The 41078-nt window shown below is 53.2% G+C and carries 36 protein-coding genes, 1 tRNA gene and 1 pseudogene; 14 read left to right on the plus strand and 24 right to left on the minus strand.

Going from position 1 to position 41078, the window contains the following annotated elements:
• The 6 genes from BMW31_RS11685 to BMW31_RS11710 all read left to right on the plus strand — a co-directional run.
• The coding region (locus BMW31_RS11685; protein ID WP_177166323.1) for an IS30 family transposase at positions 1-309 on the plus strand (309 nt) is incomplete at its 5' end.
• A 129-nt stretch (positions 310-438) separates the two neighbouring features.
• A complete protein-coding gene (locus tag BMW31_RS11690; protein WP_177166324.1) occupies positions 439-1914 on the plus strand; it encodes an amino acid adenylation domain-containing protein in 1476 nt (491 codons plus the stop codon).
• A 1-nt stretch (position 1915) separates the two neighbouring features.
• Positions 1916-2392, plus strand: a complete 477-nt coding sequence (locus BMW31_RS11695) for a GNAT family N-acetyltransferase (RefSeq protein WP_255404956.1) — start codon at positions 1916-1918, stop codon at positions 2390-2392.
• 35 nt (positions 2393-2427) lie between these two features.
• On the plus strand, positions 2428-3102 hold the full coding sequence (locus BMW31_RS11700; protein ID WP_091826138.1) for an alpha/beta hydrolase: 675 nt from the start codon (positions 2428-2430) through the stop codon (positions 3100-3102).
• The gene (locus tag BMW31_RS11705) at positions 3099-3452 is read left to right on the plus strand and encodes an MmcQ/YjbR family DNA-binding protein (RefSeq protein ID WP_091826142.1); all 354 of its coding nucleotides are present in this window, start codon (positions 3099-3101) and stop codon (positions 3450-3452) included. Before BMW31_RS11700 ends, BMW31_RS11705 begins: the two co-directional genes overlap by 4 nt.
• A gap of 21 nt (positions 3453-3473) precedes the next feature.
• Positions 3474-3809, plus strand: a complete 336-nt coding sequence (locus tag BMW31_RS11710) for an MmcQ/YjbR family DNA-binding protein (RefSeq protein WP_091826144.1) — start codon at positions 3474-3476, stop codon at positions 3807-3809.
• 130 nt (positions 3810-3939) lie between these two features.
• Here the strand turns inward: BMW31_RS11710 and BMW31_RS11715 are convergent, their stop codons facing one another.
• From BMW31_RS11715 to BMW31_RS11765, 10 genes are all read right to left on the minus strand, one after another.
• On the minus strand, positions 3940-5850 hold the full coding sequence (locus BMW31_RS11715; RefSeq protein ID WP_255404957.1) for a SusD/RagB family nutrient-binding outer membrane lipoprotein: 1911 nt from the start codon (positions 5848-5850) through the stop codon (positions 3940-3942).
• A gap of 22 nt (positions 5851-5872) precedes the next feature.
• On the minus strand, positions 5873-9115 hold the full coding sequence (locus tag BMW31_RS11720) for a SusC/RagA family TonB-linked outer membrane protein (protein ID WP_091826148.1): 3243 nt from the start codon (positions 9113-9115) through the stop codon (positions 5873-5875).
• Between the two features lie 114 nt (positions 9116-9229).
• Positions 9230-10411 (minus strand): exo-beta-N-acetylmuramidase NamZ family protein, encoded by a 1182-nt coding sequence (locus BMW31_RS11725; protein WP_410524448.1) that lies wholly within the window; start codon positions 10409-10411, stop codon positions 9230-9232.
• A 10-nt stretch (positions 10412-10421) separates the two neighbouring features.
• Complete coding sequence (locus BMW31_RS11730; protein ID WP_091826153.1) at positions 10422-11870, minus strand: sodium:solute symporter; 1449 nt, start codon at positions 11868-11870, stop codon at positions 10422-10424.
• Between the two features lie 34 nt (positions 11871-11904).
• Entirely contained in the window at positions 11905-13200 is a 1296-nt protein-coding gene (locus BMW31_RS11735; protein ID WP_177166326.1) for a transglutaminase-like domain-containing protein, read from the minus strand.
• Between the two features lie 90 nt (positions 13201-13290).
• Positions 13291-14451, minus strand: a complete 1161-nt coding sequence (locus BMW31_RS11740; protein ID WP_091826157.1) for a dipeptide epimerase — start codon at positions 14449-14451, stop codon at positions 13291-13293.
• Positions 14452-14521: 70 nt separating this feature from the next.
• The gene (locus tag BMW31_RS11745) at positions 14522-15541 is read right to left on the minus strand and encodes a C40 family peptidase (RefSeq protein ID WP_091826159.1); all 1020 of its coding nucleotides are present in this window, start codon (positions 15539-15541) and stop codon (positions 14522-14524) included.
• Positions 15542-15787: 246 nt separating this feature from the next.
• The gene (locus tag BMW31_RS11750) at positions 15788-16552 is read right to left on the minus strand and encodes a hypothetical protein (protein ID WP_091826161.1); all 765 of its coding nucleotides are present in this window, start codon (positions 16550-16552) and stop codon (positions 15788-15790) included.
• Between the two features lie 380 nt (positions 16553-16932).
• The gene (locus BMW31_RS11760; protein ID WP_091826166.1) at positions 16933-17556 is read right to left on the minus strand and encodes a flavodoxin family protein; all 624 of its coding nucleotides are present in this window, start codon (positions 17554-17556) and stop codon (positions 16933-16935) included.
• A gap of 173 nt (positions 17557-17729) precedes the next feature.
• Positions 17730-18908, minus strand: a complete 1179-nt coding sequence (locus BMW31_RS11765; RefSeq protein WP_218140609.1) for an iron-containing alcohol dehydrogenase — start codon at positions 18906-18908, stop codon at positions 17730-17732.
• Here BMW31_RS11765 and BMW31_RS11770 point away from each other — a divergent pair.
• Positions 18892-19137, plus strand: a complete 246-nt coding sequence (locus BMW31_RS11770) for a hypothetical protein (protein ID WP_143049203.1) — start codon at positions 18892-18894, stop codon at positions 19135-19137. The two genes, BMW31_RS11765 and BMW31_RS11770, sit on opposite strands and share 17 nt — an antisense overlap.
• Here BMW31_RS11770 and BMW31_RS11775 read toward each other — a convergent pair.
• Genes BMW31_RS11775 through BMW31_RS11785 form a run of 3 tightly spaced genes read right to left on the minus strand, consistent with a single transcriptional unit; the run spans position 19127 to position 22899 of the window.
• The gene (locus BMW31_RS11775; protein WP_091826172.1) at positions 19127-20092 is read right to left on the minus strand and encodes a Gfo/Idh/MocA family protein; all 966 of its coding nucleotides are present in this window, start codon (positions 20090-20092) and stop codon (positions 19127-19129) included. The two genes, BMW31_RS11770 and BMW31_RS11775, sit on opposite strands and share 11 nt — an antisense overlap.
• A gap of 15 nt (positions 20093-20107) precedes the next feature.
• Positions 20108-22351 carry a glycoside hydrolase family 3 C-terminal domain-containing protein gene (locus BMW31_RS11780; protein ID WP_091826174.1) on the minus strand — a complete coding sequence of 748 codons (2244 nt, stop codon included), beginning with the start codon at positions 22349-22351 and terminating at the stop codon, positions 20108-20110.
• Between the two features lie 47 nt (positions 22352-22398).
• Entirely contained in the window at positions 22399-22899 is a 501-nt protein-coding gene (locus tag BMW31_RS11785; RefSeq protein ID WP_091826176.1) for a pyridoxamine 5'-phosphate oxidase family protein, read from the minus strand.
• Between the two features lie 96 nt (positions 22900-22995).
• Here BMW31_RS11785 and tsaA point away from each other — a divergent pair, with 96 nt between their 5' ends.
• Positions 22996-23664: a tRNA (N6-threonylcarbamoyladenosine(37)-N6)-methyltransferase TrmO gene (gene tsaA, locus BMW31_RS11790; RefSeq protein ID WP_091826180.1), complete on the plus strand. Its 669-nt coding sequence runs from the start codon at positions 22996-22998 to the stop codon at positions 23662-23664.
• Between the two features lie 243 nt (positions 23665-23907).
• Here the strand turns inward: tsaA and BMW31_RS11795 are convergent, their stop codons facing one another.
• The 5 genes from BMW31_RS11795 to BMW31_RS11815 are packed head-to-tail and all read right to left on the minus strand — an operon-like array spanning position 23908 to position 28895.
• On the minus strand, positions 23908-25323 hold the full coding sequence (locus tag BMW31_RS11795) for an aldo/keto reductase (protein ID WP_091826182.1): 1416 nt from the start codon (positions 25321-25323) through the stop codon (positions 23908-23910).
• A gap of 12 nt (positions 25324-25335) precedes the next feature.
• Entirely contained in the window at positions 25336-26895 is a 1560-nt protein-coding gene (locus tag BMW31_RS13660) for a 4Fe-4S binding protein (protein WP_091826183.1), read from the minus strand.
• Positions 26896-26899: 4 nt separating this feature from the next.
• Positions 26900-27658 carry a twin-arginine translocase subunit TatC gene (gene tatC / locus BMW31_RS11805; protein ID WP_091826186.1) on the minus strand — a complete coding sequence of 253 codons (759 nt, stop codon included), beginning with the start codon at positions 27656-27658 and terminating at the stop codon, positions 26900-26902.
• Positions 27659-27682: 24 nt separating this feature from the next.
• Complete coding sequence (locus BMW31_RS11810; RefSeq protein ID WP_091826189.1) at positions 27683-27880, minus strand: Sec-independent protein translocase subunit TatA/TatB; 198 nt, start codon at positions 27878-27880, stop codon at positions 27683-27685.
• Between the two features lie 58 nt (positions 27881-27938).
• Complete coding sequence (locus tag BMW31_RS11815) at positions 27939-28895, minus strand: DUF362 domain-containing protein (protein WP_091826191.1); 957 nt, start codon at positions 28893-28895, stop codon at positions 27939-27941.
• Positions 28896-29397: 502 nt separating this feature from the next.
• Between BMW31_RS11815 and BMW31_RS11820 the strand changes: the two genes are divergently transcribed.
• On the plus strand, positions 29398-30504 hold the full coding sequence (locus BMW31_RS11820; protein ID WP_091826194.1) for an acyltransferase: 1107 nt from the start codon (positions 29398-29400) through the stop codon (positions 30502-30504).
• A gap of 51 nt (positions 30505-30555) precedes the next feature.
• On the opposite strand, the gene BMW31_RS11825 is transcribed toward BMW31_RS11820, so the two are convergent.
• From BMW31_RS11825 to sppA, 5 genes are all read right to left on the minus strand, one after another.
• Positions 30556-30628: transfer RNA gene (locus BMW31_RS11825), tRNA-Phe, on the minus strand.
• A 146-nt stretch (positions 30629-30774) separates the two neighbouring features.
• Positions 30775-31884 (minus strand): thiamine-phosphate kinase, encoded by a 1110-nt coding sequence (thiL, locus tag BMW31_RS11830; protein WP_091826197.1) that lies wholly within the window; start codon positions 31882-31884, stop codon positions 30775-30777.
• Positions 31885-31938: 54 nt separating this feature from the next.
• Entirely contained in the window at positions 31939-32703 is a 765-nt protein-coding gene (locus tag BMW31_RS11835; RefSeq protein ID WP_255404958.1) for a purine-nucleoside phosphorylase, read from the minus strand.
• Positions 32633-33814: a tetraacyldisaccharide 4'-kinase gene (gene lpxK, locus BMW31_RS11840; protein ID WP_143049204.1), complete on the minus strand. Its 1182-nt coding sequence runs from the start codon at positions 33812-33814 to the stop codon at positions 32633-32635. The genes BMW31_RS11835 and lpxK overlap by 71 nt, the downstream gene beginning before the upstream one ends.
• Positions 33814-35583, minus strand: a complete 1770-nt coding sequence (gene sppA / locus BMW31_RS11845) for a signal peptide peptidase SppA (protein ID WP_091826203.1) — start codon at positions 35581-35583, stop codon at positions 33814-33816. The genes lpxK and sppA overlap by 1 nt, the downstream gene beginning before the upstream one ends.
• Positions 35584-35695: 112 nt before the next feature.
• On the opposite strand from sppA, the gene BMW31_RS11850 reads away from it, so the two are divergent.
• Positions 35696-36427 (plus strand): SDR family NAD(P)-dependent oxidoreductase, encoded by a 732-nt coding sequence (locus tag BMW31_RS11850; protein WP_091826205.1) that lies wholly within the window; start codon positions 35696-35698, stop codon positions 36425-36427.
• Between the two features lie 292 nt (positions 36428-36719).
• Here BMW31_RS11850 and BMW31_RS13630 read toward each other — a convergent pair whose 3' ends face one another.
• Complete coding sequence (locus BMW31_RS13630; RefSeq protein WP_091826207.1) at positions 36720-36935, minus strand: hypothetical protein; 216 nt, start codon at positions 36933-36935, stop codon at positions 36720-36722.
• A gap of 425 nt (positions 36936-37360) precedes the next feature.
• On the opposite strand from BMW31_RS13630, the gene BMW31_RS11860 reads away from it, so the two are divergent.
• The 4 genes and pseudogenes from BMW31_RS11860 to BMW31_RS11875 form a co-directional block, all read left to right on the plus strand.
• A complete protein-coding gene (locus BMW31_RS11860; RefSeq protein ID WP_091826209.1) occupies positions 37361-37711 on the plus strand; it encodes a C-terminal helicase domain-containing protein in 351 nt (116 codons plus the stop codon).
• On the plus strand, positions 37708-38379 hold the full coding sequence (locus BMW31_RS11865) for a hypothetical protein (protein WP_091826211.1): 672 nt from the start codon (positions 37708-37710) through the stop codon (positions 38377-38379). The genes BMW31_RS11860 and BMW31_RS11865 overlap by 4 nt, the downstream gene beginning before the upstream one ends.
• Entirely contained in the window at positions 38342-40810 is a 2469-nt protein-coding gene (locus tag BMW31_RS11870; protein WP_177166325.1) for a hypothetical protein, read from the plus strand. The genes BMW31_RS11865 and BMW31_RS11870 overlap by 38 nt, the downstream gene beginning before the upstream one ends.
• A gap of 42 nt (positions 40811-40852) precedes the next feature.
• Positions 40853-41078: pseudogene (locus BMW31_RS11875) on the plus strand (IS256 family transposase); the annotation flags it as partial.

The following is a 41078-nucleotide window of genomic DNA, read 5'->3' on the forward strand; positions in this document are numbered from 1 at the left end:
CTGCTCGCAGGATGCGGGGTGCCCGTAAGGACCATAACGACTGACAACGGCACTGAGTTTGCCGCACACCAAATCATCGCAAGGGAACTGGACACGACCGTTTACTTCGCACATCCATACTCGTCATGGGAGAAGGGGGCCATAGAGAACATGAACGGACTCATCAGGCAGTATATACCCAAGAAGACGGATTTCAGGGGAATAACAAAGCAGTATATCAGACACGTGATGGAAAAATTGAACAACAGGCCAAGAAAGAAAAACGGATTTGGGAAGCCTAAAGACCTCATTAAGGAAAGAATTGCCTAACTTTGCACTTGCTTATGGAATCCGCCTTGCTGTTTCATAATGGTAAAAAAAGAAAAATTGCTGCAGGCAGATGTAACCGCCTGTCGATGATTTTTTGTATCTTTGTGGCAGTCAGTAGAGAAACTGAAAATGGAAACGATTTACACCTTATTTAAACAGCAGGTGGCCGAACGGCCCGATGCGCTGGCCGTGGCCGACTGCCGGCGGCAGCTCACCTACAGCCAGCTGGACGCCCTGGCCGATACCATCGCCTCGCGGTTCCTGTGCAACCGGCCCTCGTTCGTGGGCATTGCGATGGATCACGGCGTGGAGATGACGGCCGCCATACTGGCCGTACTCAAGTCGGGAGCCGCCTACGTGCCCGTAGAACCCAATTTTCCCGTAGAGCGCATACGCTTCATGATGAAGGAGTGCGACGTCGACTTCCTGATTACTCACCGCAAGTACGCCGCCCATATAGACAACGGGTTCCGCAAACTGCTCATAGAAGAGGGGCTGGAAGTGCGGAGCGACATCCAGATAGACGACATGTCGCGGCCCGACCGGCTGGCTTACGTGCTCTATACCTCCGGCACCTCGGGCGAACCCAAGGGCGTAAAGGTTACCCATGCCAACGTTTGCCACTACGTGCATGCCTTCAGCAACGAGTTCCACCCCAAGGAGGGCGACCGCATGCTGCAACATTCGGTGTGCTCGTTCGACATCTTCGTCGAGGAGATGTTCACCACGCTGCTCTCCGGCGCAGCCCTCTTCATCCCCCCGGAGGAAACCAAGGCCGACATGGGGTTGCTGATGCAGTACGTTGAAGAGCATGCCGTTACGGAGATGAGCGGTTTCCCCTACCTGCTGCTCGAGATGAACAAGCTGGAACGGATACCCCGTTCGCTGCGGCTGCTCATCAGCGGCGGCGACGTGCTGCGCGAGAAGTACGTGGACCGGTTGCTCCCGCAGGCGATGGTGTACAACACCTACGGCCCGTCGGAAACTACCGTCTGCGCTACCTATTATAAATGTAACGGCGGCCGGCCACTGCCCGACGGCACCTATCCTATAGGCAAGCCGGTGCTGGGAACGGCCATAGACATAGAGGACGAGGACGGCAACGTGCTCCCTCCGGGCCAGACGGGAGAAATCTGCATCTACGGCCGAGGCGTGTCGCAGGGCTATGTGGGCGTTAAACCCGAGCAGGTCAACTTCGCCGAAGACAGCCGTGGGCGCCGCAAGTACCGAAGTGGCGACCTGGGATACGTGCTGCCCGACGGCAACATCGCTTTCCTGCACCGCAAGGACAAGCAGGTAATGATACTGGGCAAACGCGTGGAATGCGACGAGGTAGAGAACCTGATAAACACCTGCAGCGAGGTGGAGCAAGGCGTGGTGGTGCCCTATACGGACAGCAGCAACCTCTCGTATCTGGTTGCCTACATCGTACCGCGCGACGTGCGGAAGTTCAGCTATGCCGAACTGCGGCGCAAGCTCTCCATGTATCTCGCACCGTACATGATGCCGGAGTTCTTCGTTGCCATGCACGAACTGCCCATGACGACCAACGGCAAGACCGACCGGCAGGCACTGCCTGTGGTACTGAAAGAATGGAATCTGTAAGATGATGGATAACGGAAGACTGGAAATAAAGGAAGCCACGGCTGCCGACGTGGAGCTGCTGATGCAGTGGCGCATGGAAGTGCTGCACGAGGTGTTTGCCATTCCGGCCGATGCTGACACGGCGGAGCTGGAGCATGCCAACCGTGCCTATTACCGGCAGCAGTTGCGGGAGGGCGGACATGTGGCCGTGCTGGCGCAGGTTAACGGCGTAACCGTGGGCTGCGGCGGACTGTGCCTGCAGCAGGAGATGCCTTCGCCCGACAATCCCGACGGGCGCTGTGCCTATCTGATGAACGTTTACTGCCGGCAGCCCTATCGCCTGCAGGGCGTAGGCCGCGAGATTGCCGGCTGGCTGGTGGCCCGCGCCAAGGCAATGGGCATAGGCAAAATCTATCTCGAAACCTCCGCTGCCGGGCGCCGGCTGTACCGCTCGCTGGGCTTTGCGGAAATGAAGGACATGATGCGCTTGGAGTTCTGATATGTTTTTGTACCTTTGCAGAAAAGCTGAAACAAATGACGATAAACGGTAAGGAAATTTACGTTTACGGTGCTGCCGACAAGCCGCTGCCCGTAGTTTACCTGCACACCTTCGGCAATGAGGGCGAACGGGTGTGGGAGCAGTGCCGCAAGGTGGGCACGCGCCAGTTCGTGCTCGTGGCCATCAGCGGGCTCGACTGGAACGCCGACATGTCGCCCTGGCCCATAGACAGGTTGTTCGAGGGCGACGAACCCTGCGAAGGCAGGGGCAGGGAGTGGCTCCGCACGCTTGTAGAAGATGTGGTGCCGCAGGCCGAAGCGGGCTTGCAGGTGGCCGGCCGTTACCTGGCAGGCTACTCCTTGGCCGGGCTCTTTGCCTATTGGGCTGCCTGCCAGACCGATTGCTTCGACGGCATCGTGTCCGGTTCGGGCTCTTTCTGGTTCCCCGGCTTCATGGATTTTGCCGCCTCCCACAATTTCGTAAAGCCGCTGCGGGCTGCATACTTTTCGTTGGGCGACCGCGAGCGCATTACTCGCAACGAGGTGCTGGCCACCGTTGAGGACAACACCCGGCAACTGGCCGACCGCGTAAAGGCGCAAGGCATAGCCACGGAGTTCCGCCTCAACAACGGCAACCACTACATGCAGGCGGACTGGCGCATGGCTAAAGGCATACAATGGCTGCTGACTGAAACCAAGAAAAAGATATGAATATAGAAGAAGTAAGGGAGTACGCGCTGACCATGCCAGGCGTTACGGAGGATATGCCCTATGGTCCCGACTGGCTGATATTCCGCATTGGCGGCAAGATATTCCTGCACTTGAGGCTCGAATCGCCCGAACCAACGTGTGCCGTGAAACTGAATCCGGATGAGGGAGCCGACCTGCGCGAACACTACGACGGCATACGGCCGGCTTATCATCTGAACAAGATGCACTGGAACGACCTTTATCTGGACACGCTGGACGATGCGCTGGTGAAGCTGCTCATCGGGAAATCGTACCGCATCGTGCGCGCCCGCCTGCCCAAAAGGCTGCGCTCGCAGTACGGTGAAGGGTAAAACGAAAGGAGATAGAAAGGGATGAATGTAGAGGATTTGCGGGCTTACTGCCTGTCGCTGTCGGCAGATGTGGAGGAGAAGTTTCCCTTTACCAAGTTCAGACAGGCACAGGATGTACTGGTGTTCTACATCGGCGGCCACATGTTTTGCTATTTCGACATCAACGACCTGAGCCACGTAACCGTGAAATGCCGGCCCGAACGCATTCCGGAACTGCAGGAACGGTACGACTGGATAGGCAACCCCTACAACGGCAATGCCCGGTACTGGATAGGCATCAACGCCCTTGAGGCCGACGGCAAGGTGCTGCGGGAGCTGATAACAAACTCGTTCCAACTGGTAAAAGGTGCCCGGTGAGGCCGCAGCTTGGCTGTTTAGCGCTTCGTTACACAGGTTGGTGATAAAGTAAAACCTCAGACTTCGGCTTTCGAAATCTGAGGTTTTATCGTTTCAAATGCTGTTTGCAGCTGTTGCAAACGCACCGTTTTTATTCCTGATTGGAGTCCCACCAGATGGGCAGGGTGCGTATCTGCTCGGAGTTATACCACACTGACTTCACGTTGGCAGTGGTAGGCAACGGCAAATCCAGGGCTCCCGGAACTTGCGCTCCGATGGCTTCCAGATTGGCGGAGTTGTAATCGGTCTCGTACGAAGCCTGCGGCAGGCGGCGCGGAGACTTGCCGTCGGGGCAGTAGGTCTTGGCCGAACCGGTTACGTTATACCAGTGGGGCTTGCCGTAGTTCATGAAGATGGCCGGGTCGTAGTCAAAGCGGCGCATGTCGTTCCATGTCTCTGTGCTCCACAGCATGGACATAATCTTCTGCGTCATGATTTTGCTCATGCTGATGTCGGAGGCCGTTCCGATGGCATTGTCGAGGAAGTTGGCAATGTCGGCAGCCGGAGCCGGGGCAAACGAGGGGCAGCTGGCCAGCGTAGCATCGCCCTTTACCCAGTCCTTGCATTTGTCTTCTACGGCTTGGATGTTGGCCTCAATGGCAGCCTTGTAGGCTGCAAAGGCACCGGCCTTGTCGCCCTTACGCATCAACACCTCGGCCCGGATAAAGCATGCCTCCCAGTAGGAACCGAAGAAGGTGGGCGTGTCGGGGCGTACAGAGAACACGCCGCTCACGGCACTCTCGTCGACTTCGCCCACACGGAAGAGCAGGTCCTTGTTGCTGTTGTAGCCCTTGGAACTTGACTTACCGTGCACGTAGATGGTGTCGCCCTGCCGCTCGCTGTTGCTGGTATTACAGTACCAGGAGTTGGCGGGGTAGGTTATGCCGTTATTGGTGGTTCCGGTTGCCGTGAACGCGATAGGCGTGGGGCCGCCGCCATTGATGAAGATGTCGTTGTGGATGATGTCGATGCCCAACGAACGGCGCCATGTTCCGTTGGCGTTCCACTTGATTTCGGCCGGCGTGCTGGCCGACTTATGGGAGCGAACCCAGGGGATGAACTTGTCGGCACGGGGGTCTTCAATGCCCTTGTTGTCGAAGTTCGTCAGGTTGTCGTAGAAGGTTTTTGTCACGTAGTAGCGGTTGTTGTTCATGCCAATGCAGGAGAAAATCTCGTTGAAGTCTACCGTCTCGTCCCATCCCTCCACGTCGTGCGTGCTGCCGTTGGTGTCGGTATGGTAGATAACAGTATTGTCGGCATTGCTCTGCTGCGCCTTGTCGAGGCAGGCCAAAATCTCGTCGGCGTCGTATTTTCCTTCCTTGTAGCTGCCGGGCTGCTTCTTGGTGAGGTGGTTGAGCCAGCGTGCCTTGAGCAGGTAACAGAATTTAAGCCACTTGCTCACGTCGCCGTTGTTCCAGTTGTCGCCCACAGAGAGGGGACTGGCTCCAGCCTCCTGCGTCCGCGAAAAGAGGTCGATGGCCTCTTCAATCTCGCTCACGCAACCCAGGAAAACGGCTTTTCCGGTATCGTACTTGGGAGCGGTGGCTTCGCCCAACGCCTCGGTGTAAGGGCATTCTCCAAAGTGGTCTATCTCGTTCATGAAGCCGTAAGCGCGCATGAGCTTGGCACAGCCGGCGTAGTGATAGGCTCCGGCAGCCATGGCCTTGTCGTAGAGGTCTTTCAGGTTGGATGCACACGGCACCAGAAACCACTGCTGGAGGTTCGATATTCGCGTGCTGGCATTTAAGTTCCACCTGGCTGCTCCGCCTTCGCGGGCTGCCGGGGTGGTGAGCAATCCGGTAAAGTAGGTGTCTGTGCTGGCGCCAATCTCGTAGCATGCTTGCAGGTAATGGAGGCACCAGGGCAACCGGTACTCGTAGCTGGCCGAGTTGGCAGTGGGGGTGTTCGGGTTTTCGTTAATGTCCAGATAACCATCACAGGCATTGAAAGTCAGCATGCCGGCCAAACCGATTATGATTGATTGATAGAGTTTCATAGTCATGTGTATTTATGGGTTGGGTGATTTAGAAAGTGATGTTGATGCCGAAGGTGAAGCTCTGCGTTGCAGGCACGCAGCAGTAATCCATGCCAACGGAGGACGAACCGATGGAACCGGAACCGGCATAGGACACTTCGGGGTCGCCGTCGTAGTTGGTGAAGAGGAGCAGGTTGTTGGCAGCAAAGTTAACCGATGCAGCCTTGATGAAACCCGTCTTTTGCAGCCAGGCAGCCGGCAGGTTGTAGACTAAGTTGAGAGAGCGCAGGCGGAAGTAGTTCACCTTGGTGATGAAGTTGCGCGATTCGCGTGGGTAGTAGGTCTGATAGTAGCCCTCTATGATGGCATCTCCGGAGGTAGGCTTGCCGTTGTAGTCGTAAGTCTTGCCGCGTTCGAAGGTGTAGCTGGCCGGTACATAGCTGTCGCCCTGCTGCTGGAGGCCGTCAATGGTGATGGATTCTCGGTTCTCGCTCAACTTACTCATGCCCGCAACGGTCATTGCGTATTGAGTTCCGTTGAACACGTCGCCGCCAAAGCTGAAGTCCCAAAGCATGTTCAGAGACAGGTTTTTGTACGTAAACGTGTTGTTCCAGCCGCCACGCACCTTGGCTTCTCGGTTGCCCACCTCGTGCTTGTCGGAACCATCATAGGAGGGCATGCCGTTCTTGTCGAGAATAACCTGCCCGTCTTCGGCTCGCGACCACTGACTGCCGGAGATGGCCATGAAGTGGCCGTCGTTGAACGAAGCTGCCCTCACGTTGCCTATCTGTACATCGGTAACGTAGAGAATGTCTACCCCGTCCATGAGATTTTTAACCGTTCCGCGGTTTCCGCTCAGGTTGATGCCGGTCTCCCATTGGAAATCCTTGGTCATTACAGGCGTACCGCTGATGGAGAGCTCCATACCTTTATTATATACATCGCCGGCATTCACATCGCGCAGAATGTAGCCGATGTAGTTGGAAAGGCGCGGACTCATAATCTGATTGTAGGAGTTGTTGGTGTAGTAAGCATAGTCCAGGCGGAGCCGGTTCTGAAAGAAACGCAGCTCAAGGCCCAGTTCCGTAGACTCTGTTATCTCGGGTTTGAGGAACGCGTTGCCTGCTGTCCAGCTGTTACCCATGCCCGTCTTACCGCCAATGAATGTGCCTATGGGCCACAGGCTGGTGTTGGTGGAATAGGGGGATGCGTCTTTTCCTACGCGTGCCCAGCTGGCACGAACCTTACCAAAGGTGAGAATGTCGTTCTTGGGCATGAGCTCGGTAAATACCAGGGCACCGTTGAAGGACTGGTAAAAATAGGAGCGGTTGGCCTTGGGCAGCGTTGATGACCAGTCGTTGCGGGCAGAATAGGTGAAGAAAGCGATGCTCTTCCAGTCCAGACGGGCTTCTCCGTAAAGACCCAACAGGCGGTGCTGCGACTTTACATTCTTGAAGTTGCGGTCGGTGGAGTTTGAGTTGTCGAAGGAATAGAAGTCGGGTACGATGAGGTTCCACGCCATGCGGTAGTTGGATACGGTCTTGGTATCCTCCGAGGTGAAGCCCAACAAGAGGTTTCCGTTAAAGTCGCCGATGGAATGACTGAGGTTGGTCATGATGTTGTTGGAGAAGTAACGGTACTTGTAATCGTTCTCGCTGTACATGCCTTTCTGCCAGTCAGATTTCACGACTCCGCCCCGTGCAATCCTCTTATAGTTGTTGGTCTCGTGTTCGTCAATGCCCAGGCGGTAGCTGACCCACCACCACGGAGTGATGTCGGCACGTACCTGGATGCCTCCGGTGAGGCGCTGGGTGCTGTCCTTAATCTTGTTTTTGTTCACAATCCAGTAGGGGTTGTCGCGTTCATCCCAATATTCGAGCGCATCGCTCACGCCGGGTAGGCGGTAGCGGGAGCCGTCTTCGTTCATGTAGTGCGTCATGTCGTCGAAGGCCGACCAGCGATACACGCTCGTCATGGTACCCGACCCGGCTGAGCCATAGAGGGCAGCACTGGTCAGGGTCTTGTCGGTATGGGCAACGGAATAGGCTACATTGGCACCGAAGGTAAGCATCTTCCACTTCTGTTCTCCATTGAAGCGGAACGTAGCCTTGTCGTACCCGGTGTGCGGAATGATACCACTCTGGTCGTAGTAGGAGCCGGAGAGAAAGAAGTTTCCCTTGTCATTGCCACCCGAAATGCTGACGTTGTTGTCGGTTGCAAGCCCCGATTTGAAGAAGTTGCCGATGTTGTCGTACGTCGGTTCGCCTGCTTCAGCCTTCTCTCCCCATGAATCGTAGGAACGGTTGTCATAGTCGGTACGCAGATAGTTGCCCGCGGCATCGAATACATCCTGGGAGTATCCGCGCTTGTAAGTTTGCTGGACATCGGGCAGTTGCCATACATGCGAAGTGGTCAGCTTGCTGGAGAAGTTCAGCTCAACACGCCCGGACTGTCCCTTCTTGGTGGTGATGATGACGGCACCGGCTGATGCGCGGGAGCCGTAGAGGGCTGCTGCGGCAGGGCCTTTGAGCACGGAGATGTCGGCAATGTCTTCGGGATTGACGTCCATCACACGGTTAGCATTGGTGGAAGCAGCCGAAACTGTGCCGTCGAAAGCGGAGTTTCCGGGTACGGTTGTGGAGTTATCATAGATGATGCCGTCGATGACAAAGAGCGGCTGATTGTCTCTTTCGAGCGAAGTTCCGCCACGTAGGATAATCTCGGAACCGCCACCCGCAGCGCCTCCTCCTTGGGTAATGGTGACACCGGCAATCTTTCCGGCGAGCGAGTTCAGGATGTTGGTCTGCTTGTTCTTCATCAGCTCGTCGGCTTTCAGGTCGGTGATGGCATAGCCGAGCGCTTTTTTGTCTTTCCTGATACCCATGGCCGTTACAACAACTTCGTTCACGGTACGGGCGTCTTCACGCAAGGTAACATTGTAAGTTCTGCTGTTGCCAATCTTTACTTCTTGTGTTTCAAAGCCGATATAGGATATTTCGATGACTGAACCCACCGGTGCATCAATGGAGAAGTTGCCGTTCATGTCGGTAACAAAGCCTTTGGAAGACCCTTTTATCACCACGCTTGCACCAACAACGGGTTCTCCGTTGGCGTCGCGTACGCTGCCTGTAATGCGGTTCTGCTGCTGTTGCAGAGACTCGGCATGCAAGGTTCTGCCGGCTGAAGCCACATTGGCAGAAGCTGTTCCACTGCCTAAAACCAAGGCACTCAATACCGCTGCTGCCCATAGAGTACGGGGAGCGGTGTTCTTTTTCTTGTGGTTTTCATCCATAATCGTAAAGAATTAAATGAAACTTATAGGTTGATGTTTTGTTTAAAAGCGTAGAGTGAGCGTGTAGTTTCCGTGTACCGGCTGTTGCGAAAGACACGAGCAGGGCAGCGGGAACTATTCTTTGTATAGCAGATATTTGCGGCGTTGGCGCTTGAACTTCTCCACATCGGCCTGCCACATGCGGCTGATTTCGGCTGCACTTTTACCTTGCTCAATCATGGGGCGCACGTAGTCAACGCCAATGAGCTTCTCAAAGAAACCGGTGAAGAACCTGTCTCCCATGTTCAGAGTTCTGTAAGCCTCAATCAGATAGCCGAGGTCTATCTTCCTGTTCCAGATGGCTGTGTCGCTCAGTTGGCTGAGATTTCGCCCCCGACACAGTTTTCCGAGCTGCGGAGGGTTCTTTGCTCCCTCCACACTTTGCGGCGTAAAGGAATGTGAGTAACCTGTCATGTCGGGATGGCCGAACTGCTGGAAGGGCAGACTTGTTCCGCGTCCGAGGCTCACCGGAGTGGCTTCAAAGTAGCAGAGCGACGGATACAGATAGACAGCTTTCATGTTTGGCAGGTTTGGAGAGGGCGCTACAGGCAGCCGGTAGCGTGTTTGGTGCGTGTAGTTCTTGCACTTGATGACCGTGACTTTGCAGCGGATGCCGCCCGGAAGCCACCCTTCGCCGTTAGCCATGAGTGCCAATTCGCCCAAGGTAAGGCCGTGCACAATCGGAATGGGAAGGCTTCCTACTCCCGATTTGTACTTCATGTCCAGGATGGGTCCGTCTACATAGAAGCCGTTCGGGTTGGGGCGGTCGAGTATAACCATCGACTTACTGTAGGCAGCGCATTGCCCCATAAGCTTTACCATGGTAATATAATAGGTGTAGAAACGCAGGCCCACGTCCTGAATGTCGCTAACGAGCACGTCAAACTTCTTCATTGCGGCCTCGTCGGGTATGCCGTCTTTGACGCCGTAAAGTGAGTAGATGGGCACGCCAGTCCTTTCGTCTACACCGCTATTTACCGTTTCACCGGCGTCGGCCTTGCCTCTGAAGCCGTGCTCGGGCGAGAAGATGGTCACAACCTGTATGCCGTTTTCCAGCAGAACATCAAGCGTATGCTTGTTGCCTACGATGCCCGTCTGGTTGGAAAATAGCGCCACGCGCTTGCCTTTCAGCAATCCGATATATTTATCTGTTCGTTCTGCCCCGGTAATGACACGGCCTTGGCTTCTGCATTCGGCGTGAACGGAGAGACAAACCGATATCAGGAGCAGGGCGAGAAGATGGGTGCGGTGTTTCATGAGGTGCTTGTTAAGGTTGTTTCTTGATGAGCAGACAGAGCCCGAGGAAAGTGAACAGGGCATTGAATATCAGCAATTCGTAGCTGAATTTATAGCCCCCGAACCAGCTCTCGGAATTGGATTGGAGGATGTAACAGAGAATAGGAGAGAGCACAGCGACCAGCGGAATGTACTTGTCGCGTACTTTCTGCTTGGTCAGTATGCCGAAGGAGAACAATCCCAGGATAGGTCCGTAGGTATAGCTGGCCAGCACGTAGACGGCATCTATTACGCTCGAATTGTTCAGCAGGCCAAAAACAAAGATGACAATTCCCATCAGCACGGCCATTCCGGCATGTACTTTGCGCCGCGTTCCGGCCAGCACTTCGTCCTTGTCGGCCTTCTTGTCGGCGCCCAGAATGTCGATGGTGAACGATGTGGTGAGTGCAGTCAGGGCAGAACCTGCGGCAGAATAGGCCGACGAGAACAGTCCGATGATGAACAGCACGCCCACTACTACCGGCAGAAAGTTGCTCGTTGCAACGGCCGGGAACAGACTGTCGCCTTTGGCGGCAATGCCTGTCTTGGCTGCAAACTGATACAACAGTACGCCCAACATGAGGAAAAGCAGGTTGATGATGAACTGGCAGAAAATGCTCACCATCATGTTCTTTTGCGAGTCCTTGTAGTTCCGGCAGCTCAAATTACGCTGCATCATGTCTTGGTCAAGTCCCGTTGTGGCTATCATGGTGAATACTCCGGCCAGGAACTGTTTGAAGAAATAGCGCTTGTCATTGATGTCATCGAAGAAGAAAACCTGGCTCATATCACTGTCGGAGATTGACTTCAGCATGCCGGCAAAGTTTAGTTCAAGTCGCCCGGAGATGTAGTAGATACAGAGAACGACCGACAGGACGAGGCAGAGAGTTTTCAGCACATCGGTCCAGATGATGGACTTCACGCCCCCGCGGAAAGTGTAGAGCCACACGAGGAATACCGTGACTACCACATTAAGAATAAAAGGCAGGCGGAGTGGGGCGAAGACCAGCAGCTGCAAGGTTAGGCAGACGAGGAACAGCCTGACCGATGCGCCTAACATCTTGGAGATGAAGAAGAACCACGCTCCTGTCTTGTAAGACTTCGCGCCGAACCTGTCTTCCAGATATTGGTACACCGACACCAAGTTCATCTTGTAGAACAAGGGAATAAGAATGAAGGCTATGACAAACTGACCCACGATGAAACCCATCACCATTTGCAGGTACGAGAAGCTCTTGTCGGCCACCATGCCCGGCACGGAAACAAAGGTAACGCCCGAGATAAACGACCCCATTGTGGCTACTGCCACCACATACCACTTCGATTTGCGGTTACCTACAAAGAAACCTTGGTTGTCTGCCTTTCTTCCACTTAGGTAGGAGACGGTGAAAAGCAGCAAAAAGTAGGCTACAACGGTAATGATGATAGTTACAGGGGTCATTTTTCAGGATGATTGATAGTTATGGATTGATGTTTTAAAGTTCAGTAGAGGTGACGTTGATGTGCCAGTCCCATTGGTCGAAGTAGAGGTTTCCGCCGGCCCATTCCACTTCTCCGCGCTGGAAGTCGACGGTCTCGCTGCGCGGAAACTTCTTCTGTGGAAACAGCGGCATGCCGTAGTCGGAGTTTACAACCATGCGCCAGGAGTCTATGCCCCCCAAGAAGAAGTAGCGCTCCTCCTCGTTGGCAGCGTAGGAGGGGATGCCGAACGACATGTCTGCCGGCACCCAGCCGGCGCCTTCAAAGTACAGTTCGCCCCAGTCGTGCAGGTTCTCTGCGTGCGGATGCAGCATGAAGCCGCTCTCGAACCGGGCCGGAATGCCGCTGATACGGCACAGCGTCAGGAAGAGCAGCGTTACCTGTCCGCAGTCTCCGTGGCGGTTGGCCAGAACGTACTCGGGTATGTTGTCTATCGTAGAATACTCTCTGGCCGAAGCCCAGGGGAAGTTGTCGTCCACCCACTTGAATATTTTCTTGGCTTTCAACAGCGGATTTTTTTCGCCTTCGGTGAGGCTGTCAGCCAGCTGTCTGAGCCGTGGTGTGAACAGGATATGCCGGTCGCGTTCCGATGTGTACTGCCTGTAGAGCGCCGTGGAGGTGTCGTAGGGCTTGATGTCTTCTGCCTTGATTCCGTGCCAGCTGCCGTAAGAGGTGAACTCGAAGGTCTCGGAGAAAACGGTGGGTTGCCCCTTCCTTGCGCGCTGCTCCATGTAGAGCGACGAGTGCGCACAGCTCATGGGGGCACGTGATAGCGGCTTGATGTTGGTCGATATGAGCCTGACATCCTGCTGCCTGTCTATGTCCGTGCGTGGGAAAGGCAGCCAGCATCTCACAGTCTCGCTGTCAGGTACGGCATCGGCCTTTACCGTTATGCTATAGTTTACGCGTATGCGCTTGGGTTCAGCCAGGTGTTTGTGGCTCCGTTTGCAGGCCTCAATGATGCGCGGCACGTTCACCCGGTCCACCTCCTCACTGCCTTCTGGGGTCTTGCCGTCCTTTTGTTCCTTTATCTTTCGGCATGTTGCGTCAATGCGGAAGAGGTTTGGCGCGGCGTTGTGGAAGTACAGTTTCTGCCCGTCTACGGTTCTCGACTCCAGTGCGCCCGTCTTTTCCCAGGCGTTCATCTGCGCTTCCGTCACGTCGGGAATGTACTTTCGGATATAGGCCTTCACCTCTTCATGTGTTCTGTTGAAGTCAACTGACAGCCTGTGATGCAGGTCGGCATCCCACGAATAGCCTTGGGCAGCGGCCGAAAGAACCCCTGCCAGCATGGCTGCCGTTGCCGACAGCTGCTTATGTTTGATAGTTATCTTCATTCGTTGTACCAACTCTCTCATCTTCACAGTTTTGGTTCCGTTGCGTTATCCGTTCTTTTTCTTCACCACGCCTATGCCGGGGCGGTCGGGCAGAGTTATCTTTCCTTTCACCACTTCCATGCCGCTAAAGCGGTCGTTGGATATCAGCAGGTTGCCGTCCAGGTCGGCAAAGTCGACTGCCGGCGACAGTTGCGCGGCTGCACTCACGGCACAGGAGGTTTCCGTCATGCACCCCATCATCACTTTCATGCCACGGGCGCGGGCGTAGTTCAGCATCTTCCAGGCTTCGCGCATGCCGGTACACTTCATCAGCTTGATGTTAATGCCGGAGTAGGCGCCCTCAATGTCCTTGATGTCCTTGAGCCGCTGGATGGCTTCGTCGGCAAAGATGGGCAGCGGACTGTGCTCGGTTATCCAAGCGATGTCGTCCTTCTGCTCTTTGGGCATGGGCTGTTCAACCATTACGATGCCGTGTTCCTTGAGCCAGAAAATCATGTCGAGCGCTTTTTCCCGGTCTTTCCAGCCCTGGTTCACGTCAACGGCAATGGGCAACTGGGTTACGGTTCGGATGGTTTCTATCATTTCCTTGTCGTTGTCGCGGCCCAGTTTCACTTTCAGAATGTTGAACTTGTCGGCACATTCGCGCGTCTTCTGCTTTACCACATCGGCCGTATCAATGCCGATGGTAAAGGTGGTAGAGGGCGCTTTCTCCCTGTTCAGCCCCCATATTTTGTACCACGGAGCGCCCAACAGCTTGCCCACCAGGTCGTGCAGGGCTATGTCTACGGCAGCCTTGGCAGCGGTATCGCCGGGCGAGAGACTGTCGACATAAGTTAGGATATCGTCCATCAGGAACGGATCCTTGAACCTGCTGAGGTCCACTTTCTGCAGAAACGCGCTCACGCTCTGCACCGTCTGCCCCAGATACTGTGGCATGGAGGCCTCGCCGTAGCCCACTATGCCGTCGTATTCCAGTTCAACCTGCACGTCGGGAGTCGTGGTGCGGGAGTAGGAAGCTACGGTAAATACGTGCTGCAGCCGCAGTTCGTAGGGGAAGAAGCGCAGCTTGAGCGTTTTGCCCGTTCCCTTTCGGTTGATGTTGAACAGGGGTGCAGCCACTTTCTCCATGGCCTCCACCTTGCTCAGAGCCAGTGCGGAGCCTGCTGCAGCGAGTGCTGTTTTCTTCAGGAAATCTCTTCTGTCCATGCTGTTATTTGTCTGTTTTCGTTGCTAATCTTTGTCTTCACCATATCCCACTGTGGTCAGCAGCAGCCCGTTAGCGGTAGAAGTTGTTGCGGTCCGTAGTGTTCATGCCCTCCTCGTGGTTGATGTAGGGCAGTATGCGTTGTGCCCACAGCAGCCTGCCCAGGTTGTATTCGTCGTACTCGGCATCAGCAGGATTAAAGCTGCTGATGTGTACCCAGCCCAGTGAGTGAATGAACTTCTTGTTACCTATATATATACCTACGTGCGAGACATGGGCTGGTTTGCCGTCCATAGCCTTGCGGCCGAAGAACACGAGGTCGCCCGGCAGCAGGTTGCCGAAGTCGGGCGCGATGTCGATGTGCTGCCCCTTGAAGGCTTGCTGCGAGGCATCGCGCGGTATGATGATGTCGTGTTGCAGCAGGGTGGTTCGCACAAAGCCGCTGCAGTCAACGCCCTTGGTGCTCGTGCCACCCCACATGTAAGGCACGCCGATGAGCCGCTTGCCTGTCTCTATAATGCTGGCAGCGTCGTGCCTCACGGCTCGGCGCCACTTCTCTACGGGCTGTCCGTCGGCTTTGGGCAGGTAACCTGTGCGGCCGTCGGGGTAGGCCACGTGGTAGAACTTACGCTTGGTGCCGAGCAACTTCAGTCTGTTGCCGGCCACGACGTCGCTTACCGTCTGCGCTCTGGCGGTGGCTTTGCTGTACACAAAGCCGTAGATGGCTGTTACCACCACCTGCTCTGCACGGTTCCACTGCTCCAGTTCGGCACGCGTAACCAGCCGGAGCGAGGCGCCGAGTACCCACGAACGGTAGTTGTCGGGTGTCTCTATCTCGTACCATCCGTCTTTTTGCAGCAACTTTACGGGCATGCCGAGCAGGGCCTGCGAGGCCATGCCGGCGTCGTAGTCGTTGGCTTGGCGCAGGTTGCATACCGACACGTTGACTATGGCCCACTGCTTTTCGCCTAACGTGTCGGCCGGCAGCGTCGTGCTGTCAGGCTCGCTTGCCATCGCGCCCACATGCAAAAAGAAGAGTGAGCCAATGGCAACAAGCACCCATCTGAATATAAAGTATTCTTTTGTTTTCATTTTCTGCAGAATGTATTTATCATGTCAGGCTTCATGGTTGTTACGGTTTTATGATGCCTCAGCTTACAAAATCACGTTCCAATCGCACTTTATGCTGCAAATATATATATTTTTTGCGACTAACAGCATAAAATATCAAAAAAGCTGCTCCTACGGCCTAAAAACAGCGAAAGCCCTGAATAGGTTTTCGAAATCTATTCAGGACTTGTGTGTTTCGGATTGTTTCGGAACTCTTTGTTATATGGATTACGCCCAGCATTTTATTTTGACAGCGTTCAGTTTGCTGTTTAGAAGCTTTTTCTCTGTCTGGTTTTTCATGCGACTAACATCCCGTTTCACTGCAGCTTTAGTAGGATAACCCACGGTTTCTTCCCAACCGCCAAAGACGCCTAACTGTATTTTATTGTCGTTAGCCCCCGTGTAGGCTGCTATCCAATGGAGAAAAAGCCCCGGATTTTTCTTGTACAGGCTTGCCAGAGTATAGTCCACGTTATCTGCAACAGCGCCGTCGACAAACAAGTACAGTTTGTTCCATTCGTTCAGTGCAGCGCTGTCAAGCGGTTGATGGCTCAAGTCGCTGATGACAGACTTCCACTCTTTTTCGCTCTTATCGTTCACCTTGTTAGGCAGCATGACTCTCTTGCCACCAATAGCGATGGTGCCGAACGGCAGGTATTTTATGCTAATAGTAGGGTCGGAAACATCAGTCAGAGCCAGGGTGTCGCCGACGAAAGAGATAATGTTTTGCATCATGTCTCCTAAGTAGGCCATGCAAAGCGTATCTCCCCGCAGTTCGTACCTATCTGTACGTTCGGGTGAAGCATCCACCCAGATAACGGAATCGCCTGTGAAGTATAGTTCACAGTAAGCGTCATCGCCCACACTGTTCCATGAGCCTTGCAGTTTCTCCCTTATGGAACTTGCTGTTACAGGGTGGTTTGGGTTGGTTTTTTCCTTGCAACTCATGAATATCAGCAGTAAGCTGACTATAAAGCATAAGGATTTTTTCATGTCTTAGTTTTCTTGATGATGTGCAAATATAATGTGAAATCTTTATTCTGCAAAGGTTTCTTCGCCTTTTTATTTTGTAGTAGTGGGATATATGCGAGGCATGACCGATGCCGTTGCGGTAATTAGTGTGCCTTTTTCAGGATGCCGAAGCTATGCTTCAGGAACTTTCGACAAGTGTCAAACGATGATGCGACACTTGTCAAATTCATGTGCGACACTTGTCGAAAGTTCCTGATTGTGGTGAATGACGCCTCCGGCAGGCGTTTGCAGAGAACTGAAAACGCGCGTGTGAGCCCGGCGGGGCGGGATAACAAAAAAGCCTGACGAACTATGCGGAGGCTGTCAGGCTTCTTTGCTGCGGGATTGCCGTCGGCAACCGGTCAGCGGATAAAGTGCATGGGCGCCCACGGCTCGCTTTTAGGCAGGTCGCTGGTGCCGTCGTGGTGCAGCTTCTTCAGCATCCAGGACATGTTATAGGCCAGTGTTCGCATGGTCTGCATGCCCTCTATATCCTGCGCTGTCTCGCCCTGTTGGCGGCCGTAGGCTATGTTCCAATACTGCGAGGATACCACGGGCATGTTCATCATCTGGAACATCATGTTCATTGCCTGGAAGGCAGCAGTGGCGCCGCCCCGGCGACATACGGCCACATTGGCTACGGGTTTGTATTGCAGGTTCTGCCCGTTGGAGTAGAGTATGCGCTGCAGCACGGCCATGAGTGCGCCGTTGGGCTGGCCGTAGAACACGGGGCTGCCGAAGACGAAAGCATCGGCCGAGGCGCATTTCGCCGACAAGCTGTTGCATACATCGTCGTCGAAGATGCAGCGGCCGGGGTTCTTCGTCTTGCAGTTTCCGCATGCCGTGCAGCCGCGAACGGGCCGGGTGCCCAGGTTAAAGATTTCGGTCTCAATGCCTTCTTGCTGCAGCGTGCGGGCTATCTCGTTAAGTGCGGTAAAGGTGTTGCCGCTCGGATGCGGGCTTCCGTTCACTAATAAAACTTTCATTTCTGTTCTTCTTGTTTGCTAAGTTTCGGTTTCCATTGTGCGCGGAACGTGTGTTCCGCCTCGTAAAGTCAAAAAAACGCGGCCTGCAGGCACCGGCATCAGTGGCCGTAACTTGCATGCCGCGGGTTGGCGGTTGGCCATAGGGGCAGGCGCAGAGGCCTGCTCCGGCCGGCTTACTTCATGCACATGCGGTAAATGGCAGCCACGTCTTCCTTGGCCAAAGGCTTGAAGGCGTAGGCCGTTCCGCCGTTCTTGACGGCTTTTTCGGCCATTACGTCGAAGTAGGTTTCATCTATTCCCACCTCCGGAAGTGTGCGCTTGAGGCCCAGAGTCTGGAAGAAGAAATGGTCCAAAGCCTCTATTCCTTTGCGTGCAACATCCATCGGGTCGCCTTCGGGGCTTATACCAAACACGTTGGTGGCAAACTGCACGTACTTGCTTACATTGGTTTCGTCGAGGCAGTACTCCATCCAGCGCGGGGTGAGGATAGCCAGGCCCAGTCCGTGGGTGATGTCGTAGATGGCCGAGAGCTCGTGCTCCATGGGGTGACAGCTCCATGCCTGCTGCTTGCCTCCGTTGACAAAGCCGTTGATAGCCCATGAACTTGTCCACATCAAGTTGGCTCTCGCCTCGTAGTTTTCAGGCTCGCGGATGGCTATGGGGGCGTACTTGATGATGGTCTTCATCATGCCCTCCATGAACGTATCGAGCATGTAGAGGTCCTGGTTCATGTTGAAGTAAACCTCGATGATGTGGCTCATGATGTCGGAAGAGCCGCAGGCAGTCTGATAGGCGCTCACAGTGAAAGTGTTGGTAGGGTCGAGGAACGATGCCTTTGGCAGCAAGATGGGTTCCATGCGGCCTATCTTGTCCTGCGTGTCGGGATTGCTGATAACGCCTCCGCTGTCCATTTCGGAGCCTGTGGCCGACAGGGTGAGGATGGTGACAATGGGCAGTGCCTTCTCAATAGGTGCCCACTTCTCGTTGAAGAAGTCCCACGGGTCGTGGTCAACGCAGGCTGCCGCGGCTATGAATTTGGAGCAGTCGATGGTAGAACCGCCGCCTATGGGCAGGATGACGTCGATGTGCTGCTCCTTGCAAAGGCGCTGTCCTTGGCGTACGGACTCCACACTGGGGTTCGGTTTCACGCCCGGCAGCTCGAAGAGTTCAAGCCCCGCGGCCTTTATCTCTTTCACTGCTTTGTCGTAAAGGCCGGTTCTCTTGATGGAACCGCCGCCATATACCATCAGCACTCGTGTGCCGTACTGCTTTAACTCGGGGCCAAGATGCTTCATCTGGTCCTTTCCGAAGTAGACCTTAACAGGCAGGTCGTAAATGAAATCGTTAATCATGTTGGTTTTGTTTTATGTGAAATGTATGTCCAAAGACGGCAAGCCGGACTGCGGCTGCAATCCCCGAACGGTTGAAAGTCATGTTGCAAAAGTACCTAAAAAAGGCGAGAAGGGCATCGTAGCCATTGTGGCAATGCTTACCAATATTACAGATTTTGACCCAGAGAGGCTTCTGCAGAGTGGCAGCCCGGGAGTAAAGCGGTTGCCGGTGACTGCATTCATTTGGTGAGTTCGATTGTTTCCATGACCCGGCAGGCCGTTTCGAGCAGGCTGTAAACCATCGGGTAATCTTGTTCTCTCCACGCTTTGGCGAAGCATTCGAACTCTGCCGTCAGCCTGTTCGCGGTGTCATCGAGGGCGAACTCCTGCCGCTCGCCGTCCGTGCAGAGCGTGAAACTCGGCATCGTATTGACGGGTCCGTTCACCCGCAGCCAGCCCTTTTCGCCTTCGATGAGGGCAAAGTTGTCGCCGTCAGCATCCTTGGCAGCCGTACAGACGGCAACCATGCCGGGATACTCGGCCACGAGCGTGCCCGACGTATCAATGCCGTTGTAGCCCCGCACGGCATGGTAAGCGGCCTTAGTGGGTGTGCCGAAGAGGCCTGCTACAAAGTTCAGGTTGTACACATTGAGGTCGAGCAGGCTGCCGCCGGCACACTGCGGGTCGAAAGCCGGCATCTTTTCGCCGGCCAGATAGCGGTCGTAACGGGACGAAAACTGGCTGTAATTGCAGATAACATGGTGGATGTTGCCCAGCCGGGGCAGCAGTTCGCGGATTTTGAAGAAGTTCTTGAAGTGCAGCGTTGTAACTGCCTCAAAGAGCAGGAGATGCCTCTCCCGGGCCAGCCGGACCAGTTCCTGCGTTTCTGCCAGCGTGGGGCACATCGGCTTCTCTACAATTACGTGCTTGCCGCAGAGCAGTGCCTGCCGTGCCGGTTCGTAGTGGGCGCTGTTCACGAGGGCTATGTACACGATGTCGGTATCGGCCTCCAGAAACTCATTGTAGTTGCCGGTGGCCAGCGGAATGCCGTAACGGGCGGCCAGTTCTTGTGCCTGCGGGAGACTGTGAGGGCGGCAGCAGAGTGCCGAGAGTTCATATCCGGGCATGCCGGCGAGGGCCTTCATGGTCTCTGCAGCCATTCTGCCGGTGCCCACGATGCCCGTTCTCATTTTCTTGCCAGTCATGTTTTCGGATTTTATTTACAGTTCCTGGTCGGGCTGAAGAATGTCGTTTACCTGCTGCGTGTAGGCTTTTTTCAGGGTGAAAGCGGCCTGGCAGCGAATGTCCTCGACATTGGCGCCGAAGAGAACGGCATACTGTCCGGCGTCTGCTATCCACTGGCTGGCAGACTCGTCGAACGAAGCGAGCGCGTAGCGTGACACGGCGAAGCTGAGCGTCTGGCTCTCTCCGGGTGCCAGCTTGCGCGTCTTGGCAAAGGCGCGCAGCTCCTTCGCGGGTTTCTCCAGCTTGCCTTTGGGCGCCGAAACGTACAGCTGCACGCTCTCCTTGCCGGCAACCTTGCCCGTGTTCTTTACCGTGACGGTGGCTGTGAAGCCGTCTTTCGTGGCCTTGACCTGCGGCTTGGAGTAAGCGAAAGTGGTGTAGCTGAGCCCGTAGCCGAATGGATAAGACACCTCCTTACGGGCAGTATCGAAGTATCGGTAGCCCACATTCAGGCCTTCGTGATGGAGTGAGACCTCATCGTTGGTGCCTTTCCGGGTGGGGAAATTCTTGCTCGAAGGATGGTCCATCACGTCAATGGGCCACGTCATGGGTAGCTTTCCCGATGGATTAGCTTTGCCCGTAAGCACGTCGGCGATAGCATTGCCGGCCTCGCCACCGGGCTGCCAGGCCATGAGAATGGCGTCGGGACGGGCTTTCCACGATGCAGTTTCCATCACGCTGCCCGAGTTTATGACCACCACAACTTTCTTTCCGGCAGCGTGGTAGGCCTCGGTAACGTTCTTAATCATGTCGAGTTCGTCGGCGGTGAGGTTGAACCCGCGCCATCCCTCAATCGGGCGGTCCCAGCCTTCGCCTGCTTCGTGGGCAATGGTGATGATGGCCAGGTCTGATTTCTTGGCCTGTTCATCGGCCAGATAGCGGCTGATGGCAAGCTCGGGATACTGCGTGCGGCCGGCAGCTCTGTCCCAATTGCTTTTCTGGAGCATCTTGCTGTGGGCGTCGTCGAAGTCTCTGCCCATCTTGTAGAGGTCGGACAAATCTGCCGTATGGTTGATGCCGGCGTTTGAGAGGCCCTGGGCAAGCGACACGGCAGAGGCTATGTTGACGCAGCCGGAGCCTAATCCACAGGCAAGAGTTGCGTACGACTGGGCACCGAAGAGAGCTACGGTCTTAACACCCTGCATGGGCAGGGCTGCGTTCTCATTCTTCAGCAGCACCATACCCTCGGGAGCACTCTCGCGAACCAGCCGTGCATGAGCCTCGAGGTCGGGCCGGTTGCTGTACTTGTAGCCACGAAACGCGGGCGTCTTGACGATGTATTGCAGGATGCGTTTTACGCAAATGTCCACGTCCTCCATAGCCAACGTGCCGCCCTTCACGGCTTCCACAATCTGTGTTACCTGCTCGTTGTTGCCCGGTTCCATCAGGTCGTTGCCGGCGTGAACCTGCGCCACGGTGTTGCGTGTGCCCGTCCAGTCGGTCATGACGATGCCGTCGAAGCCCCACTCCTCGCGCAGCAGCGTGGTGAGCAGCTGTCTGTTCTCCTGCGTGAAGGGGCCGTTGAGCCTGTTGTAGGAAGACATCACGGTCCAGGGATGCCCCTCTCTGACGGCTATCTCGAAGTTACGAAGGTAGAGTTCGCGCAGCGTTCGCTTCGATACCACTTCGTTTACGCTCGTGCGCTCGGTCTCCTGACTGTTCACGGCAAAGTGCTTCACGCTGGTTCCTACGCCGTTGCTTTGGACGCCGCGCACCGTGCAGGCGGCCATCTTGCCGGCCAGCAGCGGGTCTTCTGAATAGTATTCAAAGTTACGCCCGCACAGAGGAGAGCGGTGGATGTTGAGCCCCGGCGCCAGCAGTACGTCGCATCCGTACTGCAGTACCTCGTCGCCCATGGCCCTGCCAGTCTGCTCGGCCAGCTCCACATTCCACGTGGCAGCCACCAGCGAGCCCACGGGAAAGGCCGTGGTGTAGTAGGTCCGGGCGTCGTCCTTACGCGTTGGGTTGATACGGAGGCCGGCAGGGCCGTCGCTCAGGATGGTCTGCGGAATGCCCAGTCGCGGTATGGCGGCGGTTGCTCCGGCAGCTCCCGGAACTTTGGTCTGCCTCTCTCCGACAAGCAGACGTGCCTTTTCTTCCAAGGTCATGGCCTTGAGCACGGCGTCGATGTTGCCAGCCGTGAGTTTTACTGATTGTGCCGCAGCAGGCAGCAGGCCTGCCAGCAGCAGTGTGCTGATGAAGAGTGAACGTATTTTCATGTTGGTATCAATAAATGGTTGATTATACTAAGGAAAGCTGTTGGGTGTCAGTATTGTACGGGATGGGTAACTCGCTTGCACTTGCCGCTGAACTCCGTGAAGTCTATGCGGATGATATCCACGCGGTGAAAGCTCTTGTGGGCGTACTTGTCGCCCAGCTCCCTGAAGCCGGGAGAGAGCTTGTCGATGAGCAGGTGCAGGGCTTTCATCTTCTCCTCCTCGGTCAGGTTGGCCCTGGCCGTGCCCTTGCAGACCACGCTCTCGTACTCGGTGGTGAAGCTGCCGGGCATCAGGTTCACGCGCCCCACGATGCAGAAAGACACCTCGGGGTGGACAGCAATGGCGCGGAGCTTACGCCCCTGGGGCGCACAATGAATGTAGATGCTGCTCTGCCCGTCCCAAACGTAGTTCACGGGGATGCCGTAGGGCTCTCCGTTCTCGGCGGTCATGGAGAGCACGCCGTACTCTGCCGTCTGCAGAAGTGCCCTTGCCTGGGCTTCGTCCATTAGCCGGTCTTGGCGGCGGATGCCGCTGTTGTCGAATTTCATGCGCTCCTGTTTTTCCCACAAAGTTAGCAAAAGATTTGGAGAAACCGTTATTTTTCACGTCTTTTTTGCGTAATTTTGCGACATAAACCCATAAAGATGGAACTCAAACCGATAGCAACTTTTCGTTCGCCTTTTACTTCCAAGTTCGGCATTCCCAAGCAAAGTAACCTGGTGGAGGAACTGGAAGGCGAAATCATCTTTGAGCGGCAGTACCGCAACCGCGATGCACTGCGCGGCCTGGACGGCTTCGATTACATCTGGCTGATATGGGAGTTCTCGGCCAACAGGCATGCTGGCGTGAGCCCGGTGGTGCGTCCGCCCGTGCTGGGAGGCAACGAGAAGGTGGGCGTTTTCGCATCGCGGTCGCCCTTCAGGCCCAACAACATCGGCCTGTCATGCGTCAGGATAGACCGCATAGAGTGGGAGACAAGCCGCGGACCGGTTATCCACGTGCGCGGCGCCGACCTGATGGACGGCACGCCCATTTATGACATCAAGCCCTATGTAGCCTATGCCGACAGCCATCCTGGTGCTCGCAGCGGGTTTGTGGACGCCCGTCCCATAAGCCGGCTGCACGTGGAGATACCCGATAGGATTGCTTCCGGCTTCTCCCGCCGGCAGCTGGAGGCGTTGCGAAAAACGCTGGAACTGGACCCCCGCCCGCACTATCAGGACGACCCCGGCAAGGTTTACGGTATGCCGTTCATGGGCAGCGACATCCATTTCACTGTCCGTGGCGACCGCCTGCAGGTACAGGATGACTGACTGCTCGTAACAGTCTGTCTTATAGATAGTTTGGAGCAAGATTGCTGAACGTGTCCTTCAAGGGGCTTGAACGTGCCTTTCAAGGGGCTTGACCGTGCCCTTCAAGGGGCTTGAACGGCACCTCCGCCAGGATGCCGGTTCAGCGTCATGGATTTTGAGGGTGTGAAAATGCAGCCCTGGCGGTTTGTTGCAGAGCTGTAAAAAGAAAAAAGGGAGGCTCGCGGTAGAGTCTCCCTTCATGGTTTATAGCAGGTCTTGCTTCAGTTCCTCCACGTAGTCGGCTATGTTGTGGAGCTCGTCCGGTATCTGTATCTTCTGCGGACACATGGGCACGCAGGTACCGCAACCGATGCAGTGGTCGGCCTGCCGGAGCTTTGGAACGCTGCGGTCGTAGCCTACCAGGAATGCACGGCGGGCCTTGGCATACTCCGGGTCCTGTGTTGTCTGCGGGACGTTGCTCTCGTTGAGGCACTTGTTGTAATGCACGAACACGCCCGGAATGTCGACTCCATAGGGGCAGGGCATGCAGTATTTGCAGTCGTTGCAGGGTATGGTCTTGTAACCCACAATCTGTTTAGCTATGTCTTCTTCCAGAAAAGTCATTTCTTTAGCGGTGAGAGGCTTGAGCGGACAGAGCGAAAGGAGATTGTCTTTGAGGTGTTCCATGTATGTCATGCCGCTCAGCAATACCAGCACGTTGGGTCTGGTTGCAGCGTATCTGAAGGCCCAGGAGGCCACGCTGCGTTCGGGTTCGCGCTGCTTGAGCTGGTTAACCAGCTTGATGGGCATGTCGGCCAGACGGCCTCCGAGCAGCGGTTCCATGATGACTGCGGGGATGTTACGCTTGCGCAGCTCCTCGTACAGGTACTCGGCATCGGTGTTGCGGTCGTTTATTTCGTTGGCCCAATGCCAGTCCAGGTAGTTCAGCTCTATCTGTACGAAGTCCCAGTGTACCTTCCCCTGGTCCATCATCTGCAGCGCATGGTCAAACACCTTGACGTCGCCGTGGTAGCTGAAGCCGAGGTTGCGTATCTTTCCTTCTTTCTTCTTCTGGAGTATAAAGTCCAGAATGCCGTTCTTGATGAAGCGTGCATTGAAGAGATCGATGGCATCCGGGTACTCGTCATTGCTGCCGCCGATGGAGTGGAGCAGGTAGTAGTCGATGTAATCGGTCTGCAGTTCCTTAAGCGAATGGTTGAACATGTCGATGGAATCCTGCCTTGTGTAGGAGTGCATGTTGGACATCTTGGTGGCTATGTAGTAGCTCTTGCGCGGATGGCGGTGCAGGGCGATGCCCGTGTGGTGCTCGCTCATGCCCTGCGTATATACGGGTGAGGTGTCAAAGTAGTTCACTCCGTGAGCCAAGGCATAGTCCACCTGCTTGTTTACCATGTCCTGGTCAACCTCTTCGTCGCCTACCTGCCGGCCTCCCAATGTCTGCCCTTTGGTGGGCAGTCGCATCATGCCGTAGCCCAGGATGGAGACTTTGTCGCCCGTGTTGTGGTTCAGGCGGTAGGTCATCTTTCCCACCGGGGGTTCCTGACGGGCCTTGGTCGTGTTGTCATTGTTCTTGCATCCCACCACTGCTGCAGTGCCCGCAGTGAGCGTTCCTGCACCAAAGAGCTTCAGGAACGAGCGTCTGTTTATCTTGTTACTCATCGTTTTTCGCTTTTAAATGGTCTTGTGAACTTCGTGGCCTTCGACATAGATGGCCGAGAATGGACTGGCCGGACACAGATGCTCGCAGGCTCCGCAGCCAATGCAGCGTGCTTCGTCAACGCTTGGTATCTGCACTTCGCCGTCCTTGGTCTGGTAAGGTATCATGCTGATGGCACCGGTTGGGCAGTGTCGGGCACAGTTGCCGCACTCTACTCCGTCGGTTATGGGAACGCAGTTCTTCTTTATCCACACGGCATGGCCTATCTGGATGGAGGATTTCTGTGCCTTGTCAATGAGCCTGATGGCGCCCGTTGGGCACACCTCCGAGCAGCGCGTGCACTCCGGCCGGCAGAAACCGCGCTCGTAGCTCGACTCGGGTTGCATCAGTCTTGTTAGTTCCGTAGACGGGCGCAGCACGCCGTTGGGGCACTCGGATACGCAGAGCTGGCAGCCGGTGCAGTGCTTCGCCATGTTCGCAAGACTGTAGGAACCCGGCGGTGTGATGTGGGTGGTGCGCTTGGGTGCCACCTTGTTCACGATTTCAGCAAGTCCGCCGTCAACCTTCTTGTCCTTTTGAGCCATTGCGGTGGCGGTGGTTGCTAGTGCTGCAGCCATCAGGAAGCTGCGGCGGGAGGTATCTACGCTGTTTTCCGTCGTGGTTTCCTGCTGTGCCGGTTGCTGCTTTTGCTCCTCGCGCTGGCGGGCTTTTTCTGCCTTTTCGGCCATCTTCTGCTTGTTTGTCTGCCTGATGTCAGCCGACGGGTGGCCGTAATGCAGGGCTCCGTATTCGCAATGCTGCAGGCAATCTCCGCAGGTTACGCAGCGGCTGTAGTCAACACTCAGGTTCTTGAAGTCTATGCACGAGGCCTTGCAGTTGCGTGAGCAGAGCGAGCAGCTGCGGCATTTGTTGCCGTCGAAGTAAATCTTGAACCACGAGAAACGTGCCAGGAAACCGAGCACGGTGCCCACAGGACAGATGGTGTTGCAGTACGTTCGGCCGTTTCGCCATGCCAAGACAACGAGCACAACGAATGTTACGGCAGCAATGATGAACGTGGGCAGGCTCCTTATCCATACGTCGGCGCTGTAGAAAGCGTAGCTGTCAACGCTGGCGGCAATGGCTGCCAGCACGTTGTTACCCCACAGGTAGAGCGGCTGGAAGAGGTTTCCGGCCATGCGGCCGTAGGCCGAATAGGGCGCCAATAACGCCACCACGGAGCCTACACCCAGTACAAAGGCAACGACCATGACGGCCAGCATGAGGTAGCGCAGCCAGCTCACGGCCTTGGAGTAGGTATAAGGCAGCTTCTTGCCGCGCTTGCCGAACCAGGCTGCAATGTCCTGGAACACGCCGAGCGGGCAGATAACGGAGCAGTAAATGCGGCCGAAGACGAGCGTGAGCACCACTAAGGCGGCTATCACAAGGGCGTTGAGTGCCAGCAGAGCAGGCAGAAACTGTATCTTGGCCATCCAGCCCAGCCATGTGTGAAGAGCGCCCGTGAAGTCCAAAAACAGCAAGGTGATGCCGACGAAGCATACACTTGCCAGGGTGATTCTGATTTTCCTGAGCATAAAGTTAATGTTTTTGTATGTTTGTAGTCTTAACTATCCAGATGCTGGTCTCGTAGAGCAGCCAGATGGGCAGCGACACGATAGCCAGCGTGAAGGCATCACCGGTAGGCGTGATGGCGGCCGCAATGATGATGACAGCCACGAAGGCATGGCGCCGGTAACGCTGCATCCACTCGGCCTTGAGCAGTCCGAACACGGCCAGCAGCCAGCTGATGACGGGTATCTCGAACACAACGCCGAAGAGAATGCTCATCAGCAACAGCGTGTCCATGTACGACTGCAGCGACAGCATGTTGCCAACGGCCTCACTGACCTGATAGTTTCCGAGGAAACGGACCGTGAGCGGGAAGATGAGAAAGTAGTTGACGAGCACGCCTACCATAAACATGACGTAGGCGCCTCCCACTATCCGGACAGCGTAATGCTTCTCCCGCTGGTACAGAGCCGGCGAGATGAACTTGTAGAGCAGGTATATTATATAAGGTGAAGCAACCAGAATGCCGAAGCTGAAGGCTGTCTTCATGTGAATCATGAACTGCTCCGTGAGCCCGATGTTTACCAGATGGATTTTGAAAGGAGCGGCATGCAGCAGCCTGTAGCTGATGAAGTTGGAACTGGCGGGAGCCAGAACGATGTCGAACAACTGCTCCTTGAAGCAAAAGGCAATGGCTCCGAACAGGGCAACTACCACGATGATGCGTATCAGATAGGCGCGCAATACGTCGAGATGTTCCCAGAATGTGAGTTCTTGTCCTTCGCTCATAGTAGGTTGTGCGGTGCTGCGAGCTTAGTCCTTCTTCTCTTCCGCCTGTTGCAGAGGCTTCTGTTTGTCGTCTTCTTTCATTACGTCTTCAACACCGCTCACGCCGTCCTTGAAGCTCTTTACGCCTTTGCCGAGCCCTTTCATGAGCTCGGGTATCTTTTTGCCGCCGAAGAGTAACAATACAATGAGGGCGATGATGATAATCTCAGTTGAACCAATCATGTTTCTGTTCTTTTATGACAGCAGAAGCGGTACCGTGTACACAGCCGCCTGCAGCTGGTTATTTGTCAATGTTTACGATAGTATATTTCTTGCTGCCCAGGCCTATTTTCTCGGCCCAGTCTATGGTGTGGGTGCCGTGCTGCTTGTCGATGCGCTTGAGCAAGTCGGTCGGGTCGTTCTCTGCCTCTACCTTCTGACTGTTGATGATGTCGACGCAAGCCTGGTCGAGTGCCACGGGGTCGGTGGATGCCAGGATGCCGTAGTCCTTCAGCTTGACCGGAGCGGGATGGGCAACACAGTCGCAATCGATGCTCATGTTGTTCATTACACTGATGTAGATGATGCCTCGCTCGGCCTTGAAGTAGTCTACCACGGCCTGCGCAGCTGCCGCCATGCTCTCCAGGAAGCCGTCTTGGTTGCCGATGTTCTCGGGAGTCCAGAGGTTTTCAGGTGTCTGTATCTTGCCTGCGGAGTGGATGTAAGCCTTGCCGTTGCGACTGGCCACGCCGATGGAGAGGTTCTTCAGCGCACCGCCGTAGCCGCCCATGGGATGGCCCTTGAAGTGGTTGAGCGCCACCATGAAGTCGTAGTTGGCCAGATGGCCGCCTACGATGTCGTACTTGATGTGGGTGCGGTCCTTTACGGGTATGCGTATTTCGTCGTACTCGTCCATCAGGTCAACGGCAAAGAGTGAGTCGAACCCGTGCCGGTGGATGACGTTCCAGTGGTCCTTCGTTTCCATGCGGTCGCCTTGGTAGGCCGTGCGGCACTCAACGATGGTACCGTTCACCTCTTCCACCAGGTTCTTGATGAGTGCCGGTTTCAGGTAGTTGGGGTTGGTGCCTTCGCCCGTACTCACTTTCACAGCTACGCGCCCTTCGGCCTTTACGCCCAGTGCGCGGTAGATTTTGACCAGAGCCTCGGGCGATATTTCGCGCGTAAGGTAGACCTTGGACTGTGCAAAGCCGGCCATGCTCACCATGACGGCCGCAACGATAACAAGTAGTTTCTTCATACCTTGATTTGCTATAAGTTTGTAATTTGCCAAATGTTAGCGAGGCAAAAATACGAAGAAATATCCGAAAAAACAAGATATTGAAGCCCGAATTTGTTACCTTTTTCGCTGAAATCGATGAGCACGGGGTTTTTACCTTGCAACGGCTCCGTTCGCGGGCGATGCGTTCCGGGGTTTTAGAAGTTTTAAACCGGGGTGCCGAAGGTGTGGTTCGGGAACTTTCGACAGGTGTAGCATATATCTGCGACAAGTGTCGAACAATCGTGCGACAGGTGTCGAAAGTTCCTGAGTGATGCTTCCAAGCACGCTGAAACATGCTGCCGTTACCCGTGTTTAGGCGCTGCGGAGGGCAGGATGGCGAACTTTTGACTGAAAAGGAGCCGGAAAATGCCGGCCGAAAGTTAGGCCGTGTGGCCGAAATGTTGTACTTTTGCGCCTGCCTGCAGCCGCCAACGGAGGTGGAGAGACGGGCTTCTTATCAATCTGCAACCAAAAACCAAAGATGGAAAAACGTATTTCTTTTGTCGATTACATCCGCGTGGTGGCCTGTTTCATGGTGATGCTGGTTCACGCAAATGAGAATTTCTACGGTGCCGACACGTCGGGGCTGGCCGGCAACATGTCAATGCTGGCCACGGAGAGCAACCGTTTCTGGGTGGCGTTCTACGACGGCGGCGTAAGCCGTACTGCCGTGCCGCTGTTCATAATCGTGTCGGCATTCCTGCTGGTGCCCATGAAGCCGGGCGTAACTATGGGCCAGTTCTACCGCCGCAGGTTCCTGCGCATCCTGCCGCCGTTCGTCTCGTTCCTGCTGCTTTACACGTTTCTGCCGCTGGCCTGGGGCGGCATGACGTGGCAACAGTCGCTGGCGGACCTGAAGATGCTGCCCTTCAACTTTCCCTCCATGGCCGGCCATCTGTGGTTCATGTATCCGCTCATCAGCCTGTACCTTATCATTCCCGTCATTTCGCCGTGGCTGGAACGGGCTTCGGCCAGGGATGAGCGCATCTTTATCGGCATCTTTGCCTTCTCCACACTTACGCCGTGGCTGCATCGCTACGTGTCGGCCGAGCTGTGGGGCGAGTGTTTCTGGAACGGCTTCTCGGCTCTTTGGTATTGCTCGGGCTACATCGGCTACCTCGTGTTGGCCCATTACATCCGCTTTCATCTTAATTGGGAGCGTCCGCGCAGGCTCCGTGTGGGCGCCCTGTGCTTTGTGGCAGGAGCGGCTTTTACGGCGTGGTCGTTCTGGTGGAAGGGCGTGCCCGGGCAGCTCATAGATACTCCGATGCTGGAATGGGCGTGGGAGTTCTGTACGCCGAACGTGCTCTGTGCCACGTTTGGAGCTTTCCTGCTGTTTACCTGTATAGAGGCTCCGGTGGCTCCCAAGGCCGTTACCGGCATAGCCAAACTCAGCTACGGCATGTACCTGATGCACCTGTTCTTCCTCGCGCCCATAGCCCAGTTGCTCATTGGCGGCGACGTGGCGCATCCGTTGTTGCCCGTTTACGTAACGATACCGGCCATCGCCGTGCTCACGTTTGGCTGTACGGCGGTAACATCCAAGCTGATATCGTACCTGCCGGGGAGCAAATATGTGATAGGATAAACAAACAAAAAACCCGGCCTCTTGCGAGAACCGGGCTCATGAAAGGAGGAGTGGTACCTCTTGGAGTTGAACCAAGGACACATGGATTTTCAGTCCATTGCTCTACCACCTGAGCTAAGGTACCAGCGTGGTTTGTCTTTTTGCGGATGCAAAGGTAAGGCATTTAGTTCATAATCTGCCATGCCTCGCGCGTAAAATCCGCACTGTTAGTGTTTTTTAACAAACTTACCAATACGGCGGAAGGCCAGCGGGGCATGGCATGACGGCCGCTTACAGGAGGGCGTTCCAACCCTGCGCGGTTATCTCGAATTCGTTGCCGTCGCGCGCAATGAGCTGGTATCCCAGCGCTTCTTTGGTGATGTAGCCTATCTGGCGGACGCCTTCCAGACCCTCGATTTTCTCGTGGTCGCCTATTGGAACGGTGAAGAGCAGCTCGTAATCCTCGCCTCCGTTCATGGCGCAGGTGGTTACGTTCATGTTCAACTCTTCGGCCATGACGGCTGTCTGGTAGTCGATGGGAATCTGTTTCTCGTACACCCGGCACCCGCAATGGCTCTGTTTGCAGATGTGGAGCAACTCGGAGCTGAGCCCGTCGGAAATGTCCATCATGGCCGTAGGCCGTATGTTGAGTTCGCGCAGGCGGGCTATGATGTCGCCGCGGGCCTCGGGTTTCAGCTGCCGGTCTATGATGTATTCCTTTCCGGCGAAGTCGGGGCGGAAGTCGTTGAGCGTGTTGAGGTCGGTCTCCAACGCCTTCAGGTTCTGCGCGTTGCCTGTTTTCTTGGCCTCGCTTACCTTTTTTGCCAGCGCGTCATACTGCTCGTAATAAACTGTTTTTTCCCTTTCCAGGAGCTGCAGACCCATGTAGGCGGCGCCGAGGTCGCCCGTTACGCAGATGAGGTCGGTCTCCTTGGCTCCGTTCCGGTACACAATGTCGGCCTTGTCGGCCTCTCCAATGAGCGTGATGCTGATGGCCAGGCCCGTGCGGGTTGAGGTAGTGTCGCCTCCCACGATGTCGATGTTCCACTTGTCGCAGGCTGCCCGCAGTCCTGCATAGAACTCGTCCATGTTCTCAATGCTGAACCTCTTGTCCACGGCGATGCTGACTATCAGCTGCCGGGGCGTGCCGTTCATGGCGAAAATGTCGCTGATGTTCTCCATGGCAGCCTTGTATCCAACCTGTTCCATGGTGGTGTAGGTGAGGTCGAAGTGTATTCCTTCCATGAGCATGTCGCTTGTCACGAGCACTTCTTTATTGGGATAATGAAGTACGGCGCAGTCATCGCCCACGCCGTACACTGTAGATTCGTTTTTGGGTTTGATGTTCTTGGTGAGCCGGTCAATGAGACCAAACTCGCCAAGTGTTGATATTTCTGTCATAAAATGTCGTTGGTTGCTGTGTTGAAAGTTGTTATCGGCCGCTTGCGAGCTACGTTACGAGCGGCTTATCATCTCGCGCATAATCTCTGTCATCTTGGGTTGGGCGGCGTTGGCAGCCTCCTGCACCTCCTCGTGACTTACCTCTACGGGGGCATCAAAACCGCCTAAATCGGTAATGACGCTAAGGCCGAAGACCTTGATGCCGCAGTGGCAGGCCACGATAACCTCCGGTACGGTGCTCATGCCTACGGCATCTCCGCCCAGCAGGTGGTACATGCGGTACTCGTGAGGCGTTTCAAACGTAGGTCCCTGAACGCCAACGTAGGTTCCGTGAACTACGCGGATGCCTTTCTCGCGGGCAATGGTGTCGGCCAGATTGCGCAGCTGCAGGTTGTAGGCTTCGTGCATATCGGGGAAGCGGGGGCCCGTTGGGAAGTTCTTGCCGCGCAGCGGATGCTCGGGAAAGAGGTTGATGTGGTCGTCTATAATCATGAGGTCGCCAATCTTGAACTTCGGGTTCATGCCGCCCGAAGCATTCGACACGAAGAGCGTCTGGATGCCTAATTCGTACATGACGCGTATCGGGAAGGTTACTTCCTTCATGTTGTAGCCCTCGTAGAAGTGGAAACGGCCCTCCATGGCCATGATGTCCTTGCCGCCAAGTTTGCCGAAGATGAGCTTTCCGGCATGCCCTTCGACGGTCGAAACGGGAAAGTTGGGGATGTCCTTATAGGGAAATTCGCAGGTGTCAGTTATCTCGGAAGCTAATTGTCCCAGGCCTGTTCCCAGAATGATGGCGGTCTTTGGACTTGTTGTCATCCTTTTTTTTAACCAGGATGCTGTTTCTTGAATTCTTTCGTACATAGCTTATGATTTTTTGATTGAAGTTTTCTTCTTGGCCGAGCATGAAGCTCACGTGGATGGGGAGCACATAGAGGCTGTCTCTCACCTCGCTGCTCAGCCCCTCAAAGGCCTCCAGCCGCGCCGCGTCTTTCTCCGTCGTGATGAGCAATTTGGGTGCAGGCAGGGCGGCGAACTTCTCGTTGATGGTCTGTGCATCGCGCTCCCGGAACTGGTGATGGTCGCCGAAAGTGAGTGGGGTAATGGTCATTCCCATTGCCGAAAGGTCGAGAAGCATCTGCCGGGGCGATGCAATGCCGGTGAGCAATGCCACGTGCGAGCCTGCTGCTTCGGCTATCTTCATGCGGCGGTCGGGGTCTCCGAAGACGGGACGCAGGTCGTCATAGTCGATAGTAGTGAAGTAGAGCTCCTGATAAGCGTACAGATCCATGGCCTTGGTGAGTACGCGGAATTCCATAGGTTTAAGGTCCTTGGGGCACTTGGTGATGATAACAACGTCGGCCCTTGCCTTGCCTTCCTTCGGTTCCCGCAGCCTTCCGGCCGGCAGGAGCTTGTCATAGATAATCAGCCGGTGGTAGTCAACGAGCAGGATGTTGATGCCCGGCTTTACGTATCGGTGCTGGAAGGCGTCGTCGAGCAGGATAACATCAACGTCCTTGGTATCCTCCAGCGAGGTTAGCATCTCTATTCCGCGAACGCGGTCTTTGTCAACAGCCACGTAGATGTCGCTGAATTTCTTTTTCATCTGGTAGGGCTCGTCGCCTATCTCGGGCATTGTGGTCTGCTCGCCGGCCAGCACAAAGCCTCTTGTTTTGCGCTTGTAGCCGCGCGAAAGCACGGCCACCTTCACCTTGTCATGCAGCAAGTTGACGAGATACTCCACGTGAGGAGTCTTGCCGGTGCCGCCTACCGTGATGTTGCCAACAGAGATGGCAGGGATGCTGAAGGAATGTTCCTTGAGCACGCCGACCTCAAAGAGCTGGTTGCGAAGCCGCACACCGATTCCGTAAAGCCAGCTAAGAGGCTTCAGCCATTCGTTGATATGTATGAGGTCTCCTTCTGTTCGCATTACTTGATGTTGAGGTAGAACGGGATACGTGCCTGTATAACGTCCTGCCGGTTCATTGTTTTAAGGAGCAGGAAGGGTTCATAGTATTCGCCCAGGAAGGCGCGGAGCTGCTCGTCCAGATAGTTTCCGCCGCCGGTTTCGGCCAACAACTGGTCGGTGAAACTTAGCGGAGCAGGATATTCGGAGGTGTAGTATTCGTTGATTTTAGCCAGCTTGGCAGCTTTAGCCACGGCCTTGTCCAGGCCTCCCAGCTCGTCTACGAGCTTTATCTTGAGTGCATCCTGACCGAGGAAAACATGCCCTTGGGCGATGGCTTCCACCTGATCAGTCGTCATCTTGCGGCCTGTTGCCACGCGCTGACGGAAGAGATTGTAGCCGCGGTCGATGTAGGCAGTCATGTAGGATATTTCTTCTGCGTTCATAGGACGGGCGCCCGTGCCGAACAGACTGTTCTTGTTGGTCTTCACTTCGTCGAACTTGATGCCGAGTTTCTGTGTGAGCAGCTGGCTGCGGTCGGGTATCATGCCGAAGATACCGATGCTGCCGGTGAGCGTGGTAGGCTCTGCAACAATCCAGTTGGCACCGCAACTCATGTAGTAACCGCCCGATGCAGCCATGCCGCCCATAGAGACAACAACCGGTTTCTTCTTCTTCAGCAGTTCAATCTGGTGCCACAGCTGTTCCGAAGCGTAAGCACTGCCGCCGCCGGAGTTCACGCGAATGACCACTGCCTTTACGTCGTCGTCCTCCATCAGGCCCTCCAAATCCTTGTTCACATCGGTTGCCACAATCTGGTGAGCACCGCTGAAGAGGCCTCCCGGCAGCTGACTTTGCACGATATCGCCGTAAGCGTAGTAGACTGCAACTTGCTCACCGTCGTGCTTCTCCTTCACGTTCTGCATGTCGGAGATGCTCAGCTGGTTGATTGCAGCATCCTGTTCAACGCCAAGCAGTTTCTTTACTTCGCTTTTTATTTGGTCAGCGTAGAGCAAACCGTCCACAAAACGGTTCCTTACATACTCCTTGGGGTCGCCGAAGATGATAAGATTATCGGCCTGCGCGTTGAGCTGTTCGGTGCTGATATGGCGACTCTCGGAGACTGCCTTCAGCATGTTTTGCCACAGTCCGTCGATGTATGCCTGCGTCTGTTGGCGGCTCGGTTCGCTCATCTTGTCCTCGGTAAACGTCTCGGTGGCACTCTTGTACTTGCCCACCTTGAGCACTTGCATCTTGATACCGAACTTGTCGAGCAGGTCCTTGACGAAGATGGGCTGTGCTCCGATGCCTGCCCAGTCAATCATTCCCTGCGGATTGAGATATATCTTGCTGGCTGCCGAGGCCAGATAGTAGGTGCCTTGGGTGTAGGTGTCGCCGTAGGCAACAATCCATTTGCCGCTCTTCCGGAAGTCGAGCAGTGCGTTGCGGATTTCCTGCAGCTGTGGGTAGTCGGCGCTCAGCATGCCCGCCTCTATGTAGATACCTTTCACGTTGTCGTTCTTCTTGGCCTTGCGGATGGCCGAGAGCGTCTCGTTGAGGCCTATGGTGTTGGCCGAATTACCCGCCAGCATCGCCAGGATGTTTTCGTCGGCCTGTTCTTTCATGACTCCCGAGAGGTTCATGACGAGTACCGAATTCTTACTTACGTTTTTCGTGGCCTGGGCAGATGAAATCATGCCTACAATGCTCATGGCGGCAAAGATGCCCATGACAACCAGGAAGATGATGATTCCCACAACGGTGGCAAAGGCGTACTTGAAAAAATCTTTCATACGTTGATACATTATTATTTAGTGTTGCAAAAATAAGGTAAATAGCTTGAAAAAGCAAATTATTTGGTCTATTTTGTGCTTGCAACAGACTTTTTTCACTAAATTTGTGAGTATGAAAAGAGCCATTATCATAGGAGCATCCTCCGGATTGGGGCGCCGGATAGCCCTCATCCTGCTGCACCAGGGCTGGCAAGTGGGCATAGCGGCCCGCCGGCTGGAGGCGTTGGAAGAAGTGAGAAATACCTGCCCGGAGCGGGTAACGACTGCCCGTATAGACGTAACGGCGGCCGATGCGCCCGAACGGCTGCTCGAGCTGGCAGACCGTATGGGCGGCATGGAGCTGTATTTCCACGTATCGGGCATAGGAAAGCAGAACATCAGGCTCGATGCCGACATAGAAGCCGACACCGTGGAGACCAACGCGCTGGGGTTTACCCGCATGGTCGGCGCGGCCTTCAACTATCTGGCCACGCACGGCGGAGGCCACATTGCCGTCATTTCCTCTATCGCCGGAACCAAGGGACTGGGCCCTGCACCCTCGTACAGCGCCACCAAGGCCTTTCAGAGTACCTATATCCAGGCGCTCGAACAGCTTGCCAACAGCCGCAGGCTGCCCATCTCGTTCACCGATATTCGCCCCGGCTTTGTAGACACGCCGCTGCTTGCAGGCAGCCGTTACCCCATGTTGCTCGACGCCGGAAAGGCCGCCCGCGAGATTGTTAGGGCCCTAAACAGCCACCGCCATGTGTGGATAGTGGACTGGAAGTACCGCATCCTGACCTTCTGCTGGCGGCGGATGCCCAACTGCGTGTGGCGCCGTTTGAGGCTGGTAAAGACCGAGTAAGCTGTAAAGGATTGTGCAAGAAATAAAACTATTCTTGAACTTTTTACACAAAAAGTTTGCATGATTAAAGAATAATTTTTACCTTTGCAGCGGATATTAATCAGTATGTATTCAAAAAAGCATATATTTAACAGCGGGATGCAAGTATGTAACGACTTTCTTGCATTTTTTATAAACAAAAATCACCCCCTTTTTTAACCCTCAAAAACGCAAAAGCGGCTTCCGACTGTTCAAAAGCCAGTCGAAAACCGTTCAACTATCGTTCAATCAGCGTTTTAGCTGTTCAAACTTATCACTTTTTTGTCACTTTCGAGCGGATAAGTTCCCCGGCCATTATGCACGCCTTTTTATTCAATATAACGCCTCCTTTGCTCAGTCCTGCACGCTCCAACGAGCATTGCTTTATACCTATTTCCTCCGCCGTCAGAACACTGTATATCGCAGGTATGGAGCCGAAGTAGTAGTTCTTTCGTCCCTGTATCAAATGCACATGTATAACCTTGGTCATAATCGCTTTATTTTGCTGCAAATATACAAAATAATAACTATATACGATATTTTTATATAATATATAATTTCAATTCTGATAAAAAATAACGGAACTTGACACGATAGCCCCATCATTCTAAACCACTTCAGAAGCCCGTCTAAGCCCCTTCTTTTCGCCTGTGTCACCTTTGCTTGGTTTCCACCGCCACACACCCACTACAGCACAGAAATCGCCCCATTTTGCCTCAATTTGCCCCCGATGTAACATTTATCACTCAAACACCGTTCAAACGAGCCTCGAATGTAACACAAATGTAAAGCCAATGTAACATTTCGTTTTGCAATCGTTCCAACCTCTATTATCTCATAACTCTTTGATATACAAAGCAAATCACCCCTTTATCCTATCTTCAGTTTTTTCACATTTCGTTTTACCCCCTATATATGGCTTTCGGACACAAAGGTATTCCTACACGTGTAAGTACTGTTGACAGATTTCAAGGAAAGGAATGCAACATCGTTATTGTCTCCATGGTGAGGAGTAATATCATTCAAAGTTCCATGAATCGGCAGCCAGACAGGAAAAGATATCCGAAGTATGGCTATCCAGAACAGCATTCTTTAAGTTTCGCTCAATCTCCTAACAGACTTAACGTAGCATTGTCCAGAGCCAAAAGACTGTTAATAATACTCGGGAACAGAGAACATTTTTCCAATTTGGAAATTTATAGAAGACTGTTCTTAACTATAGAGTCGAACAAAAATAATCACGTCGTAAATCAAGAAGAAGTATGAAAATCACAGATAAAATAGCGAATGCAGAATTTATTTATTCAACCCTGACTAAATGGGGGGTGAAGAAATATACTTGTGACATTTTATACTTCACAGAAGAACCTCTTGATGATTTATATGACGTTATATGTTCCATCCTGGCAGCAAGCGATGGTTTCTATGACAAGCGTAGTCTTGGAGTTCTCCTTGGATTCAGCATGGTGAACCAGGAGAACGAAGGTAAGCCTGAAATATATTTTGATATTGCTGAAGTCAGAATGTTTGAGGACATTTTAAAGAAGGTAGAAGATGAACATCTAATCAAGGTGGTGGAGCATGATGTCATCTTAACAAATCTTGGTAAAATATCACTTGAAGAAAAGAAGCACTTTAAGTTCTTCTCTGGAACCAAGTATTTATTTGAGCATCAAAAACTGAAATCCGATACACCGACAGCACTTTCGATGTTCCCATTTTACAAAGATATGGGAATTTATAGTGACATGGTTGAAAAGAAGCAGATATGGCCAGATGATGAAATAATTGATTCTATAATTCATTATGAGATGACACCTCTTTTGAAGAGGTTGGAATATCAATCAAAGGAAAAGGCAAATATTTATCAAGCCGAACAGCAGGAGTATTTTGACCTTGATAACAGAAATCTATTCATATATTCCATCTTATAAGGGAAATCTGGATTGGCCTGTTTTAACTGAACGTGCAGAAGACCAATTTCTCATTGATCATTTTTTTGATTATCCATGGGATTTGGAGGTGTTGTCATCTGATTTAGGCAGGAACATAGAAACTATAGAGCAATTAATATTTCAGCAAAAGGACACACTGGACGAATGGAACTGGGAAGAATTGGAGAAAATTCTGCCGGATGCTTTTGTTTTGTCTAATCTTAGCATCGTTCAGGTAAATCTTGCTCGTTACACTAAAAATACATCGGAGGTTCAGAACGCTGTATTGTCAAATCCTGACAAACGTTGGGATTGGAATGTAATAGTAACAGAGTTTCCTATAGAGTACCTATATGAGAACTTGGAAGTATTGCAGGAAAATATTCTGTGCATCCATTTCTTTGACAGGATATTTGCGGATGCCACATGGGGCATTAAATTTGCTACTAATGATGTCTTTATAAATGCCATTAAAGAAGCCAGCAAAGATGAAGGTACATTATCTTCCTGTATTTTGAATGATAAACACTACATTTGGAGTCCACAAGTTATTGATGCTTTTACGGAATGTGGTCTCATTAGTTGGCCTACCACTCCATATATGATTGGATTCGAATGTATTCAGAGTATTACATGGAACAAACGATTCTTTGACAGATACGCTCAAAATATCACTACTGAGGAGGGACGAACATTTGTTTCCAAATCAATTCGTGATTTAGAGATTTTATCTGCCCATCCTGAGTTTGAGTGGAACTGGCAGGCAATTTCATCTAATGATTTGCAGCTTTCAAACACTTTGCTATATAGCAACTTCGGAAAAAAGCTTGATTGGAAACTCGTCTTCGATAATAATGATAATATAGAACAACTTCAATCTATTGAAAAGATTGATTCTTATATCGGTGACGATGGAGAGGCTTGGACTAAATTCTCGTCCGTAGCTTCGTTAGATTTTGTTATAGCCAAATACAAAGATTCTAAATATCCATGGGATTGGATTATTTTAACTGAAAGGATGTTCTCTAAGTTAAAATTAGAAAACCTCGGAAATCCTCTGTTTGTCGAGAAATGGGATTGGATATGCCTTTCTGAGAATGTTCCAACAGGTTTTCTTTATCCTAATCTTGATAAATTCAAAAATTACTGGAATTGGAATGTCATTTTTGGAAGAATCATAACTACATCGAACAAGTTTGATTATAATTTTCTTGATAAAATTGCACTTGTTATCACAAATATCACTCCTAACTTAAAATGTAAAGAAGCGTGGACATCACTCACTTCACAATATTCATTCAAGGAACTTAAAAAAGTTCTCAAGGAAACATCTACAAAAAAATCTTATTGGTGGGATTTGAAATATTTCTGTTTACACAAAGACTTTAATGTATTCAGTGATATTCTTGAATGCCGGAATTTTGTGGACTGGGACGCTTTATCAAGTTCAGAAGCCGTAGACAACAGTTTGAAGTTCAATCCTAAGCTAGGGATTAAGCCAAAATCATGGACTAATGATGTCATGACGCTGATTGGTGACACAAGAAATAAATGGAACTTTAAATTGCTTTCTTCTTTTGAGAGCTTGAATGATCAGAAATGGTTTCTTTCTCGTTTTAAAGATAAGATTGACTGGGAAGTTATTTCCATGTCAAGTAAGTTATTCTGTCAGCCAGACAAGCAAAAACTGAACGAAATTATTGAGTCATACAAAGATAGACTGGATTTTAAGGTCTTATCAGAACGTGATGACGTAAATATTGAGCAAATCATCAAGATAAATCCTAAGGGCGATTATGATTATAATGCTCTTATGGATCGACATGTCATTAAAGTTACGATGGAGCTTGCTGATTCTATGCCGAACTATGCATGGAATTGGTTTGCTGTTAGTTCATCGAAATCATTTTATCCAACGAAAGAATTTCTGCAGGATAAAATCAATGAAAATTTGAATTGGTCACTTTTGTCTAAACAGGACAATAAGAGAGCATGGGAAAGCGAGGAGGTCATTATCTCTATTGCACAAAGGAAAAATATTTCTGATTTGATTGATTGGAAGTTTTTGTCAGATTTGCAATATTTCCCATTAAGTAAAAGGGTTCTTGAATATGTACCTTTAGATAAAATAGACTTGTCAAGTCTTTCTGGTAGGAAAGTAATTCTATCTTTGATTGATGACTATGAAGAATATATAAATTGGACAATTCTTTCTGATAAGAGCCATTTTATCTTAGACATTAATGCCCTTGAAAAGTATAAAAACAGACTTGATTGGCATGTTGTCTGCAAAAGACATGATTTCATATTTACAAACGAAATATTAGAGCAGTTCTGTGATTATATTGACTGGACAGAGGCTTCAAGTTCCTTAAATATTAATTTTACGCAGAGGCTGTCATCTGAACTGTGTCAAAGACTAAGACAATAAGATTTATCATTGCTCTGTTTATAGAGCATAAAGATTAGTACAATGACACAAGAAGAGTACACAAAGATGCTTGCTGTAGCGAAAGATCAGTTCAAGTCCGGCAAGCCCCTGTTTGGCAAGGATGGTGCATTCCATCAAGTATTAGAGGACTTCCTTAACGCTGCCATGGAGGGTGAGCTGGAGAGTCACCTTGAGGCAACCAATCCGGTAAGCGGTAATCGTCGTAATGGCAAGATGCACAAGCTGCTCCAAACGGAGTATGGTCCCG

The organism is Prevotella sp. kh1p2 (assembly GCF_900111525.1).
Lineage (GTDB): Bacteria > Bacteroidota > Bacteroidia > Bacteroidales > Bacteroidaceae > Prevotella.

Coding starts and splice junctions, on each gene's coding strand:
- BMW31_RS11720 (WP_091826148.1), bottom strand. CDS start 9,115: ATGGATGAAAACCACAAGAAAAAGAACACCGCTCCCCGTACTCTATGG.
- BMW31_RS11740 (WP_091826157.1), bottom strand. CDS start 14,451: ATGGACAGAAGAGATTTCCTGAAGAAAACAGCACTCGCTGCAGCAGGC.
- BMW31_RS11765 (WP_218140609.1), bottom strand. CDS start 18,908: ATGATTAACGATTTCATTTACGACCTGCCTGTTAAGGTCTACTTCGGA.
- BMW31_RS11745 (WP_091826159.1), bottom strand. CDS start 15,541: ATGAAAACAAAAGAATACTTTATATTCAGATGGGTGCTTGTTGCCATT.
- BMW31_RS11700 (WP_091826138.1), top strand. CDS start 2,428: ATGACGATAAACGGTAAGGAAATTTACGTTTACGGTGCTGCCGACAAG.
- BMW31_RS11690 (WP_177166324.1), top strand. CDS start 439: ATGGAAACGATTTACACCTTATTTAAACAGCAGGTGGCCGAACGGCCC.
- BMW31_RS11725 (WP_410524448.1), bottom strand. CDS start 10,411: ATGAAACACCGCACCCATCTTCTCGCCCTGCTCCTGATATCGGTTTGT.
- sppA (WP_091826203.1), bottom strand. CDS start 35,583: ATGAAAGATTTTTTCAAGTACGCCTTTGCCACCGTTGTGGGAATCATC.
- BMW31_RS11715 (WP_255404957.1), bottom strand. CDS start 5,850: ATGACTATGAAACTCTATCAATCAATCATAATCGGTTTGGCCGGCATG.
- BMW31_RS11795 (WP_091826182.1), bottom strand. CDS start 25,323: ATGAGTAACAAGATAAACAGACGCTCGTTCCTGAAGCTCTTTGGTGCA.
- tatC (WP_091826186.1), bottom strand. CDS start 27,658: ATGAGCGAAGGACAAGAACTCACATTCTGGGAACATCTCGACGTATTG.
- lpxK (WP_143049204.1), bottom strand. CDS start 33,814: ATGCGAACAGAAGGAGACCTCATACATATCAACGAATGGCTGAAGCCT.
- BMW31_RS11775 (WP_091826172.1), bottom strand. CDS start 20,092: ATGACTGGCAAGAAAATGAGAACGGGCATCGTGGGCACCGGCAGAATG.
- BMW31_RS11820 (WP_091826194.1), top strand. CDS start 29,398: ATGGAAAAACGTATTTCTTTTGTCGATTACATCCGCGTGGTGGCCTGT.
- BMW31_RS11815 (WP_091826191.1), bottom strand. CDS start 28,895: ATGAAGAAACTACTTGTTATCGTTGCGGCCGTCATGGTGAGCATGGCC.
- BMW31_RS11750 (WP_091826161.1), bottom strand. CDS start 16,552: ATGAAAAAATCCTTATGCTTTATAGTCAGCTTACTGCTGATATTCATG.
- BMW31_RS11860 (WP_091826209.1), top strand. CDS start 37,361: ATGGCTTTCGGACACAAAGGTATTCCTACACGTGTAAGTACTGTTGAC.
- BMW31_RS11695 (WP_255404956.1), top strand. CDS start 1,916: ATGATGGATAACGGAAGACTGGAAATAAAGGAAGCCACGGCTGCCGAC.
- BMW31_RS11810 (WP_091826189.1), bottom strand. CDS start 27,880: ATGATTGGTTCAACTGAGATTATCATCATCGCCCTCATTGTATTGTTA.
- BMW31_RS13630 (WP_091826207.1), bottom strand. CDS start 36,935: ATGACCAAGGTTATACATGTGCATTTGATACAGGGACGAAAGAACTAC.
- BMW31_RS11770 (WP_143049203.1), top strand. CDS start 18,892: ATGAAATCGTTAATCATGTTGGTTTTGTTTTATGTGAAATGTATGTCC.
- BMW31_RS11735 (WP_177166326.1), bottom strand. CDS start 13,200: ATGCTGGCAGGGGTTCTTTCGGCCGCTGCCCAAGGCTATTCGTGGGAT.
- tsaA (WP_091826180.1), top strand. CDS start 22,996: ATGGAACTCAAACCGATAGCAACTTTTCGTTCGCCTTTTACTTCCAAG.
- BMW31_RS11835 (WP_255404958.1), bottom strand. CDS start 32,703: ATGACAACAAGTCCAAAGACCGCCATCATTCTGGGAACAGGCCTGGGA.
- BMW31_RS13660 (WP_091826183.1), bottom strand. CDS start 26,895: ATGCTCAGGAAAATCAGAATCACCCTGGCAAGTGTATGCTTCGTCGGC.
- BMW31_RS11850 (WP_091826205.1), top strand. CDS start 35,696: ATGAAAAGAGCCATTATCATAGGAGCATCCTCCGGATTGGGGCGCCGG.
- BMW31_RS11780 (WP_091826174.1), bottom strand. CDS start 22,351: ATGAAAATACGTTCACTCTTCATCAGCACACTGCTGCTGGCAGGCCTG.
- BMW31_RS11710 (WP_091826144.1), top strand. CDS start 3,474: ATGAATGTAGAGGATTTGCGGGCTTACTGCCTGTCGCTGTCGGCAGAT.
- BMW31_RS11865 (WP_091826211.1), top strand. CDS start 37,708: ATGAAAATCACAGATAAAATAGCGAATGCAGAATTTATTTATTCAACC.
- BMW31_RS11785 (WP_091826176.1), bottom strand. CDS start 22,899: ATGAAATTCGACAACAGCGGCATCCGCCGCCAAGACCGGCTAATGGAC.
- BMW31_RS11730 (WP_091826153.1), bottom strand. CDS start 11,870: ATGACCCCTGTAACTATCATCATTACCGTTGTAGCCTACTTTTTGCTG.
- BMW31_RS11760 (WP_091826166.1), bottom strand. CDS start 17,556: ATGAAAGTTTTATTAGTGAACGGAAGCCCGCATCCGAGCGGCAACACC.
- BMW31_RS11705 (WP_091826142.1), top strand. CDS start 3,099: ATGAATATAGAAGAAGTAAGGGAGTACGCGCTGACCATGCCAGGCGTT.
- thiL (WP_091826197.1), bottom strand. CDS start 31,884: ATGACAGAAATATCAACACTTGGCGAGTTTGGTCTCATTGACCGGCTC.